This window comes from Nonomuraea sp. JJY05 (assembly GCF_043496855.1).
Classification (GTDB): Bacteria; Actinomycetota; Actinomycetes; order Streptosporangiales; family Streptosporangiaceae; genus Nonomuraea.
Genome location: NZ_JBIEIS010000001.1, coordinates 322946 through 377594 on the forward strand (window position 1 = coordinate 322946; position 54649 = coordinate 377594).

Genomic DNA, 54649 nt, shown 5'->3' on the forward strand with positions numbered 1-54649 from the left:
AGCCGATCGAGGACCTGCGCATCGACTTCGAGGACGGGTACGGCGTACGTCCCGACCTGGTGGAGGACGACCACGTGGCGCAGGCCGTCGAGGCGGTGGCCACGATGCACGCGGCGGGCACGCTGCCGCGGCGGTGGGGGCCCCGGGTGAAGTCGTTCGCCGACGGCGATCCCGCACGGTCGGTGCGCACGCTCGACCTGTTCCTCTCGGGGCTGATGGAGCGGGCCGGCGAGCTGCCGCCGGGCTTCACGGTGACCTTCCCCAAGATCCTCATGGAGGCCTACCTCGGCCAGTTCACGGAGGTGCTGGGCCGGCTGGAGGAGAAGCTGGAGGTGCGGCTGCGGTTCGAGATGCAGGTCGAGGCGCCGCAGACGCTGCCCTTCCTGCGCGGGGACCTAGCGGAGTCGCTGGGCGGGCGGCTCGCGGCGGCGCATTTCGGGGTCTTCGACTACACGGCCGCGATCGGGCTGCCGCCGCACGAGCAGCGGCTGGACCACCCGGCGTGCGATCATGCCCGGCACGTGATGCAGACGGCGTTCGCGGGCACGGGGGTGGAGCTGTCGGACGGGTCCCTGGCCGCCGCGCCCGCCTCCGGGCTCACCGGTGACGTGCACGCGCTGTGGCGGCGGCACGCCGAGCTGGTCAGGCATTCGCTACGGCACGGCTTCTACCAGGGGTGGGACATGCACCCTTCCCATCTGGTGAGCCGCTTCGCCACCGTTTACGCCTTCCACCTCGAGCGCTATGACGCCTACCGGGAGCGGGTCAGCGCGTGGGAGGAGCAGCGGGAGGCCGGGGGCGGCGTGATGGACGAGCCCGCCACGATCCGCACGCTGGCGGCCGCCCTCAGGCGCGCGGACGCGGCCCTGCCCTGACGGTCTCAGTCGCGTTCGACCAGGGACCGCCACTGGCGTACCAGCCGCCACTCCACCGGGTCGGACCAGCTCGCCCGCACGGCTGAGCCCACGTGGAAGGCGCGGACGCCGTAGTCGAGCAGCGCCGGCACGTGCGCCGGCTTCAGCCCGCCCCCGGCCAGGATGATCGAGCCGTCACCGGCGTCGGCGCGCGCCCTCAGCACCGGCAGCCCCTCCCCCACCCCGTTGGGCGAGCCCGAGGTGAGCACGGTGGCCAGGTTGGGCAGCAGCCGCACGGCCCGCCAGGACGCCTGGACGTCGGCGGCATGATCGACCGCCCGGTGGAACGTCCACGGCAGCGGCGAGACGGCGTGGATGAGCGCCTCGGTCGCCGGGAGATCGACCTTCCCCGAGCCGTCGAGGAACCCGAACACGAACCCCGCCGCCCCGGCCTGCGCCAACGCCTTGGCGTCCCGGCTCAGGCGGTCGAGCACGTCGGGGTCGGCGATGAAGTTGGCGTCACAGCGGAGCATCACCATCTGGGGGAGAGGGCACTCCGCGGCGATCGCGGCAACCGTCTCCGGGGAGGGGGTCAGCCCGTCGGCCGCCATGTCGGCGACGACCTCCAGCCGGTCGGCTCCACCCTGTTCGGCGGCCACTGCGTCACGCACGTTGAGGGCGATCACCTCGAGCAGGGATCCGGTCATGGAGGAGAGGTTATATGGTGCTCTGCACCGTTCCGCCGCCGATCACACCAAAAAGTCCCCCCATGGACCTGCCTCCTCGCCCAGAGGCCCGCTCCAGGCGCCCAAACGCTCCCACAGCGCCGCACAACCAGAGCCCGCCGCTGGACCACGCCACCCGCCCCAGCCCCCGCCACACAAGCCCACAGCCCACCGCGCCCGCCGCTGCACGTGCGCCTGTGGACGCCACCGCCATCGCTCGACGGTGCCTGCGCCTTGGTATGCGAGGCACGGCGTCACCCCCGCCGGGGCGGAGGAGGCGGGAGGCGCGCTTGGCCCCGATCCCCATGGGACCGGGGCCGAGAGTGCGGAGTGTCAGGCGGAAATGAGTTCGGCCATGGTCAGGTCACGGAAGGCCGTGGTGGCCAGGTCCCCTGACGGGCGTTCGAACAAGGCGCCGGACGCGCGGTGGGGAAGGTCCACCGTGCGGACGTGGCGGAACCCGCGCCTGCGGTAGTAATCCTGCAGCCGCCGGTTCCCCTTGGCGCAGTCCAGCCGCAGCCACGGCAGCCCGGCCGCGTGGGCGGAGGTGCAGGCCCAGTCGAGGAGGGCGTCCCCGAGGCCGCTGCCGGACCAGGGACGGGCCACGGCGAGCTTGTGGACATAAAGGGCAGCCCCGGGGTCGTCGTCGAGTGTCCAGAACTCGGGGTCCGCGTGGTCGTCGAGGGCTATGGTGGCTACCGGCGGGGCCGATTCGTCGGGGTCGAGATATCTGAGCTCGTCGTCGAGCACGAACAGCACCCGCTCCTCGATGAGCGGCACGATGCGCTCGGGGCCGAACCCCCCGCGCGGCCACTGCCGCACTCCTTGCGAGTAGAGCCACTCGGCGGCGTCCGCGAGCAGCGTGAGTACGCCGGGAAGGTCCTCGGGCTCCGCTCTGCGAAGCGCGAGCGGGTGAAGCAGCGTGTTCGTGTGCATAATTACTCCCGTTGCGTAGGGTTTACGCGCATACACAAAGCGTGATGAAGCAATGGTGCGCGTAGCCGAAAATGGGGCCTCAACCCGATATATATGGATAAATGGCGATTTAGGGGAGTATGCACGACTCCCCTAGGCCAGCGAGGCGGCTAATTTCTCGCTGCGCCCGGCCCCAGCCGGCGGGATCACCCCTTCAACCGAGCTCGTTAGCGGCCATCGAGCTCGTATCTGATCAAATGTTTGTCGGCGGGCAGCACCGACACCGCGACACGCACTGGCATGTCGGCCCCGTCGTACCCAACTCGGACATACACCATGACTGGCGTACCGAGCTCGAGCTGGAGGCGCTCGGCCTCCTCCTGGTTGGGCATGCGGGCCCAGATGTCGTCGCTGACGCGCACCTGCGCATGCCCCAGCTCCTCCAGCACCCGGTTCGCCCCTCGCGCGATGTCTCCGGGCCTGGCGATCTCAGAGTCGGCAACCAGATCACGGGGGAAGTAGGAATCGTTGGTGTTGTACGGCTGGCCGTCCACGAAACGCAGACGACGCCTCACCACCGCCAATTCCCCGTCAGCCAACTCCAGTCTGCTGGCGATCTCCTCGACGGGAGAAACCGTCAGCACCTCGATGTACTGGCTTGGCTCGCGGCCTTCCTGCGCCACGGCATAGGCGAAGGCTTCCCGCAGTTCCCCAGAAGGTTGTGGCTCCAGCTCCCGCTGCGGATAGATCAGCAGCGGCCGGCGGTCTCTGACCACGGTTCCGCGCCGCGGCGTGCGCGTGACAAGCCCCTCATTGACGAGCTCGCCCAGGGCCAGCCTTACGGTGTTCCTGCTCACCCCATGGTCTTCCATGAGCTGCGCCTCGGTCGGCAGCTGTGATCCCGGGCCGAGGACACCCGAGTAGATGGCTCGACGCAACTCCGCAGCCACCTGCTGATACAGCACCGACCTTGCCACTTTCACCCCTTTTGTTCCAACAATTTAGACGATCTGGTTCTAGCAGGCCACAACCCCTTGACCGAACCGCCTCCACCGGCCCATCATCCATTCGTTGGTACAAATCCATCTAAAGGCCGGTGAGGGGGTGAAGGCCAGTGTTGCCGGTCCGCACGGGTACGCCATACCTGCCCTGGCATGCCCCTTACGAAGCAACACGTTTACTGCGTTACGAGTTGCGTCGCCAGGGGTTCACCCACACCTACCAGAGCATGGGCATCGGTGTGCACGAGCTATCGGTGTTGACTGAGCTGACCGTGTGGTGCAATGACGGATCCTTTGTCTGGAATGAGGAGGGTGGCGCCCCCGTCACGCACCCCATTGATGACCCGGTTGGTGCAGCTCAACGCATCGCCGCACGTTACCGGCAGCGGGAGCTTTCACACTCCCCCATCGACTCCGTGCGCGAACCAACGGTCTAGGACTCCATCCCTCGCCGGAGTCCTGGCGCCGTCGCGCACGGGACAGGAAGCGCGTCCTGGCGGGTCCCCCACGCCCGCCAGGGCGCGTTTTCCTCCAAGGGACCAACGCCGCGCATCGCGCCTTCCCGCCACGGGCGGGGGCCGCGCCCTTCCAGGCGGATCCCGCGCCCCAGACACGCGAGCGACCGCCGACCGCATGGATCCCCAGGCGCCCGCCGGCCTCCAGGCCCGCACCGATCCCCAGGCGCCCGCCCGCCTCCGAGTCCGCGCCGATCCCCAGGTGCCCGCCGCCCTCCGGATGCGCACGTCACCAAAGGTCCTCGCCGACCCCGAAGCACTCGCCGTCGCCCAGAACGGCCACCCACCCCATGAGGCCCTGACCGACCCCGAAGCGTTCACCGTCGCCCAGAACGGCCACCAACCCCATCCTGTACGGTCACCACGGGCGACCCCACCCGCCGACCATGGCCGGGCCCCGTCCAGGGAGACGCTTCTCCGGTGTGCGGGGCCGGGCGCCGTCACGGCACGGCACGACCGGCTCGGTGGTTTCGTCGGGGACCGGCGGGCAGCAAGGATCGCGACCCGTGACCCGCAGGTCACACCCGCCACCGAGATCCCATCAGTCATGGTCTGCCGCCAGTCCGAGCCGTCCGCGCCGACGCCTACTGCCATCATCATCAACCCTCGGAGCCGAACCTGGGGGCTGCTTCGTGATGGTGGGACTGGTGGGATTTTCCGGTACCAATCCAATTTCCGGAGCAAGGTCAACTAGCGGGAGGATTTGCGCTGGACCGGATGAGCATCCAGATTCCCGTCATCGTCCACCGGCGCCCAGTCGACCAGGGTCAACCGCTCGTCGACCCGGCGGTAGGCGGCCCGGACCCGCCGGCCGCGCTCCGGAGAGCCGTCGCCGCGCCAGTTCCCGTACACGAAGCACCCCGGCACCGCCGCCAGCCGGACCATCACCACCACGTACGGCACCCCGAACCCCGGCATGAACGGCTGATGGTTGACGATCCAGCTCTCGACCACCCCCTCGGGCTCCACCTCCCGCCAGTGCCACGCCTCCGTGCGGCACTCGGGACAGAACGCCCGCGCCGGGAAGCGCACCGCCCCGCACCCATCACACTCCTGAACGGCGAACTCCTGCCCGGCGACCCGCTCCCACCACTGCCTGGAGTCCCGGTCGGGTTCGGGCCGGTAGGCCGTCATCATGATCTCCTCAGGATCAGGGCGGAGGTGGCCGGAAGGATGTAGCCGGGCTGCGCAGTGGACAGCGCGACCTCGGCCCCCGGCACCTGACGGTCCCCCGCGTCGCCTCTGAGCTGGGAGACCGCCTCGGCGATGTGGTTGATGCCGTGGACGTAGCCCTCGGACAGGAAGCCGCCGTGGGTGTTGACCGGGAGGGGGCCGTCCGGCGCCGTCGCGCCCGACGCCACGTACGGGCCGCCCTCGCCCTTCTCGCAGAACCCGTAGTCCTCGAGCTGGACGATCACCGAGTACGTGAAGCAGTCGTACAACTCGGCCACGTCGACGTCCTCCGGCCCCAGCCCGGCCTGCGCATAGAGGCGCGGGGCCAGGGCGGCGGCCGCGGTCACCGTGGGGTCGGCGGACGGGCCCGAGAGGTGGGAAGTGCCACCGCCCCCGGCCGCGGCCGAGATCAGCACCGGGGGGCGGCGGAGGGAGCGGGCGCGTTCGGCCGTGGTGACGACCACGGCGCAGGCCCCGTCCGTCTCCAGGCAGCAGTCCAGCAGCCGGAACGGCTCCGCGATCCACCGGCTCGCCAGGTAGTCGTCCAGGGTGATGGGGGTGCGCATCAGGGCGCGCGGGTTCTTGGCCGCGTTGGCGCGCTGGGTGACGGCCAGTTGTCCGAAGTGCTCGGCTTGAGTGCCATATTTCAGCATGTGCGCTCGGGCGTACATGGCGTACTGCTGCGGCGGCGCCACATACCCGTACGGCGCTTGATACTGCACCTCCGGGCTCACCGGCACGCCCCGGCCGGTACCGCCCATGCGGAACTCGGAACGGGCGTTGATGGCCCGGTAGCAGACGACCGTCTCGGCCACCCCGGCCGCCACCGCCAGCGCCGCCTGTCCGACGACCGCGTGCGAGACGCTGCCGCCGCCGAACTGGTCGAGGTGCCAGGCGAGGTCGGTCAGGCCCAGCGCGGGGGCCACCAGCGTGGGAGCGGCGGAGTCGCCGACGCGGTGCGTGGCCAGCCCGTCCACCTCGCCCACCGCCAGCCCCGCGTCCTCCAGCGCGGCCAGCACGGCACGGCAGGCCAGCGTGAGGGTGCTGACGCCCGAGTCCTTCGTGAAGGGGGTGTAGCCGACCCCGGCTATCGCGGTGCGGTCTCGGACGTCAAGCAAGCGCTTGGGCACAAACGTCACGTTAGGCCGGAAATTTCCCCCATGTCAACGCACCCCCACCCACCCGCCTCCCCCGGAGGGCCCCGCATCGGACGGAACGCATCGCACCTGAGATGGCTGGCCGCACGATGGCTGAACGCCGCACGGTGAGTGCCCCACGGTGAACGCCGCACGGTGCGCCGCCCGCGACCGTGGGTGGTGCCGTGGGCGGTGTGGGTGGTGGCGTGGCGAGGGGGCGTGGCGAGGGGGCGTGGCGACGTGGCGTGGCGACGTGGCGTGGCGACGTGGCGTGGCGACGTGGCGTGGCGACGTGGCGTGGCGACGTGGCGTGGCGAGGGGGGTGTTATCCCCGTAGGGCGCCTGCGTGGACGGGGCGGGAGGGCGCAACCCGGTGCCGGCGGCCCGTTGCGCGCGGAGGGCACGCGAACTTGACATGGTTTCCTCGTTCGACCTACCGTCCAAGCAAGCGCTTGGTATAGTGGGCGCAGACGGTGGACTAGGAGGCGGACCATGAGCACACACGCTGCCCGGCTCGTCGCGCCGGACGGCTGTCGCGGCCTTCCGACGCCCCCTCAGCGCAGGATTCGCAACGGAGCCGCCATGCAAACCGGCCCTTCACCCCACAGCGCGAACGGTCACCTCGACAGCCGCCGCTTCCGGCAGGTGCTCGGGAGGTTCGCGACCGGTGTGGTGGCGATCACGGCGGTCGATCCCACGAACAGCCTGCCGTGCGGCCTGGCGGCCAACTCCTTCACCTCGGTCTCGCTCGACCCGCCCCTGGTGGCGTTCTGCGTGGCTTACACCAGCAGCAGCTGGCCCAAGGTGCGCGGCGCCAAGGTCATCACCGTCAACGTGCTGGCCGAGCACCAGCAGGCGGTGTGCGCCCAGATGGCGACCAAGGGCGGCGACAAGTTCGCGGGCCTGGAGTGGACCGGCTCCCCCGGCGGCAACCCGGTGCTCGAAGGCGCGCTGGCCTGGATCGACTGCGCGATCGAGGCCGAGCACCCGGCGGGTGACCACATGATCGTGGTGGCCCGGGTGCTCCAGCTCGACACGCACTCCGAAGGCGGCCCGCTGCTGTTCTTCCGCGGGGGCTACGGAGGCTTCGTTGAGCGTCTCTGATGGGCGCGCAGGATCAGAACGGAAGACTCCGAGCGTGCCGGGGCTGCGGGAAGAGGCGCGGGCCTGGCTGGAGGAGGCGCTGAGCGGTGAGTTCGCGCACGTCAGAGGGCTCGGCGGGCCCGGGCGCGAGCACGAGGGGCACGAGCTGCGGCAGGCGTGGGAGCGCCATCTCGGCAAGGCCGGGTGGACCTGCCTGGGCTGGCCCGAGCGGTACGGCGGCCGTGCCGCGTCTTTGGAGGACCAGGTCGCGTTCTACGAGGAGTACGCCAGGGCCGACGCCCCCGCCAGGGTGGGCCACATCGGCGAGGGGCTGATCGGCCCGACCATCCTCGAGTTCGGCACCGACGAGCAGAAGGACCGCTTCCTGCCGCCGATCCAGCGCGGCGACGAGCTCTGGTGCCAGGGCTACTCCGAGCCTGAGGCGGGCTCCGACCTGGCCAACGTGCAGACGAAGGCACACCTGGAAGGCGGCGAGTGGGTCGTCACCGGGCAGAAGGTGTGGACGTCGCTGGCGCACGTGGCCGACTGGTGCTTCGTGCTGTGCCGTACCGAGCCCGGCTCGCAACGGCACAAGGGGCTGTCGTACCTGCTCGTCCCCATGGACGGGCCGGGCGTGGACGTGCGGCCGATCGTGCAGCTCACCGGTACGTCGGAGTTCAACGAGGTGTTCTTCGACGGCGCGCGCACGGCGGCGGGGAACATCCTCGGAGCCCCGGGCGACGGCTGGCGGGTCGCGATGGCCACGCTCGGTTACGAGCGCGGCGCCTCCACGCTCGGGCAGCAGATCGGGTTCAGGCGGGAGCTGGCCAAGGTCATCGAGACGGCCGGCCGGACGGGCGCGATCGACGACCCGGTGCTGCGCGACAGGCTCGTCCAGTCGTGGCTGGAGCTGGAGATCATGCGGCTGAACGCGCTCCGGATGCTGCGCCCGGACCCGGGGCCCGAGGTGTCGATCGCCAAGCTCTACTGGTCGGAGTGGCACAGGAGGCTGGGGGAGCTGGCACAGGCCGTGCAGGGCAAGGCCGGGCTGGTGGCCGAGCCGGCCGAGCCCACCCACCCCGGCCGACCCGGCGATCCCGCCGACCCCTCCCACCCCGACGGGCTCGAAGAGCCCGGCCACCCCGCCGACCACGGCCGGCCCGCTGACCCCGGGCAGGGCGAGTTGAACGAGTTGCAGCGGCTCTTCCTGTTCAGCCGCGCCGACACGATCTATGCCGGATCCAGCGAGATCCAGCGGAACATCATCGCCGAGCGCACCCTGGGACTCCCCCGCTGATTGGAGCACGGATGCCCCCGTACCCGAAGGCGCACGGACTGCTCGACGGCAAGGTGACGCTCGTGACGGCCGCCGCAGGGGCGGGCATCGGCTACGCGACCGCGAGGCGCTGCGCCGAGGAGGGCGCCACGATCGTCGTCTCGGACCGGCACGAGCGCCGCCTGGCCGCCGCCGCCGACGCGCTGACCGAGCTCACCGGCGTCAAACCGCTGGCCGTGCCGTGCGACGTGACGTCCGAGGCTCAGGTGCTGGCGCTGTTCGACGCGGTGGTGGAGGCGCACGGCAGGCTGGACGTAGTGGTCAACAACGCCGGCCTCGGCGGTACGGCGCCGCTGGCCGAGATGACCGACGAGCAGTGGCACGCGGTCATCGACGTCACCCTCAACGGCACCATGCGCTGCACCAGGGCGGCGCTCAGGCAGATGATCGCCCAGGGCTCCGGCGTGATCGTGAACAACGCCTCGGTCATCGGCTGGCGGGCCCAGCACGGGCAGTCGCACTACGCGGCCGCCAAGGCCGGGGTGATGGCGCTGACCAGGTGCGTCGCGCTGGAGGCCGCCGAGCACGGCGTGCGGGTGAACGCGGTGGCGCCCTCGCTGGCGGTGCACCCGTTCCTGGCGAAGGTGACCAGCGAGGAGCTGCTGGCGGAGCTGGCGGCCAAGGAGGCGTTCGGGCGGTCGGCGGAGCCGTGGGAGGTGGCGAACGTGATCGTCTTCCTGGCCAGCGACTACTCCTCGTACATGACGGGTGAGGTGGTCTCGGTCTCCTCGCAGCATCCGTGACGATATCCTGAAGGACAGGATATCGTGGCACCGTGCATATAACGGAGCCCATGTTCCTGGCGCTGATCGCGCTGGTGGACGAGCCGCGCCATGGCTACGGGATCGTCCAGGAAGTCGATCGCCTGTCCGAGGGGCGCGTGCAACTCAAGATCGGGACGCTTTACGGCGTGCTCGACCGCCTCTCGACCGAGGGCCTGGTCGCGCCCGACCGCGAGGAAGTGCAGCAGGGTCGGCTGCGGCGGTACTACCGGCTGACCGACGAGGGCGCCGGCGTGCTCGAGCAGGAGGCGGCCAGGCTGGCCGCCAACGCCGAGGCCGCCAACGCCCGCCTGCGGGCAAGGCGCTCCCAGGAGCGGCCGCTGCCTGCCGGAGGCGCCGCATGAGCCTGCTCGAACAGCGTTACCGCAGCGTCCTGCGTCTGCTGCCCGCCTTCTACCGCGCCGAGCGGGAGGAGGAGATGGTGGCCGCGTTCATGGAGATGGCCGGCGACGTGCCCGACGACGTGAACGCGCGTCCTGGCTGGGGCGAGATCGCCAGCGTCGTGGCGCTTTCCGTCCGGCTGCGGCTCGGTGCCGCACGCGACCGTCCGCGACCCTTCGCCTGGGGCGAGGCCGTCCGGCTCGCCGCGCTGCTGGGACTGGCCTACCAGGCGGTGTACGGCGTCCTCGTCGCTGCCGACGTGCTGGCTGCGCTCAGCATCGGGGCCACCCCGCTCGTGGGCGCGCCCGAATCCGTCGAGCGACTGATGGCGCTCCGGGATCTGGGGTCCGCCCTCTGCGCCGTGGTGGCCTTCACGGCGATCATGCGGGCCCGGCCGCGCCTGGCCAAGGCCGTGGCGCTGCTCGGCACGGCCCCTCTCCTCGCCTCTCAGGCGATCGCACTGGTCCTGCCCAGACCCGAAGGCGACGGGCTGTGGATGGAGGCGGGCCGCATGGTGATCACGGCGGCACCGGTGGTCGCGCTCCTGCTGGGCTTCCATCGCGACGTCACCCCGCCGCGCCGGTCGTGGTGGCTGACCCTGGCTCCGCCGGCCACCGGCCTGATGATGCTGGCCTGGGCCGAGGTGTGGCTGGCCCTGCGGCTCTACGAGTCGGAATGGCTGGCCCTGTGGCTGGACCTCGACGGGACGGCGATCGCCGCGCTGGTCGTGGGCTCGGCGTTCGCGATGGCCCGCGGGCCCGTGCCGTCCCGGGCGCTCGGGCTGTCGATCGCCGGCCTGCTCCTGCTGCTGAGCCGGCTGAGCCTGCTGATCGACCTCTACGGGTCGTCGACCGGCGAGATCGCGACGGTGGTCGCCACGCAATGCGTCCTGCTCACCGTCCTGGCCGGCGCGCTGGCCGCGGTGGGGCTGCGGTCGCTGCGATCGCTGCCGGGCGCGGGCGCCGCCACCCTGACCTGAGCCTGTCAGGGAAAGACCAGGGTGGTCGGCGAGGTCGCGGAGATCTAGTGTCCGAGACATGGGCGCACGCTCCTCCTTCCTGCTCGATGTCCTCATGGCAGAGTTCGGCGAGTCGATCAAGCGAGACCCCGCGGCTTTTAGGCGGAAATTTCGGAAAATGGCGGCTTCCCCGTTCGCGTTCTACCGGGGCAGTGCCTGCCTGTTCTACGCGGACATGGCCGAGTCCTACGCCGACCATTCCTACCTGGACGAACCGACCAGCCGGGTGTGGATCCACGGCGACCTGCACGCGGAGAACTTCGGCACGTACATGAACGCCTCCGGCGTCCTCGTCTTCAACGTCAACGACTTCGACGAGGCCTACGTGGGCCCGTACGTCTGGGACCTCAAGCGCTTCGCCGCCAGCGTGGCGCTCATCGGCTACGCCAAGGCGCTGTCCGACGACTCGATCAGCGTGCTCGTCACCGACTTCGCCGCCGCGTACCTGGTCGAGCTCGGCGCCCTGGCCGCGGGCGGGGACGACGCGATCGGCTCGCTCACCCTGGACACCACCACCGGCGTGCTGCACCGGGTGCTGCAGACGGCGCGGCTCAGCACGCGGGTGGCGCTGCTGGACGTCGAGACCGTGATCGACGACTACGACCGGCGGTTCGCGCTCATGGAGGGGCGGGAGCCGGTGGACGCGGCGACCAGGCAGGCGGTGCTGGCCGCGTTCGAGGAGTACCTGACCACGCTGCCGGTGCAGGCCAACCCGGTCGAGCACGTGATCAAGGACGTGGCGCTGCGCAAGGGCGTGGGCATCGGGTCCGCGGGGCTGCCCTCGTACAACCTGCTGCTCGAAGGGCGCTCGCAGGCGCTGGAGAACGACGTCATCCTCTACATGAAGCAGGCGGCCGTGCCCGCGGTGGCCCGGCACGTCACCGACGAGAAGGTGGCCTCGTACTTCCTGCACCAGGGGCACCGCACGGCGGAGTCGCAGCGGGCGCTGCAGGCCTACGCCGACCCCTGGCTGGGGTACACGACGCTCGACGGGGTGGGGCAGCTCGTGGCCGAGGTGTCGCCGTACTCGGCGGACCTGGACTGGGACGACGTCAACGAGCCGGCCGAGCTGCGCTCGATCGTGCAGGACCTGGGGCGGGCGGTGGCGCGCATGCACTCGGTGGCCGACGACGAGTCCAGCCACGACCTGGTCGACTTCTCGACGGAGGAGGCGATCGTGGGGGTCATCGGCAACGACAAACCCGGATTTATCGGGATGCTGGTGGATTTCGCCCACCAGTACGGGGCACAGGCCCGGGAAGACCATCAACGGTTCGTCGACCTGTTCCGCAACGGCCGGCTCCCTGGCGTCTGACTCCGGCCGCCGCGCGGGCGGTCAGGCAGGAGGAACGTCGTGCGACATCTGATCGGGCTGCTGCTGGGGACCGAGGAGGACTGGCCGTCGGCGTTCGAGACCGTGCTGCGGCGGCTCGGGCCCATCAAGGGGGTGGGCGAGTTCGACGTGGAGCGTCTCACGATCGAGCCGTTCGACCTGCGCGCGAAGCCGCGGCACGAGCTGGTGATCGACCGGCTGGCGTACTGGTACTACCACCCGCGCGAGTGGCTCAAGAAGGTCGCCATGATGGACGACGTCTACCTCCTGAACAGCCCGTTCACGTTCCAGTCGATGGAGAAGCACACGGCGTACTGCGCGATGATGCGGCTCGGGCTCAAGGTTCCGGAGACGGTGCTGGTGCCGTTCAAGAACCCGGTCGACAACGCGCGGTACGCCTACACGGCGGCCCGCTACAACCAGTCCTTCGACCTGGACGAGGTCGCGGAGCGGATCGGCTACCCGCTGATCATGAAGCCCTACGACGGCGGGGCCTGGCGCGGCGTGTCCCTCGTACGCGACCGGGACGAGCTGCACCGGGCCTACGACCAGAGCGGGGAGATGCTCATGCACCTCCAGCAGGCCATCGACGGCTACGACGCGTTCGCCAGGTCCCTGTCGATCGGCGCGGAGACCATGGTCATGCGCTTCAGGCCCGAGGAGCCGATGCACGACCGCTACGTCGTCGACCACGAGTTCCTGTCGCCATCGGTGGGCGAGGAGGTCGTGACGATCGGGAAGCTGGTGAACGCGTTCTTCCGGTGGGAGTTCAACTCCTGCGAGACCCTGGTCAAGGGCTCGGACGTGCACCCGATCGACTACGCCAACGCCTGCCCCGACGTGGCGCTGACCAGCCTGCACTACTACTTCCCCTGGGCGATCAAGACGCTGGTGAAGTGGAGCGTGTTCTGCGTGGCCACCCGGCGCAGGCCCCGCATCGACCTGGAGACGCACGACTACTTCTCCGTGACGGGGACGTACGAGGAGCGCCTGGCCGAATACCGCCGGCTGGCCGACGCGTACTTCGAGACCGAGCGCTACCACGAGTTCTGCCAGGACCGCCTGGCGCACATCGACGAGGTGGTGCTGGAGTGGGTGGCCGGGGCCGAGTTCGACCGGCTGCTGGTGGACACCGTGACCGCCACGTACCCGGCCCACGAGCGCGACCGCTTCGTCGAGCACTTCAGGGGGCTGCTGCGCCTGTGGGTGAAGGACTCAGAGCAGCTCGCGTAGCGCCCTGGCGAAGCTCGCCGGCGCGTCGGGCTCCCACCGCAGGTAGAGGTACGGCTCCGTCAGCTCCACCTCGATGACCACCGGCTCGCCCCCGGGTAGCCGGACCAGGTCGATCCTGGCGTAGAGAAGGGGCTGAGGTACGGCGGCGAGCACCTTCTCCGCGAGATCGACCTGGTCCAGGGCTGGTGTGCGCAACCTGGCCCGAACGTCGTCCGGCTCGCTCGCCCCCTGGGCGAGCATGGGGACGCGGCGGACGGCGTGGCTGAGGCGGCCGTTGAAGTACAGCAGCGAGGTCTCCCCCTCCGCCTCGACCATGTCGAGGTACGGCTGCACCATCGGCGTTCGCCCGCCGGCCTCGATCGCGGCGGCCAGTTCCCGGGCCCTGTCGCGATCGGCGGTCCTGGTGGTGTCACGGGCGCCGGCGGAGATCGCCGGCTTGACGACGTATTCGGGCCAGTGCGGCAGGTCCTGCGACGACCAGTGCGTCGGCACGATCGGCACGCCCAGGTCCCGCAGGTAGGTCTTGTCGGTGTTGAACTCCAGCACGGAGCGCGGGTTGAGCAGCCTGGTGACGGACTCCACGCCGCGCGCCCACTCCAGGAACTCCTCCCGCCGCAGGACGTAGTCCCAGACCGAGCGGACGACCACGGCGTCGTACGCGCTCCAGTCGGCGGCGGGATCGTCCCAGCGCTCGACCCGCCCCTCGATGCCCGCCTCGCGCCAGGCGGCAAGGACCGGGTCGCGCTCGTCGTCGCCACCGCGGGGATCTTCAAACGTTACATAGGCACAAAGAGTCACCCACGGATGCTAGTACGGCGCGAGCCAGTCCATTTCGGACCTGGCCCGCGTCCGCGTCCCGTCCGGCTAGTCGATCTCGACCACGTCCTCGATGCCCACGGCGCCGCGGTTGGTGGCGGTCACGGCGTTGCCGTTGACGTTGTTGACGCTGGTCGCGGCGCGGCCGCTCACATTGCTGTTGACGACGTTGCCGAAGTTGTTGCCCGACTGCGAGGAGCCGCGGTTGGAGCTGGAATTACCCGCGTTGACGTCCGCGTACGCGGGCGCCGACAGCAGGGTCACCCCGGCGGCGGCAGCAGCGACGAGACCGGTCACGCAGAGCTTCTTCACCATGGTCGTGGTCCTTTCAGATCGTGTTGGCTTTGGACGTCAGCCGGTCAGTAGAAGATGTAGGTCACCGTGATGCCACCGTTGGTTGCGGTGGGCGCGATGCCGTTGACGTTGTTGACGTTGGTCGAGGAGTCTCTGCCGCGGTTGACGGAGGTGACGTCCCCGAAGTTGTTTCCGGACTGGGACGAGTCGCTGTTGCTGCTCCAGTTGCCGGCGCGGGTGTCGCCGCTCAGCGGCCCCAACCAGTCGTCGTCAGCGTGAGCCGGGGCAGCCAGGAGTGCGCCGCCGACGGCCGCTGCCAGCACGGCCGCGGCGGCGCACGCTCTTTTGATCAACTTCCGCTCCTTCGCCGGTAGGGTTCAGGGCCGGCGAGCACGGGCGCGCCGCCCCTTTGACCTTCCTTGACCGCAGGAGATCAAGGTCACAGCGAGCATATAACCGTGAGTTGTCGATCGGTAGCTCTGTGTTACCAGAATATTATTCGCCGAATACCCTGACAGAAGGTGTCAGTGACCTGGCTCTAACGTCCGCCGCATGATCTACGAACTGCGCCAGTACACCCTGCTGCCCGGGCGGCGGGACACGTTGATCGAGCTGTTCGAGCGCGAATTCGTGGAGACCCAGGAGGCGACGGGCATGAGGGTCACCGGCACCTTCCGCGTCCAGGACGCGCCCGACCGGTTCGCCTGGCTACGCGCGTATCCGTCGATGGTGGCCCGCAAGGACGCGCTGGAGGCCTTCTACGACGGGCCCGTGTGGCGGGCCCACCGGGACGCCGCCAACGCCACCATGGTCGACAGCGACGACGTGCTCCTCCTGCACTCCGTGGGGGCCGAGCCGCCCGTCTGGGAGCGGCCGCCCGCGGGCGCGACCGAGCTGCCGGAGTCCCTGTACGCCGCCACGATCTACCACGTCGAGGACGGCTTCTCCGCCTTCTTCGCCCGGGAGGTCGCACCCGTGCTGGCCGAGGCCGGGGTGCCGCCCGTCGCGTGCCTGGAGACGGAGCACTCGGAGAACAACTTCCCCCGGCTTCCGATCCGGACCGGGGAGAACGTGTTCGTGTGGTTCGCCCGCTTCGACCCGGCCGAGGAGGAGCGAGAGGTGGATCTGCCGATGCTGAAGTCCCGCCTGGCGGCCGCCCCCGAGCGGCTCCTGCTCCGGCCGACTGCCCGCTCGGCCATGCGCTGACCGGCCGACCGCCCGCTCGGCCATGCTGACCCGCCGGGCTCACGTCCCGTACACGGGCTCCGGGGACGGGGCCGAGGCCAGGAGCCCGGCGACCGCGTCGCCCACGGCCGCGGGGTCCCAGCGGGCGCCGCGCTCGGCCCGCTCTCCGTGGCGCCAGCCCGTGGCCAGGGCGATCGAGCCGCCCTCCACCTCGAACACCCGCCCCGTCACGTGGCCGGAGCCCTCGGAGCCGAGCCAGACGACGAGCGGGGCGATGTTGGCCGGGTCCATGGGGTCGAAGCCGGACTCCGGCCTGGCCATGGTCGCGGCGAACACCTCCTCGGTCATGCGGGTGCGGGCGGCGGGGGCGATGGCGTTCACCGTCACGCCGTACCTGCCCAGCTCGGCCGCGGCCACCTGGGTCAGCGCGACGATGCCCGCCTTGGCGGCCGAGTAGTTGGCCTGGCCGACGCTGCCCAGCAGGCCCGCGCCGGACGAGGTGTTGATCACCCGGCCCGTGACGCGCTCGCCCGCCTTGGCGCTCTCCCGCCAGTACGCCGCCGCGTGGCGCAGCGGCAGGAAATGGCCCTTGAGATGGACCCGGACGACGTCGTCCCACTCCTGCTCGGTCATGGAGACGAGCATCCGGTCCCTGAGGAAGCCCGCGTTGTTCACCAGGACGTCGAGGCGACCGTACGCGCTGACGGCGGTCTTGACCAGCCGGGCCGCGCCGCCCCAGTCGGACACGTCGTCGCAGTTGGCCACCGCCCGGCCGCCGAGCGCCTCGATCTCCGCGACCACCTCCAGCGCGGGGGTTCCCGAACCGCCCTCGCCGCCGGGGCCCGTGCCGAGGTCGTTCACCACGACGCGGGCGCCCTGCCGGGCGAACTCCAGCGCGTGCTCCCTCCCGATCCCCCGTCCGGCGCCCGTCACGATCACCACGCGGTCAGCACAGATTCCCACACAGACCTCCCAGAAGGATCATGCAGAGATATCAGGAAATGTCGCTGCTGGCCAGGTGTCGCCAGGCGGGGATCTCGCCGCCGCCGTCCACCCGCACCTCCGCGCCCGTGACGTAGCCGGGCGCGGCCAGCCACAGGCAGGCCGCGGCCACGTCGGCGGGCGTCGCCATCCGGCCCGCCGGGATGGCCGCCCCCATCCCGTCCTCCTGCCCGCCGTAGTGGGAGGCGGCGTTCCCTGTGGCGTTCCCGGAGGCGGCGAGGCCGACGACGACCGTGTTGACGCGCACCTCGGGGGCCCACTCGGCGGCCAGGCAGCGGGCCAGGTGGTGCAGCCCGGCCTTGGCGGCGCCGTACGCGGCGGTGCCGGGCGAGGGGCGGGCGCCGCTGGCGCTGCCGATCATCACGATCGCCCCGCCGGCCGCGGCGAGCAGCGGGTACGCGGACTGCGAAACAAGCAGCGGGGCCGTCAGGTTGAGCTCGACGACCCGGGCGTGCAGGCGCGGCGAGGTGCCGTCGAGCGGCGCGTACGGCGAGCCGCCGGCGTTGTTGACCACCACGTCCAGCCGCTCGAACCCGGACATCAGCCGCTCGACGTCCTCGGCCACCCGCACGTCGGCCCGCGAGAACCGGATCCCCGGCGCGGGGACGGCCGACTCGCGCCGGGCGCAGACCGTCACGTCGGCGCCCGCCTCCCGGAAGGCGCGGGCGATCCCCGCGCCGATGCCCTGCGTGCCGCCGGTCACCAGGACGGCCTTGCCCGTGTAGTCGTAAGTCACGGTCACGGGTGCTACCGTACCAAGCAAGCGTTAGGTGCAACCAGGGAGTCTCATGGGGATCACTCTGCGGGCCGGGCCGATCGCCGAGGTGGTCATGGACGTGCCACCGGTGAACGCGTTGACCGTGCGGGGCTGGGAGGAGCTGGCCTGGACCCTCCGGCGGGCCGGGGACGATCCGGAGACCAGGGTGGTGGTGCTGCGGGCCGAGGGACGCGGCTTCAACGCCGGGGTCGACATCAAGGAGCTGCGGGACGCCGAGGGGTACGAGGCGCTGGTCGGGGTCAACCGGGCCTGTTACGCGGCGTTCGCGGCGGTCTACGAGTGCGCGGTGCCGGTGATCGCGGCGGTGCACGGCCACTGCCTCGGCGGCGGCGTCGGCCTGGCGGGGAACGCCGACATCGTGGTGGCCGGCGACGACGCCTACTTCGGGCTGCCCGAGGTGGACAGGGGCGCGCTGGGCGCGGCCACGCACCTGGCCAGGCTGGTGCCGCAGCACCTGATGCGGGCCATGGTCTACACGTGCAGGAACGTGACGGCGGCCGAGCTGCACGCGTTCGGGTCGGTGCTGGAGGTGGTGCCGCGCGACAAGCTGCGTGACGCGGCCCTGGAGGTGGCGGGGCAGATCGCCGCGAAGGACCCGTACGTGATCCGCCGCGCCAAGGAGTCCCTCAACGGCATCGATCCCGTGGACGTCAAGCGCAGCTACCGCTTCGAGCAGGGCTTCACCTTCGAGCTGAACCTGATGGGCGCCGGCGACCGGCACAGGGAGCGATTCACGTGACCAAGCTGATGTCGGCCGAGGAGGTCGCGGGCACGGTCGAGAGCGGGATGACGATCGGGATCGGCGGCTGGGGCTCGCGGCGCAAGCCGATGGCCCTCGTCCGCGCCCTCCTGCGCTCCCCCGCCACCGACCTCACGATCGTCTCGTACGGCGGCCCGGACGTGGGCATGCTGTGCGCGGCGAAGAAGGTGCGCAAGGTCGTGGCCCCGTTCGTCACGCTCGACTCCATTCCCCTGGAGCCCCATTTCCGGCGGGCCAGGCAGGCCGGGGAGATCGAGTTCGCGGAGTACGACGAGGGGATGTTCATGTTCGGGCTGCTGGCGGGGGCGCACCGGCTGCCGTTCCTGCCGACGCGGGCGGGGCTGGGGTCGGACGTGCTGCGCGTCAACCCGGAGCTGCGGACGGTGCGGTCGCCGTACGCGGACGGGGAGGAGCTGGTCGCGGTGCCCGCGCTGACCATGGACGTGGCCCTGGTCCACCTGAACCGGGCCGACGCCCGGGGCAACGCCCAGTACCTGGGGTCCGACCCGTACTTCGACGACCTCTACGCCAAGGCGGCGCGGCGCTGCTACGTCTCGTGCGAGCGGGTCGTGGAGAACCTGCTGAAGGAAGGGCCCGTGCAGTCGCTGCTGATCAGCCGGTCGATGGTGGCGGGGGTGGTGGAGGCGCCGGGCGGGGCGGGGTTCACCGCGTGCGAGCCCGACTACGGGCGCGACGAGGCGACGCAGCGGCGCTACGTGGAGACGCCTTGGGAGGAGTTCGATGAGCAGCAGGGCTGACGTGTGCGTGGTGGCGTGCGCGGAGGCGTTCCGGGGAGACGGCGAGATCCTGGCGGCGGGCATCGGCGGGCCGGTCACGGTGCTGGCGGCGCGGCTGGCGCGGCTGACGTTCGAGCCGGAGCTGCTCACGCACGACGGCACCTGCCTGCTCACCGGCGACGTGCCCGCGCTGGGCGAGGCACCCGGGGTGGTGGAGGGATGGCTGCCGTTCCGCGAGCACCTGTGGCTGGTGCTGAACGGGCGCCGGCACGTCATGCTCGGGGCCAGCCAGATCGACCGGTACGGCAACACGAACATCTCCTGCATCGGCGACTGGGCCCGCCCCAAGGCGCAGCTGCTGGGCGTGCGGGGCGCGCCGGGGAACACCCGCTGCGACCCGACCAGCTACTGGATCCCCCGCCATTCCCCTCGGGTGTTCGTGCCCTCGGTGGACGTGGTCAGCGGGGTCGGGACCGACAGGGGCGCCTTCGACCTGCGCCGCGTGGTGACGAACCTGGCCGTGCTGGACTTCCGCACCCCCGGCGGGACCATGCGCCTGGTGTCGGTGCACCCCGGCGTCGAGGTGGACGAGGTGGTGGCGGCGACCGGCTTCGAGCTGGACATCCCCGACAACGTGCCCCGGACGCGCGGGCCGACCGTCGAGGAGCTGGAGGTCCTGGACCGGCTCGACCCCGGACGCCTGCGGGACCGGGAGCCGGCGTGAGGACCGCGCTGACCTCCCTGGTCGGGTGCCGCCACCCGATCGTGCAGACCGGCATGGGGTACGTCGCGGGCGCCCGGCTGGCGGCGGCCACCTCCCAGGCCGGCGGGCTCGGCGTGATCGGCGCCGCGACGATGTCCGTGGCCGAGATGACCGCCGCGATCAGGCGGGTGAAGGAGCGCACGGACGCGCCGTTCGGCGTGAACCTGCGATCCGACGCCGACGACGCCGCCGAGCGGATCGAGGTGCTGATCAGGGAGGGCGTGCGCGTGGCGTCGTTCGCGATGGCGCCCAAGCGGGACCTGATCGCCCGGCTCAAGGACGCGGGCGTGGTCACGATCCCGTCGGTCGGTGCGCGCCGGCACGCGGAGAAGGTGGCGGGCTGGGGCGTGGACGCGGTGATCGTCCAGGGCGGGGAGGGCGGCGGCCACACCGGCTCCGTCGCCACGACGCTGCTGCTGCCCCAGGTCGTGGACGCGGTGGACATCCCGGTGATCGCGGCCGGCGGCTTCTTCGACGGGCGAGGGCTGGTGGCGGCGCTGGCGTATGGGGCCTGCGGCATCGCCATGGGGACCAGGTTCCTGCTGACCAGCGACTCCCCCGTGCCCGACGAGGTGAAGAAGCTCTATCTGGCGACGCGGGACACGGTCGTCACGACCAAGGTGGACGGGGTGCCCCACCGGGTCCTGCTGACCCCGTTCGTGGCGTCGCTGGAGCGCTCGCGCCTGGTCAGGGCGGTGGTGAACGGGGCCAGGTTCAAGCGGCTGTCGGGGCTGTCGTGGGGCGCGATGCTGCGCGAGGGCCGCCGGATGAGGCAGGCGCGCGACCTGACCTGGGCCCAGGTCCTGCAGGCGGCCAACACGCCGGTGCTGCTGCGGGCCGCGATGGTGGAGGGCCGGGCGGACCTCGGCGTGATGGCGTCGGGCCAGGTGGTGGGCGTGATCGACGACCTGCCGTCCTGCCGCGAGCTGATCGAGCGCATCATGACCGAGGCCGGCACCGCCCTGACCCACCTGGGCCGCACAATGGAGGCGTCCTGACCGTGGTGAGCGCCGTGGGCCGGCGCGAGGAGCGTTGACGCGTCCGGGCTCAGAGCACGGTGATGCCGCGGGCGGCCAGGATGGCGTTGGCCTGGGTCTGGTTGATGATCGCGCCCGCGAACGCCCGCAGCTTCGCGTCGTCCGGCTCGCCCAGGTCCGCCCCGCGCAGGTCGGCCTTGTTGAACTTGGTCTGCAGCAGGCGCGTCCCGATCAGCCGGCAGTCGCTGAACGTGGCCTCCGTGAAGTCGCACCCCGACAGGTCGGCGTCGTCGAAGCGGACCCCCTCGATGACCTCCTTGCGCAGGGAGCACCCGCCGAGGTTGGCCAGGGTCAGGTTGGAGCGGGCGATCGTGAAGCCGGTGCCGCGCGAGCCCGTCAGCGCGGCACCGATCATGCGGCACCCCGTGAACGAGACGTCCGTGAGGAGCGCGCCGCCGAACTGGGCCGAGGACAGGTCCACGTCGGTGAACGTCACGTCGATGAGGTCGGCGTCGTTGAAGCGGGTCCGCATCCCGCCCCCACCCGTGAACGAGGCCCCGTCGAGGTCGGCCTTGCGGAAGTCGGTCTGGTCCAGCACGCACGACTCGAACCTGGCCCCCGCCAGCGGGGCGCCCCACAGGTCGGCCTCCGTCAGGTCGCACTCGCGGAAGACGTGCGTCTCGTCCGCCGGGAGCCGGTCGCCCAGTGCCTTGCGGGAAAGATCCTCGCCGTCGAAGTTCACGGGATCAGAGCCTACCGGTGAGCACCTCGGCCGCTGCCTGCCCGCAGACCCGGGCGGAGCCGTACGTGGCGATGTGCACGGCGCCCAGGTCGGACCGCTCGGGCAGCCCCATCTCCACCACCACGGCGTCGGGCCGGGCGCTGAGCAGGTGCCGCAGCGCCTGCTCCTGCCAGGCATGGCGGTGCACGTCCCGGACCACGATCACCAGTGGCCGTCCGGCGGCCTCCCCGAGCTGGTGCTCCAGCGCCGAACCCGTCGAGTCCCCCACCGCCAGCCGGGTCACCACGGTTCCCGGCAGCAGGCGGGCGAGCGGCTCTCCGACGCCCCACGGCGTGTTCCTGTCGATGGCCAGGTTCATCTGCGGGGCCAGCTCCACCACGGACGCGGCCGAGGTCAGCGGCAGCACGGGGGCGGTGGACCGGCGGGTGATCCGGATCGCCCGGCGCGCGGCGGCCAGGCCGACGGAGCCGTCGCGGGAGGCCTGGCTGCCCGAGGAGGCGGCCCATGAGGCCAGCTCGCGGACCCTTCGAGCGGCGTCGGCCAGCCGTTCCTCGGGCAGCAGTCCCTGGGTCACCGCCGTGGCGATCGCGTCGCGGATGCCGGCGGCGGTGGCCTCGTCGGCCCGTTCGCCGCCGACGCAGATCGCGTCGGCCCCGGCGGCGATGGCACGGGCGGAGGCGCCCCCGATCCCGTACGCCCCCGACACCGCGGCCATCTCGATGCCGTCAGTGATGATCATTCCTTCGAACCCGAGCTCCTCCCGCAGCAGCCCGGTGAGCACCTTGGGGCTGAGCGTGGCGGGCAGCTCGGCGTCGTACGAGGGCACGAGGAGGTGGCCGGTCATGACGGCCTTGACGCCCTCCTTGATCGCCTCCCGGAAAGGGAGCAGCGCGTCCTCGATCCCGCCGTCGGCCACCACGGGGACGCCGTGATGCGAGTCGACCGAGGTGTCCCCGTGCCCGGGGAAGTGCTTGGCGCACGCGGCCACGCCCGCCGACTGCAGGCCGCGGACGAACGCCCTGGTGTGGCGGGAGACCAGGGCCGGGTCCGCGCCGAAGGCCCGCAGGCCGATGACCGGGTTGTCCGGGTTGGAGTTGACGTCCGCCGAGGGGGCGAAGTCGAGCGTGATGCCCGCCGCCGCCAGGTCGCCGCCGAGGTCCCTGGCCAGGGCCTCGGTCAGGGCAACGTCGTCCACGACGCCCAGCGCGTACCCTCCGGGGCGGCTGCTTCCCGTGGCCACCTCCAGCCGCGTGACCTCCCCCGACTCCTCGTCGGTGCCGATGAGCACCGAGGGGTTCTCCGCGCGCAGCGCGGCGGTCAGCCGGGCCACCTGAGCCGGGTCGGCGATGTTGCGCGAGAACAGCGCCACGCCGGCCAGCCCCTCGCCGAGCCGGCGGCGGAGCCAGTCGGGAGGCGTGTGCCCGGCGAAACCGGGAAAGAGGACGGCGTCGGCAAGGCGAAGCAGGTCACCGCTCAAGGGCATGACCCGAAATCTAATAGGAAAGTTTCCTATTTGCTAGAGCTATTTTCTGACGTCAACTCCTTCCCTTCAGAAGGTCAGCCGCTCGATGACGGTGACGTTGGCCTGCCCCCCTCCTTCGCACATGGTCTGCAGGCCGTACCGTCCGCCCGTGCGCTCCAGCTCGTGCAGCAGCTTCACCGCCAGCACGGCGCCGGTCGCGCCGAGCGGGTGGCCGAGCGCGATGGCGCCGCCGTTCGGGTTCACCTTGGCGGGATCCGCGCCGGTCTCCTTGATCCAGGCCAGTACGACCGGCGCGAACGCCTCGTTGATCTCGATCGCGTCGAAGTCGTCGATGGACAGTCCCGTCATGCCGAGGGCGTGGGCGGTGGCCGGGATGGGGGCGGAGAGCATCACGATCGGGTCGGCACCCCGGGCCGACAGGTGGTGCACGCGGGCGCGCGGGGTCAGGCCGTGCTCCCGCACGGCCCTGGGCGAGGCGACGAGCAGGGCCGCCGCGCCGTCGGAGATCTGGGACGCCAGGGCCGCGGTGAGCCGGCCGCCCTCGACCAGGGGTTTGAGCCCGGCCATCCGCTCGATCGTGGTGTCCCGGCGCGGGCACTCGTCCGTGGTCACGCCCTCATAGGGGGCGATCTCGCGCACGAAGTGGCCGGCGTCGATGGCGTGGAGGGCCCGCCGGTGCGACTCGTACGCGTACCGCTCCATCTCCTCGCGCGACAGGTCCCAGGTGGCGGCCATCTGCTCGGCGCCCGTGAACTGGGAGACCTCCTGCGTGCCGTACCGCTCGACCCAGCCCTTGGAACCGGCGAACGGCGTCTCGTGGCCGAAGGCGCGGCCCGCGAGCATCGCGGCCGAGATGGGGATCATGCTCATGTTCTGCACGCCGCCGGCCACCACCAGGTCGCTCGTGCCGGACAGCACGGCCTGGGCGGCGAAGTGGAGCGCCTGCTGGGACGAGCCGCACTGGCGGTCCACCGTGACGCCGGGCACCTCCTCGGGGAGCCCGGCCGCGAGCCAGCAGGTGCGGGCGACGTCCCCCGCCTGCGGGCCGATCGTGTCCACGCAGCCGAAGATCACGTCGTCGACGGCCGCCGGGTCGGCGTCCGTCCGGTACATCAGTTCCCTGAGCACGTGCGCGCCGAGATCGGCGGGGTGGGCCGCGGCCAGGCCGCCGTTCCTGCGCGCGACGGGGGTGCGGACGGCTCCGACGATGTACGCCTCGTTCACCATCATCGCATCGTAGCAAGCGCTTGGTATGGCATGGAATGCCGCATGAGCTGGGCCGGTTAGGTGAACAAGCGATTGTGCGAGGGCTCATAATGGTGACGTGACCACGCGTAAGAACTCCGGCACCGCGACCACCCCGGCCAAGCGCCAGCGCGCGAGCTCATCGGGGGCTGCCTCCGAGCGCCGCGACCACCTCGTCAAGCTCGCCGCGGAGCTCTTCGCGCGCAAGGGCTTCCAGGCCACGACAGTACGCGAGATCGCCGACGAGGCAGGCATCCTCTCCGGAAGTCTCTACCACCACTTCGACTCCAAGGAGACGATCGTCGACGAGGTGCTGTCCACCTTCCTCGACGACCTCATCGCCCGCTACCGCGCGGCGGTCGACACGAGCGCCGACGCCCGCACGGTGCTGTCGGAGATGGTCCGCATCGGGTTCGGCACGCTGGAGCCGCACCGCGCCGCGATCACCGTCATGCAGAACGACTGGAACTACCTGCGGCAGTTCGAGCGGTTCAACTACCTGGTCAAGGCCGAGGACGAGGTCGAGCAGATCTGGGTGACGCAGATCAAGGCGGGCCAGGCGGCCGGGCTGTTCAGGTCCGACGTCGATCCGAAGCTGACGTACCGCATGATCCGCGACACGATCTGGGTCGCGGTGCGCTGGTTCCGGCCCGGCGGCCGGCTCAACACGGCCGGGCTGGCCGAGCACTACATCACCGTGCTGTTCGACGGCCTCGCCACCGGCGAGCGCACCACGCAAAAGGGATGAGCATCGGCAAGGCAGTGCGGCTGGCACTGCAGGGGGCGGCGGAGCCCGGCAAGGCCGAGGCCATGCGCGCGTACATGAAGTCGACGATGCCGTTCCTGGGCGTGCAGGCGGTGCGCAGGCGGGCGGCGCTGCGGCGGGTGTTCGCCGAGCACCGGCTGGAGAGCGCGCCGGAGTGGCGCCGGGCCGTGCTCGCGCTGTGGCGGGAGGCCGAATACCGCGAGGAGCGCTACGCCGCCGTCGAGCTGTCCGGCTATCACCTCTATCGCGACTACCAGACCCTCTACACGGTGCCGATGTACGAGGAGATGATCGTCACCGGGGCCTGGTGGGACCTCGTCGACGAGCTGGCCACCCACCGCGTCGGCGGGCTGCTGACCACCTACCCCGACTCGATGCGGCCGCTCATGCTGGAGTGGGCGCACGACCGCGACCTGTGGAAGCGGCGCACCGCGATCCTCAGCCAGAACCGGTTCAAGGAGCGCACCGACACGGCCCTGCTGTACGCGTGCATCGAGCCGAGCCTGTCGGACAACGACTTCTTCGCGCGCAAGGCGATCGGCTGGGCGTTACGCGAATACTCCAAGATCAGTCCCGACGAAGTGCTCCGCTACGTCAACGCCAAGGGCCTCACGGGCCTGAGCCGCCGCGAGGCGCTGAAGAACATCCCCCTCACCTAGTCCACAGGGCGTCCTGGACGGCCTGCACCAGGGCCATCAGCTCCGGTGTGACCCGCTCCTTCGACCACGCCAGCGCGTACGTGATGCGCAGGTCGCCGGCGTCGAGCGGCACGAAGCGCACGTCGTCCCTCCTGATGGTCCTGACCAGGAGCTGCGGGATCGGCAACAGCCCGGCGCCCGCGGCCACCAGGTCGAGCGCGGCCGCGAAGTCGTCGTCGGCCGCCATGCGCGAGCGCCCCGGCAGCCCGGGCCACGGGCGGCTGCCCGGCGTCAGCAGCACCTGCCCGCCCAGATCGCCGGGGGTGACCTTGGGCCGGGAGGCCAGCCGGTGACCCGCGGGCACGGCCAGGTGGTCGACCGTGACGTGAAACCTGGCCGCCGTCACGAACTGCGCCGGCGCCGGAGTGGCCAGGATCGCGGCCGACACCTCGCCGCCCGCCAGCGCCCGCACCGCCGCGCCCCGGCCCGCCGCCCGCAACTCCACGCCGATCGCCGGAGTGCGGCCAGCCAGCCGCCTGACGATCCGCGCCGCCAGTGTCCCGACGAGCGGTGGATAAGCGAGATGAATGGTCGGCCTGGCCAGCCGGGCCGATTCGGCCTCGAAGGCGCCGATCGACTCGATCACCTGCTCCGCGTACGGCAGCAGCGCCTTGCCCTCCGCCGTGAGCCGCACGTCGCGGGCCGTCCGCTCGAAGAGCCTGACCCCGGCGGCGCGCTCGAGCCGGGTGATGGCCTGGCTCATGGCGGGCTGGGACATCCCCAGGTCGGCGGCGGCCTTGGAGAAGCTCAGCCGCTCCGCGACCCTGGCGAAGCAGTGCATCTCTTTGAGCATAAGCAGCACCAATCCATGATGCATGAGCTCCCGAGTGCTCGGCAGGATGCCTGCGATCAGCCGAACGAGATCAAAGGAGCCAGAGACATGTCCCCATTCCCCAAGTCCACCGTCCTCGGATATCCGAGGATCGGGCCGCGACGGGAGCTGAAGCGGGCGTTGGAGTCGTACTGGGACGGGCGGTCGAGCCGGGCGGAGCTCGAGCGGGTGGGGGCCGAGATCAGGGAGCGGACCTGGCGCAGGCTGGCCGAGCTGGGGCTGGAGGGGCTGCCGTCCAACACGTTCTCGCTGTACGACCAGGTGCTGGACACGGCGGTGCTGCTGGGCGCGGTGCCCGCGCGCTACCGCGAGGCCGGCGACCCCTACTTCGCGATGGCCAGGGGCACCGAGGGGCTGGCGCCGCTGCGGATGACGAAGTGGTTCGACACGAACTACCACTACATCGTGCCGGAGATCGGCCCCGACACCGTGTTCAAGCTGGACGCGGCCAAGCCGCTCTCCGAGGTGCGCGAGGCGCGGGCGCTGGGGTACGGGACGCGGCCCGTGGTGGTGGGGCCGGTGACCTTCCTGCTGCTGGGGTCGGCGCTGGACCGGCTGGACGACGTGCTGGCCTGCTACGAGGAGCTGCTGTCCGCGCTGGCCGCCGAGGGGGTCTCGTGGGTGCAGCTCGACGAGCCCGCGCTGGTCGGCGACCGTACCGCCGAAGAGCTGGCCGCCGTGCGCGCCGCCTACTCCCGGCTCGGCTCCCTCACCACCCGGCCCGGGCTCTTCGTGGCCTCCTACTTCGGGGATCTCGGAGAGGCTCTCCCGGTCCTGGCCGAGACCCCGGTGGAGGCCATCGGGATCGACCTCGTCCGCGGCGCCGTCCCCGCGCTCGACCTGACCGGCAAGACCGTGGTGGCGGGCGTGGTGTCCGGGCGCGACGTGTGGCGCACCTCGCCCGATCGCGCCCTGGCCGCTCTGGGTGCCGTACGCGCCTCGGAGGTGGTGGTCAGCACGTCGTGCTCGCTGCTGCACGTGCCCTACGACGTTGAGGCCGAGCACGATCTGGACCCCGCGCTGAAGGGGCGGCTGGCGTTCGCCGAGCAGAAGGTGGCGGAGGTGGTGGCGCTGGCGCGTTCGCCGCTGCGGGACGCTCCGCACGCCGCGCCCTCCGTGGCGCTGCCCGCGCCCGTCGTGCCGGAGGAGCGCAGCCCGTACGCGGTGCGGGCGGCGGCGCAGGCCGAGCACCTGCGGCTGCCCGCGCTGCCGATCACCACGATCGGCTCGTTCCCGCAGACCGGCTCGCTGCGCGCGGCGCGGGCCGCGGTCGCCTCGGGCTCGCTCTCGCAGGCCGACTACGAGCGGCAGGTGGAGGCCGAGATCGAGCGGGTCATCCGGCTCCAGGAGAGCCTCGGGCTCGACGTCCTCGTGCACGGGGAGCCCGAGCGCAACGACATGGTGCAGTACTTCGCCGAGCACCTCGACGGGTTCGCCGTCACCAGGAACGGCTGGGTCCAGTCGTACGGCTCCCGCTGCACCCGGCCGCCGATCCTGCACGGGGACGTCGGCCGCCCGTCGCCGATCACGGTGCGGTGGGCCACGTACGCGCAGTCGCTCACCGACAAGCCGGTCAAGGGCATGCTCACCGGCCCCGTCACCATCGTGGCCTGGTCCTTCGTCCGCGACGACCTGCCGCTGCGCGACGTCGTGTTCCAGGTGGCGGACGCCGTCCGGGAGGAGGTCCGCGATCTGGAGGCGGCCGGGGTGTCGGTCATCCAGGTGGACGAGCCGGCCCTTCGTGAGCTGCTCCCGCTCCGGCGGGCCGCGCAGGCCGACTACCTGGAGTGGGCGGTGGCCGCGTACCGCCGGGCCACGTCGGGGGCCGGCGACCGCACGCAGATCCACACCCACCTGTGCTACTCGGACGCCGACCAGATCCTGGCCGCCATCGACGGCCTGGACGCCGACGTGACCACCATCGAGTCGGCCCGCTCCGGCGCGCGCATCCTCGCCACCGTCGGGACCTTCGGGCGGGGGCTCGGGCCCGGCGTCTACGACATCCACTCGCCGCGGGTGCCCGCGGCCGCCGAGGTCGAGGACCTGCTGCGCCGGACGCTGTCGGTGCTGCCGGTGGAGCGGGTCTGGGTCAACCCGGACTGCGGGCTGAAGACCCGGACGTACGAGGAGGCCGAGGCGTCACTGGCGAACGTGGTCACGGCCACCCGCCGGGTCCGTGCGGACCTTCAGGCGTAGCGTTCGGTGAACTCCTCGATCGTCATGCCGAACAGGACCTCGTCGTCGTAACGGCCGTTGGCGTAGTGACTCCTGCGCCGGCGGCCCTCCTCGACGAACCCCAGTCGCCGGTGCAGCGCCAGCGACGCCTCGTTGGAGCCGTAGACCCACGCCTCGGCCTTCTGGAAGCGGCGCTCGAAGAACATGTATCGCAGGATCAGGACGACGGCGTCACTGGCGTACCCCTTGCGGTGGTGGGGCGTCCCGATGCCGATCCCGTACGCGAAGGTGCCGTGCACCCGGTCGACGCTGTGCGTGTTCATCATGCCGACCGGGACGTTCCCTTCCCTGGTGGCGATCACCAGGCGCACGTTGTCCAGGTCCTCGGCCCGCTCGGCCAGCTCGGCGGCCCACTTCCTGGCCAGCGCCGCCGACCGCGGCGGGTGGAGCTGGTGGCCGTTCCTGACCGCGTCGGAGTATTCGTCGAAGGAGAGCAACGCCTCCCAGTCCTCGGGCTCGATGGCGCGCAACCGGACATGCTGACCGACCCATACCGACGTCATGCCCGGCAGCAAACCACGCCCCCGCACACCGCCGCGAACGGTTTTCCCGCCCGGCGCCTCGACCGGCGTGACTCCGGCGGCCCCTCGCACCGGAGGCGGGCGCGAGGGTGTATTCGCCTGCCACCCGGGCAGTGGAAAAAGGCATTACCGGACAGCGGAAACCCATGTGCCCGCGTCCGCGGCACCCGGCGTGAACGCGGGCCCGCATGTGCACAGGAGGAGATGGATATGGCCCGGAAGGAAAAGGCCAAGGGCAAGGTCGAGGAGGCCAAAGGCATGGCCAAGGAGCGTGTCGGCGACCTCACCGACAACGAGTCTCTGCAGGCCAAGGGAAAGGTGCAGAAGGCCAAGGCCAATCTGCGGCAGGCAAAGGAGAAGGCGAAGGACGCCTTCAAGAAATAGCGGTTCAGCAACCCCGACGACGGCGGCGGAAGCCCTTCAGCAATGGGCTTCCGCCGTTTTGGCTGACGGTCATCGAGTCGCCTATGCCCTACACCGAGCCGCCCGCCCAGAAAACAAAGTCGAAGCTCCTCGCCCCGCGTGAACCATCGCGATGTGCGCGCCACATCACTCGGCTCCGGGCTTCTTGCCGCGCTGCTCTTCGACCAGTTGGGCGAATTCCGTTTCGGATGAGGCGAACTTCGTGACGCCCGTCTTCGGGTCGATGGTCACGTAGTGGAGCCAGGAACCGGAGGCCGGCTTCAGCGCGGCCCTGATGGCCTCGCCTCCGGGGTTGCCGATGGGGCCGGGCGGAAGGCCGAAGCGCCTGTAGGTGTTGTACGGCGACCGGTTCTTGAGGTCCTCGACCCGTACTGTGCCGGCCCCGTACTTGCCCAGGCCGTACAAGACCGTGCTGTCCAGTCGCAGCAGCATCTTCCTTTTCAGCCGGTTGTAGATGACCCGGGCGATCTTGGGCATGTCCTCGTCCCTGCCCGCGTCGGCCTGGACGATGCTGGCGATGGTCAGGATCTCCAGCGGCGTTCTGCCGGCCCGCCTGGCGCCGTCGACCAGGTCGGTGTCCTCGGCGGCCTGCACGAACCTGGCCACCATCGCCCTGAGGATCTCGCCAGGGCTCACGGTGGGCGCGAACGTGTAGGTACCGGGGAAGGCGAACCCCTCGAGCGCCCCCCGGGCATAGGCCGGCAGGCCGAGCGCGGCGCTGTCCTTGGCGGCCTTCTCGAACTCCGCCACCGGCCGGCCTGTGAGCGACGACAGCTTCTCGAAGAGTCGCGAGAGCCGCGTCCCTTCCTCCACGGTCACGGTGACGGCCGACTGCGGGACGGCGTTCTGTTGCCCGGCGACATCACCGGAGGGGGCCCGCGACGACATCCCCTGCACCACGACTGTTGATCCGACCGCCAGGGCGGCGACGATCGACGCCGCCGCCAGGGCGAGGCCGCGGCCACGGGCCCGGCGCTCGCGGACCTGGAGGAACCGGCCGGGCGCGGGTGGCCGCTCTTCGTCGGCCATGTCGGCGAGCGTCTCACGCAGCAGGTTCTCGATGTTCATCGGAGCTCCCTCACGGTGGTCAGTTCAGGTGCCGTCTTCTTCAGGCGTTCCAGCGAGCGGTAGATCTGGCTGCGTACCGAGCCCACCCTGACGCCGAGCACCCGCGCGATCTCGGTCTCGGAGAGATCCTCGAAGTAGCGCAGCACGAGCATGGTCCGTTGCCGGGGTGTGAGCCGGGAGAGGGCCGCGCGCATCACCATGCGAAGGTCCACGACGTCGGCGTGCCCGTCGTCGGTCTGGTCGGGCAGCCAACCGGTTGACACCTCCGCGACGCGCGAGCGCCGCCGCCACCAGCTCACCTGCTCGTGGTACATGACCCGGCGAACGTATCCCTCGATGGCGGCCGGATCGCGCAGACTGCGCCACTTCGTGGCCGTCTTGACCAGGGCCGACTGCACCAGATCCTCGGCGGCGTGCCGGTCACCGGTCAGCAGATACGCCGTGCGGAACAAGGCCCCTGACCGGTCGACGACGAACTGCCGGAAGTCCGCCTCAAATCCTGGATCCACCCGTCCTCCTCGCGATGTTCACAGGCAAGGACGCGGGCAGCATGTCGATCTATGCCGGCACATCGAGGATTCTCGCGGCAGGAGGGCCTGTGCGGCCGGCGCCTGCACGCCCATCCGCCTGGAGCCGAGGCGGGGCCCGGGCGGGCAGGCCGAGCGGGTGACGGGTGGGTGGTCCTCGCGCGACCTACCCGAACGTCCAGGCCAGGTGGCTCAGGGCGGCCTCGGCGTAGTGGTGGGGGCCTGTGCTCAGGCCGTACGCGAGGTCCTCGATGAGCGCGCACCTCGCGTAGAAGAGCACCCGGGCGCGGTCCGCCTCGTCCAGGTCCGAAGCGTAGTGCGACACCGTCAGCTCGAAGACCTCCGGTCCCAGGTCGCGGTAGATCAGGGCGAAGTCGTGGGCCGGGTCGGTGATGGCGGCGTCGGTCCAGTCGATGACGCCGGTGATCGTGCCGGCGGCCGCGTCCACGAGCAGGTGCTCGGCGCCCAGGTCGTTGTGGCAGAAGCGCAGCTCGCCGGGCTCGTCCGGCGGCGGCTCCCGCAGGAAGCGCTCCACCAGGTGGCGCTGTCCCTCCGGGACGTGGGCCTCGACGTCGCGGTAGTCGAGCTCGGCGTCCTGCAGGAGGGTGAGCGCCGGATAGGCGTCCAGCGGCGCGAGGTCGCGCATCCTGGCGGGCGAGGCGCCGTGCAGGGCGCTGAGGAACTCGCCCAGGGGCTGGGCCAGGAGCCGGGGGTCGGCCACGGGGTGCCGGTTGAGGGGCTCGCCCGGGAGCTTGCTGTACGCGATCACCCCCGACTCGTCGTCGGCGAAGACCACCTCGGGGACCGGCAGGGGGGACAACTCCCTGACCGCCGCTAGGCGGGCGACCTCCTGGCGGTTCTCCTCGGGGGTCGTCGCCTTGTTACGCCGTACCAGTAATTCGTTGTTGACCTCGTACACCGTGTTGTCGAGGCCCTGGCCCAGCCGATCGATGGAGCGCACCCGGTAGTCGGGGAGATGGCGGGCCAGCAGCGCCCGGATTTCGCCAGTCACACCCCGCAGCCTAAGCCCCCGTTACTTGAGGGCTCCAGATGTCAGGCCGCTCTGGATCTGGCGTTGGAAGACCGTGTAGACCACCAGCATCGGCAGGATCGCCAGGGTCAGGGCGGCGAAGAGGGCGGACCAGTCCTGGTCGTATCCGGCGGCGGTGGAGATGTCGGCGATGCCCATGGTGAGGACCCACTTGTCACGCTCCTGCAGCAGCACCAGAGGCAGCTGGTACTGGTTCCACTGGCCCAGGATGTTGAAGATCGTGATGCTGATGATGCCCGGCCGGGCCATCGGCAGCATGATCTGGAAGAAGACGCGGGTGTGCGACGCGCCGTCCACCATCGCGGCCTCCCCCACCGCCGTGGGCAGCGTCCGGAAGAACGCCGAGAGGAAGAAGATGGTGAACGGCATCGAGTACGCGATGTACACCAGCACCAGGCCCGCGTGCGTGTTCAGGCCGATGAAGGGGCCGATCAGCGGCACGTTGCCCATGTTCTGGACGACGAAGAAGAGCGGGGTCAGCGCCAGGTAGACGGGAAAGGCCAGGCCCGAGACGAAGAGCAGGTAGATCGCCCGGTTGCCGCGAAAGGGATAACGCGCCAGCACGTACGCCGCCATCGACCCGATGAGCATCGTCCCGAACGTGCTGAACGACACGACGATGACGCTGTTGAGCATGTACTGCCCGATGTGCGCCTGCTCCCAGGCCCTGGCGAAGTTGTCCCAGTGCAGCGTGGCCGGCAGCGACCACGCGTCACCGAAGATCTCGTCCTCGCTCTTGACCGAGGCCAGGAACGTCCACAGGATCGGCACGATCACCAGCAGCGTCCAGACCAGCAGCGCGACATGCGTCAGCACGCCCATCGGGCCGAGCCGGCGCCTGCGCTCCTGGCGGGCGATCTTCCGCGAGTTCGCCGCCGTCCAGGAGACCATCGTTGTCATCAGTACTCGATTCGTTCGCGCCGCGAGAGGCGCAGCGAGAGGATCGCGAAGCCGACGGTGAACAGGAACATGATCACGCCCAGCGCCGAGGCGTAGCCGAAGCGGAAGTACTGGAACGCGTTGCGGTAGATCTCGGCGGCCATGACCGTGGTCGACCAGTCGGGTCCGCCGTGCTGGTCGGTCATGACCCAGACGATCGCGAACACGTCCAGCGCCAGGATCCCCAGATATACCCAGGCCACCTGCACGGTGTCCCAGAGCAGCGGCAGCGTGATGCGGAAGAACAGGCTCACCCGGCCGGCCCCGTCGATCTGCGCGGCCTCGAACATGTCCCTGGGGATGGAGGCCAGGCCGGCGGAGAAGAGCACCACGTAGAAGCCGACCGCCTGCCAGACCATGACGCCCAGCACCGACCAGAACGCCACGTCGGGGTCGGACAGGAAGCCGATCGGCTTGACCCCGAGCGCCATCAGCGGGCCGTTCAGCATGCCGCTGCCGTCCGGCCGGAACACCTGCTGGAACAGCACCGCCACCACCGCGACGGCCAGGACCTGCGGGAAGAAGAACACCACGCGGTAGAACTTCGACCCGCGGATCCCCGACGTGCCCTGCGCGCCGCCCACGTTGAGCAGGAAGGAGAAGAACAGGGCGATGACGATCGTGATCAGCGGCAGCAGCACGAGCAGCGCGCCGTTGTGCGTGACGGCCTTCCAGAACGTGCCATCGCTGAAGAGCCGCTTGAAGTTGTCCAGGCCGATGAAGGTCGGCGTGGCCGTCACGCCGCGCCAGTCGGTCATCGCGATGTAGAACGCCTGGATGTATGGCGAGATCACATAGACCAGATAGAGGATCACCGGGGCTGCCAGGAACGAGGTGATGAACAGCCCGCGGCGATACCTGTTGAAGATCATCAACGCTTGTACTTCTTGATCGAGGAGTCGTTCTTGATCTCGTCGGCCTTCTTCTGCAGGCGCTCGAGGTAGGCGTCCGGCTTGAGCCCGCCGGTCATCAGCTCGCCGGTGGCGGCGATGGCCTCGTCCTTGAGCTGGGCGTACCAGGTCTGCCAGCGGTAGTAGACGACGTTCGTGCCCGCGGCGGCGAACGCCTTGGTCGCGCTCTCGGCGCCCGGCGACAGCTTCCGCCCCTCGCCCGCACCCTTGACCACGGAGACCGTCTTGACCATCTCGCTGAAGTCGCCCGCCGCCTTCTTCGACAGCATGGCCCGCAGGTACTCCATGCCGCCCTGCGGGTTGGGGGACTTGGAGGGCACGATGAAGTTCTCGCTCGGCTGGCTGTGCAGGGTGCCGTACGGGAGCTTGTCCGAGCCGCCGAAGTCGGGGATCGGGAACATCCCGTACTCGAAGTCGGCCGGGGTGGTCGTCTTCTGCTCGTTCTCCAGCCAGGAGCCGGAGGGCAGCATGGCGACCTTGTACTTGTTCTGGGCCGTCTGGGTCTGCACGTGGTCGAGGCCGGCGGTGCCCTCCATGAGGTACTTGGCACCGATCTCGGCCCAGGCGGCGGCCGAGGTCTTCATGGCGTCGCTCTTCCAGGCGCCGTCCTCGAGGTTGTCGATGTTGACGAGCACCTCGGCGCCGCCGATCTTGGCGGCCATGGTGAGCAGCGGCTCGTACAGGTACTGCGGGAACTTGCCGGCGTAGGTGAAGGGCGCCATCTTGCCGGACTTCTTGATGGTCTCGCAGAGCTTGAGGAACTCGTCCCAGGTCTTCGGCGCCTCCCAGCCGTTCTCGCGGAAGGCCTTCTGCGAGTACCAGATGCCGAAGATGTAGTTCACGTAGCCGAGCACGCTGAAGGTGCCGTCGTACGTGCCGAGGTCGATGACGGCCTGGTCGATGGTGTCGCGGACCTTGGTGTTCGGGTCGTCCCAGCTGGGCGCGTCGAGCAGCGGGGTGAGGTCCTGGAGCTGGCCGTCCTGGGCGAGCGCGCCGAAGTCCATGGCGTTGGCGCCGGAGTTGTCGATCACGTCCGGCGGGTTGCCGCCGGCGAAGCGCGGCTGGAGGACCTTGGTGATCTCCTTGGTCGCGTTGTGCTTGATCTCGACGTTCGGGTGCTTGGTCTTGAAGAGCGGCTGGTGGATGTTCTTGGCGTAGTCCTGGCCGAAGCCGCCGTCGAAGATCCACACCTCCAGCGGCTTGTTGTCCGCCATGCCGAACGGATTGGCCGCGCTGGTCGCGACCGGCGCCGCCGAGGACGACGCGGTGGGCTTGGCGGCGGGCGTGGCGCAGGCGGCCAGCGCCCCCGCCACGGGTACGAGTGCGGCGCCGCGAAGGAGTTCACGCCTGCTGATATGGGGGGTGTTGGGCATATGACTGCTCCTGACTTGTCTATGATCCGCGTCGGATACGGCCTGCGTAGCGGCTCTCCAGGGCCTTGTTGTGCTCGTCGCCGCCGGTCACGTTGACCGACATGTAGATCGGGGGCGTCTCGCCCATGGCCACGAGCTCGTCCACCGCCTGGGTGACCACCATCTGCGCGAGCAGCGCCGAGGTGACCGTGGACACGGCTCCGTACGTGCCGCCGCCGGGCAGCTCGAGGATGGCGTCGCCGTACGGCGCCCCGTTGTCCAGCACGACGTCGGCCAGGTCGAGCAGCTTGCGGCCCGACGGGTGGCGCGAGGCCATCCGGGTGCTGTGCTCGACCGAGGTGAGGGCGATCAGCGGGTGCCCGCGCTCCTTGACGAGCGTGGCCAGCTCGACGACCGTGCCGTTCACGCCGGAGCTGGAGATCAGCACGAACACGTCCTGCGGCGCCACCGGCGCCAGGTCGTAGATCTCGTGCGCGATGGCCGGGTCGCGCTCCAGCTCGGAGGTCAGCACGCCGGGCGGGTGACCTCCGTACAGGACGAGGTCCCTGGGCGAGAGGCGATTGCTGGGGACGAGGCCGCCGGCCCGTCCGGCGATCTCCATGGCGATGGCCTCGGAGTGCCCCGAGCCGAACGCGTTGACCACGCCGCCCGCCCGGATCGAGGCCACGAGCAGCGCGGCCGCCTCCCGCACCGGCTCGGCCTGGCTCTGCGTGACCTGGCGGGCCAGATCGAGGACCTGGGTTGCGTACGTCATTCAGCCTCTCTCCACCCGGTGGCTCTCCACGGCGCTGATCGTGCGCTCGAACGCCTCGTTGGTGCGCTCGTAGGTGCGCTGGGCCACCGCCACGTACACGGCGTCCAGCACGAACAGCTGCGAGTGGACGGCGGCCAGCCCGCCGAGCCTGAACGTGGTCTCCCTGCTGGCCGTGGTCAGCACCAGATCGGCCAGCTCGGCCAGCGGCGAGCGGGCGAAGGAGGTGACCGCGACCGTCAGCGCGCCGTGGCTGCCGGCCTCGGCCAGCGCCTCCATGACCTCGCGGGTGCGGCCCCGGTGGCTGATGCCGATGGCCACGTCACCGCCCTTGAGCAGGGCCGCCTCCGACAGGGCCACGTGCGCGTCACCGGCGCTCCAGCCGGGGACGCCGATGCGGCGCAGCCGGCCCTCGAACATGGCGGCGACGTTGCCGCTGGTGGAGACGCCGACCAGGAGCACGCGCGGCGCGGCCACGATCGCGTCGGCCACCTTGGCGACGACGTCGAGGTCGAGCTGCGCGGCGGTGTCCTGGATGAGCCTGGTGTCGGCGGCGGCCATCACCTCGATAGCCGAGTCGAGCGGGTCGTCGGGGCCGATCTCGTGGCCGACGCCCGCCCCCCAGCCCGCCTGCGCCGCCCGTCCGGTCTCGGTGGCCAGCGCGACGCGCAGCTCGGCGTACCCCGAGAAGCCGAACGCCCGGCAGAATCTCGTCACCGTCGCCGGCGAGCTGCCGGCCCGCTCGGCGAGCGCGATGATGGTCGAGCGCGCGGCCTCGGCAGGATCGCCGAGGATCACCTCGCCGACCCTGCGCAACGCCTCCGGCAAACCGGGTAGTTCTGTTTCGACGCGCCCAAGCGCTCCTGAAGTCACGAATATTCCTTCCGAATACCCGGTCTTCTGGCGAAAATTATTCTTGCTTCCGGTCCGCGTCAACCCCCAGACTCGGACCGTGACTGAATCGCTAGTGGTCGGTGTCGACGCCGGGGCCACGTCCACGCGGGTCGCCGTCCACGCGCTCGACGGCACCAGGGTCGGCTACGCGCGGGCCGGCGCGGGCAATCCCACTGCTCACGGGCTGGGCAAGGCGGTGGCCAACGTGGCCGCCGCGCTCGGTGAGGCGCTGGGGGCGCACGACGGACGGCGGGTCGCCGCCTCGCTGACGGGCGTGGCGGGGCACGTGGCGGAGATGGTGCCCGAGCTGGCGAAGGTCTGGGCCGATCACGGCATCGCGGAGGGGCCGCGCTACATGGGCGACACGCCCATCGCCTACGCCGCGGGCTCGCCGGAGCCCGACGGCTCGCTGCTGCTGTCGGGCACGGGGGCGGTGGCGGCCAGGATCGCGGGCTTCCGGCTCGACGTCATCGCCGACGGGCTGGGCTGGCTGCTGGGTGACGAGGGGTCGGGCTTCTGGATCGGCCGCCAGGCCGTCAAGGCGGTGGTCGGCGCCCTCGACCGCGGCGCGCCGCCGACCGGGGCGCTGGCCGAGCTCGTGGTGGCCGACTTCCTCGGCGACGAGCGGCCCACCGCGCCGCGTGCCGTCGCCGATCGCATCGTACGGCTGGCGCAGGCCGACCACATGCGCCTGGCCGCGCTGTCCTCCCTGGTCAGCCGGGCGGCCGCGGCAGGCGACGAGACAGCGCTGAAGATCGCGCAGGATGCCGCCGACCGGCTGGTCGCCACCCTCGGACGGATACACGTGTCCGGTCCGGTGGTGCTCGCCGGGAGCGTGCTGACCAGCGAGGGTCCGGTACGGCAGGCCGTGGTGGAGCGGCTGGCGGACGAGAGCGTCTCGACGGCGGGTGACGCGGCGGGCGCGGCGGCCTGGCTGGCGGCCCGCGACCTGCTCCCGGAGGCGGACGCCAAGGCCCTGCACGCCGCGTTCACCGCGGTCAGCCCTTGACGGCCCCCGCCGTCATCCCGGTGCCCACCCGGCGCTGCAGGAACAGGAAGAGCAGCAGCGCGGGCAGCGCGAACAGGCTGGCGGCGGCCATCGTGGCGCCCCAGTCCGTGCCGAAGACGTCGCGGAACGACGACAGCCACACCGGCAGCGTGCGCCTGTCCTGATCCTTGATGATCAGCACGTTCACGAAGGCGAACTCGTTCCACGCCGTGATGAACCCGAACAGCGACGTCGCCATCAGCCCCGGCGCCAGCAGCGGGAAGACCACCCGCCGGAAGGCGACCAGCCGGCTGCACCCGTCCACCTGCGCCGCCTCCTCCAGCTCCGGCGGGATCGCGGCCAGGAACCCGCGCAGCGTCACGATCGTGAACGGCAACGTGATCATGAAGTAGACGCCGCTCAGCATGGCCAGCGAGTCCAGCAGCTCGGCGTCCCGGGCGATGATGAACACCGGCACCAGCAGCGCCTCCCACGGCGCCATCTGCGCCGCGAACACCGCGACCACGAACGCCCCTCTCCCCCGCCAGCGCATCCTGGCCACCGCGAACGCCGCCAGCAGCGCCGTCACCAGCGCGACCAGCACCGCGGCCACGGTGACGACGAGGCTGTTGCGCCAGTAGGTCCAGAACCCGGGCGCGTTCACCGCCGTCACGAAGTGCTCCAACGTCGGGTGCGCCGGCCAGAACGTCGGCGTGGCCGCCTGGATCTCCCTGGTCGGCTTGAAGGCGGTCAGGAACATCCAGTAGACCGGGAAGATCGTCATCAGGAGCACGCCGACCGCGGCGGCGTTGAGCGTCAGCCTCTTCACTGGCGGACCATCCTTCGCAGGTTGCTGACCAGGGCGACGGCGAGGATGACGACGGTGAGCATGGCGACCGCCGAACCGAGGTCGTACCGGTGCAGCACCCGGGCGATCTTGAACGCGTACACCGGGAGGGTGGTCGTCGCGCCGTCCGGGCCGCCCTGGCTGAGCACCCAGATCTGGGGGAAGCACTTGGCCACCCAGATCACCTCCAGCGAGGCGACCAGGGCGAACAGCTGCCGCAGCATCGGCAGGGTGACCTTCCAGAAGATCTGCCGGCCTGTGCCGCCGTCGATCCGGGCGGACTCGTACAGCTCCACCGGGATGGTGGTCAGCCCGGCGTAGAGGGTGAGCGCGGCGAACGGCACCGACTGCCACACGACGAGGACCACGAGCACGGCGAACGTGGCCCTGCCGTCGGCGAACCACGTATAGCCCCGGAAGGAGTCGAACCCGAGCCCGGCCAGCAGCCAGTTCACCACGCCGAGCTCCGACTGGAACAGCCACTGGAACACCGTCGTGGCCGCGATGATCGGGGTGGCCCAGGCCAGGGCGAGGGCGCTCATCAGGGCCAGGCGCAGGCCGCGGCGCAGGCGGGCGAGCATCAGCGCCACACCCGTGGACAGGACCACGATCAGCACCACGTTGATCGCGGTCCACTCCAGCGTGCGCCACAGCACCTGCCAGAACTCCGCGCCGGCCAGCAGCTCGGCGTAGTTGTCCAGACCGGCGAAGGCCGCGCCGCCCCTGATCAGCTCCCCCATGCGGAAGTGCTGGAAGGAGATCACCGCGGCCTTGAGCATCGGGTAGAGCAGGAGGAAGGCCCCGCCCGCCACCGTGGGGGCGATGAGCAGGTAGGGCCACAGGCTCCTGGTGCGCATTCAGGACCCGCTGTTCAGGGTCGTGGTGATGGTCTCCGAGACCTTCTTCGCCTCCGTCGCGGGGTCGGCGCCGGTGAGCACGGCGGTCATGTACTGCTTGATCACGGAGGTGGCCTCGACGGCGGCCCAGTTGGGGGTGTTCGGGGTGGCACGGCCGCCCACGGCGCCCTTCGCCATGGCTGCGGTGCCCTCGTCACCGGACAGCACGCCGGCCAGCGAGGTACGGTTCGGCACGAAGCTCATCGCCTTGGCCAGCTCGGTCTGGAACTGCTCCCCGGCCAGGGCCTTGACCAGCTCGTACGCCGCGTCCTGGCGCTTGGAAGCGGCCGGGATGATCAGGTCGGAGCCGCCCGTGAAGACGGCGCCGGGTTTGCCGGCCGTCTTGCCCGGGATGGGGAAGAAGCCCATCTTGCCCTTCAGCTTGTCGTCCACCTCCAGGACGCGGGCGGCGATGCCGGGGACGGCGATGATCTGGGCCACCTTGCCCTGGGCGAACACCTCGTGCTGGGGCGGGTTGGCCTCGTCGGCGTCCTTGGGACCCTTGCCGAGGGCCTGGAGACGCTGGTAGAAGTCCATGCCGGCCAGGGCCTGCGGGGTGTCGAGGGCGCCCTTCCACTTGCCGCCCTCCTGGACGGCCAGGTCGCCGCCCTCGTCCCAGATGAAGCCGGCCAGGGCGTACCAGGTCTGCCCGGTCAGATAGATGCCCTGATTTCCGTTTTTATTCAGCTTTGCGGTTATGTTTAGCCATTCGTCGCGCGTTGTCGGCGGCTCCGTGATGCCGACCTTGGCGAACAGGTCCTTGTTGTAGACGACCACGCGGTTGGCGGCGTACCAGGGGATCCCGTACTGCTTGCCGTCGATGTTGCCCGGCTGGGCCAGGCCCGGCAGCCAGTCCCCGCCCTTGAGCTCGGCGACCTTGGCGGTCAGGTCCGTGACGCCGCCGCTGGCGGAGTACTGGGCGACCTGGGTGTTGCCCACCTCGATCACGTCAGGGGCGTCGGTACTGGCCAGGGCCGCGGTGACGCGCTCGCCGATGCCGTCCCACGCCTGGATCTGGATGTCGAGGTCAACGCCCTTGTGCGCCGCCTCGTACTCGGTCTCGAACTTCTTCAGCAGGTCCTGCGTGACGCTGCCGTCCATGATCCAGACGGTCAGCCTGGCGGGGCCCGCGGACGCCTTGGGCTCCTCGGCGGCGCCGCACGCGGCCACCGCGAACATGGCGGCCAGGGCCAGGATGCGCTTCTTCATGGCGATCCTTGTCACGGGTTGGGGACGGTGTCCGTGAAGGAGGTGCCGGCGGCGCGCAGGGAGGCGACGCGGGCTGTGACGTCGGCGGGCGGGACGACCTCGTTCTTGCTGTAGTAGAGCCAGTCCACCTGCTGCCGGTACGTACGCGTCCCCGTGGCGCCCTGGAGATCGATGAACCACTGGTTGAACATGATCCACATGGGCGTCTCGGGATAGTAGATGTCACCGTGGTCGGCGAACAGGCGCCCGTCCACGTAGTACCTGATCCGCCCGCCGGAGACCTGGATCACGAGGTCATGCCAGCCGGCGAAGCTCGCGCGCTCCTCGGTGTGGGTGTTGACGGCCTGCCAGGGGTCGGCCTGGTAGGTCTCCCAGCTGGTGGTGTAGAGGATGTCGGACGGCTCGCCCCAGCCGCCGTTCGGCAGGTACTCGAAGTCGAGCTCGCCGTAGTCGGGGTCCAGGTTGTAGCGCAGCGGGGTGATGGTGAAGAACGTCTGCACCACGTGCTCGCCGTCGGGGCCGCTGGTGGGGGCGTCGCTGAAGCGGACGCGGGCGGCGTAGGTGCCCTCGAAGAACTTGCGGTTCGCGGTGGACAGCTCGGTCTGCACGGTGCCGGCGGCGGTGCCGTTCGTGGCGGAGTCGAGCGTCAGCAGGCCGCCGGGGAACGAGACCGCCGAGGGCGACCAGGTGGCGCCGGGCACGCCGGGGCCGCCGGAGCTGGCGCGCACCGTCCAGCCGCGCTGGGCGAGGCGCGGATCACTCGACCCCGAGTACGTGAAGTCGTCGAACAGCACGCCCGCCGAGCCCGTCGGAGGGACCGTGGGAGTGGGAGTGGGCTCGGTGCCGTTCGGCCGCCCCCACGCGAGCTGGCCGTTGACGTGGACGGTGACCTTGTCCCAGTTCGTGTAGGCGGTGTTGGAGCCGTAGGAGTAGTCGTCGCTCTGCGTGAACGGCTGCCAGTCCGCGCGGTAGAAGCGCAGCTGCAGGTCGCCGGTGTTCGCGCCGGGGGCCAGGCTGCCGGAGCTGAAGCCGACCTCCAGGTACTGGTCGGCGCCCGACTGGCGGACGAACTGCCCGGTCACCGTCGAGCAGCCCACCACGGCCCAGGAGCAGGCGAAGCGGTAGGTCTCCGCGCCGGTCAGGTAGTAGCGGATCTTGACCTGGTTGAGCGGGATCGTGGTGGTGCCGTCGTTGAAGAGCTGGAACCAGGGCTCGGCCTGGGCGGTGTTCGCGCCGGGAGCGCTGGTGCGGTACTGGAGTCGTACGGACTGCTGGGCGCTGGCCGGGGCGACCAGGGCCACGACGACGAGGACGAGAGGGAGGGCTAAGGAGAGGACAACTTTTCCGATATTTCGGTACATGGGGGGTTCTCCTTGCGGGGTGCGAGCCCGAATTTCGGGCATGCCGAACAGGGCTCGTGGCAGCTTGCGGAGGACTCAGGCGCCGCGCCGGATGCGACCGGCGTACAGCGCCTCCAGCTTGAGGTTGTGGGCGTCGCCCTCGGGGACGTTGGCCGACAGGTAGACCGGCGGCACCTCGCCCGCTTCGAGCAGGTCGCCTACGGTCCGGGCCACGACGAGCTGGGCCAGCAGCGCCGAGGTGATGGTGGAGACGGCTCCGACGGAGGCGCCTCCGTCGGGCAGGGGGAGTACGGCGTCGCCGTAGGGCGCGCGGTTGTCCAGGACGACGTCGGCCAGGTCGAGGAGCTTGCGGCCCGAGGGGTGGCGGGACGCGACGGCTTCGCCGTGAGCGCGCGAGGTGATCGCGACCAGGTCATGACCGCGCTGCTTGACGAGCGTGGCCAGCTCGACGACCACGCCGTTGACGCCCGAGTTGGAGATGATCACGAACAGGTCGCCGGGGCGGACGGGCGCCAGGTCGAGGACGGCGCGGGCGACGGACGGGTCGCGTTCGAGGTCGTAGCGGTCCAGCTCGGAGCGGGGGGCGTCGCCGTACAGGACGATGTCCCTGAGCGCGAGCTTGCTGGTGGGCACGAGGCCGCCCGCGCGGCCGGCGATCTCCATCGCGACGGCCTCCGAGTGGCCGGAGCCGAACGCCTGGATGACGCCGCCCCCCGCCAGCGCCTTGGTGAAGAGGCCGGCGGCTCGGGCGATCTCCGGGTCGTCCGGGATCGTCCGGACGAGGTCGGCGATGTGCTGAGCGAATTTTGCTGGATCTACTGTCATAAATCCCCTTCTGGGAGGCGATGTCCGGCCACCGCGCGGACGGTCACGTCGAATGCCTGCCTGGTGCGCTCGTACGTGCGTTGGGCCACCGACACGTACACGACGTCGAGCACCAGCAGCTGCGAGTGGATCGCGGCGAACCCCTCCGACCTGAAGCTCGTCGCCCGGCTGGCCGTGGTCAGCACCAGCTCGGCCACCTCGGCCAGCGGGGAGCGCGGCTGCGAGGTGACGGCCACGGTGATCGCGCCGTGGCTGCTCGCCTCCGCGAGCACCTCGATGACCTCGCGGGTCCGGCCGCTGTGCGAGATCCCGATCGCCACGTCGCCCTGTCCGAGCAGCGCCGCGTCCGTCAGCGCGCTGTGGGCGTCGGACCTGCTCCAGGTCGGTACGCGCATGCGCTGCAGCCGGTATTCCATCTCGCTGGCCACGGCCGCGCTGCTCGACACCCCGAACAGCAGCACCCGCCCGGCCCTGGCCACCGCCTGGGCGGCCTTGTCCACCACGGCCAGGTCGAGCTGGTCGGCGGTCTCCTGGATCAGGCGGATGTCGTTGCCGGACACGACGCCGAGCACCTTGTCGAGGGTGTCGTCGGGGAGGATCTCCTGGCCGATGTCGGTGTGCCAGGTCTGCTGGGCCTTGCGGCCGGTCTCGGTGGCGACGGCCACGCGCAGCTCGGCGTACCCGGTGAAGCCGAGGGCGCGGCAGAAGCGCGTGATGGTCGCCGTGGACGTCCCGCTCCGCTCGGCCAGGTCGACGATGGTCAGCCGGGCGGCCTCGGCGGGCGCGGCCAGGATGACCTCGGCCACCTTGCGCAGCGCCTCGGGCAGGTCGGGCTGCTCGGCCTGGATGCGGTTGAGTAGTTCCACGCGATGAAAATTATGCCCAGGGCTTGGCGTCGTCAAGGCGTTCGGGCAATAATTTTTGACATGCTGGTACTCGGGGTCGACGCGGGCGGCACCTCGTCGCGGGCCGCGCTGTTCACGGTGGACGGGGCGCCGGTCGGGCGCGGGCACGCGCCCGGCGCCAACCCGGTGACGCTCGGCATGGAGCGGGCCCGCGCGCACCTGACCGCCGCCGTCCAGGAGGCGGCATCGGCTTCGTTACGGCACGTCAGCGCGGTGGTCGTCGGGCTGGCGGGCAATCCCGGGGCGTGCCGGGCGCTGGCCGAGCGCGTCCTTCACCCGCTCCTCCCCCAGGGCCCGCCGGTACGGGTCGTCGGGGACACCGTGACCGCGTTCGCGGCCGGCACCGCCGCACCGTCGGGAACCGTACTGATCTCGGGGACGGGGGCGATCGCGGCAAAAATTACCGGCCACGAGCAGACGGCGACCGCCGACGGGTACGGATGGCTGCTCGGGGACGAGGGGTCGGCCTTCTGGCTCGGCCACGCCGCCGCCCGCGCCGCCATCCGCGCCCTCGCAGAGGGGCACGCCGCGCCGCCCTCCTCCCCGGCTGTCCCGGTCCGGGCCCCCCGCGGGCTGCTGGCGGAGCTCGTCGTCCGGAAGTTGCTGCCCGAAGGGATGGGCGGGGATCCGGTCGCGCGGCTGGCGGCGGCGGTGCACGCCCGGCCGCCGCTGGCGCTCGCCGAGCTGGCGCCCCTCGTCGGCCAGGCCGCCGAGGCGGGCGACCCGGCAGCGCGGGCCCTCGTCGCCGAGGCCGCGGCCCGGCTGGCGAGCACCGCGGCCCAGATGCACGAGCCCGGCCTGCCCATCGTGCTCGCGGGCGGTGTGCTCACGTCGGAGGGCCCCGTCCAGCGAGCGGTCCACGACCTCCTGGCGGACGCCGTCACGGCGGGCGACCCGGCGGGGGCAGCGGCCTGGCTGGCGGCCCGCGACCTGCTCCCGGAGGCCGAGGCGCGAGCCCGGCACGCCGCCTTCACCGGCTGACCCCGGCTACTCGTCCAGGATCTTCGTGTCGCCGTAGACGGGGTTCTTCGGCAGTCGTTCCTTGGTCACCATCAGGCGCACGACGCCGGCCTGCTCCGACTGGACCTCCCAGACCATCCAGTCGTCGCCGACCTTGGCCGACTGCTGCTTCGGGTCCACCGCGTAGCCGTCGTTGTCCGGCGCGGGGACGATGGTCTGGAAGACCGCCTTGAGGCCGCGCCGGCGAACCTCGGCCATGACCTCGCCCACGGTCTTCCCGTCGGCGCGGTAGCCCTCCAGCATCTCGCCCTTCCTCATGGCCGAGCGCCAGTTCTGGTACCTCTCCCCCGGCCGCGCCGCCCGTCCCAGCTGGACCGAGGCCCAGCCGGGCCAGCCACGGGCCACCTCGACGGTCATCGCGCAGCCCGCACTGCCGAACGTGCAGCCCTCGGGCGTCGTGCTGTTGGTGATGGACTCGCCGTTGTCCGCCGGCCGGCCGCTCAGCCGCATGCCCGTGATCTGACCCACCTGGGTGGGAGAGACCGGCACGACCTCCAGGTTCACGTCCAGACCCACGGCCTTGAAGCCCTCGGTGTATTTGGCGTAGTCGGCGAACGGGTCCTTGATGGTGGCCACGTACGTGTCGCCGCGCAGCTCGATGTCGATGGCGGAGTTGGCGTAGGAGGTGGCGGGGCCGCGCGCGCCGAGGACGGCGGGGGCGATCACGGCGGCCGCGGCGAGCCCGGTGACGGCCACGGCGCCCACGGCCAGGCGGGCACGCCACCGAGAGGTCCGGCGGCGGACAGGCTCGGCGGCAGGCTCCTCGGCGGTGATCGAGACGAGGAGCGCCCGCGCCCCCGCGCCGGACGCCTGGCCCGCCAGCTCCTCGTCATGGACCCTGGCGAGATGCTGCAACTCGTTCATGCGGACTCCATGACCAGGTAGTTGACGGTGACGCCGGCGGTGGCCAGCGCTTTGGAGAAGCGCTTGCGGGCCCGGTGGAGGCGGATGCGCACGGCGTTGCGCGAGCAGCCGAGCACGATGGCGATCTGGGCCCGGTCCAGGCCCTCCCAGGCCACCAGCGAGATCAGCTCCCCGGTCGTCCTCGGACAGTTGCTCGAACGCCCGCGCGATCGCGCCCAGCTCGACGCTGGTCTCCTGCGAGTGGGCGTACAGGTCGGCGAGGTCGGTGTCCAGCTCCACGCTGCGGTGCCGGTGCCTGGCCTGGCCGCGGCGGTGGTTGGCCAGCACGTTCCTGGCCACCCCGTACAGCCACAGCCTGGACTCTTCGCCCGGCGGCAGCGCGTCCATGCGGCGCCAGGCGATCGCGAACGTCTCGGCGACCACGTCCGCCGCGTCATCCGGCGAGTCGCAGCGACGCATGGCGTAGCCGAGTATGTGCTCGTACGTCTGCTGGTAAACGGCCTCGAATCGGGTCTTCCGATCGTCATCCACAGGCGGTTCCCATGGTCGGCCTCCTCGGGTCTCGGGGTCGGATCACCCCGTACATGTCGGAGGCGTCATCGGCATTTCAGCCGATTTTTCACCGTACGATCAGGGCGGCGCTCCCGTAGCTGCCCCCGAACCCCGTCACGAGGGCCACCTCACGCCCCTCCCGCAGCTCCCTGACGGCCTGGGCCACGTTGTTCAGGCCGTGCACGTAGCCCTCCGAGAGCAGCCCGCCGTGCGGGTTCACCCAGGCGTGGCGGCGCTCCAGCAGGTACGCCCCCAGGTCCCCGCGCTCGACCAGCCCGAAGTCCTCCAGCTGCCGGGGCACGAGCCACGAGTAGGCGTCGTACGGCAGCGCCACGTCCACGTCCGGCGGCCGCATGCCGGACGCCTCCCAGAGCATGGGCGCCACGTACGCCGAGAAGATCGCGGTGACGTCCGGCGCGCGGTCCATCGACGAGCAGCCGGGGCCTCCCCCGCGCACGACCGCCCGGATACGCGGCCCGTCGAGCACGCCGCTGACCACGAGGGCGCAGGCCCCGTCGGTCTCCTGGCAGCAGTCGACCGTGCGGAGGGGGGTGCTCACGTACGGCCGGGCGAGGTAGTCGGCGAGTTCCAGGGGTTCGCGGCGCAGGGCCCGGGGGTTGGCCTTGGCGTTCTCCCTGGACTGGGCGACGACCGCGTGCAGGTGCTCCTCCGTGAGGCCCGTGTCGTGCAGGTAGCGGGTCGCGGCCAGGGCGAACAGCGGGATCGGGCCCGCCAGCCCGTACGTGAAACGCTCCTGGGGGCCGGTGGAGACGGCGTTCATGCGCTTGCCGGAGCGGCCGTTGAGCGCCCGATACACCACGATATTTCGCGCTAAACCGGCGTGTATGAGCATCGCCGCGTCGCCCAGGATCGACGCCGCCTGCGTGCCTCCCCCGGCGATGTCGTTGTGCCACCCGAGCCGCTCGATCCCCAGGGCCCGCGCGACCTGGACGACGGGTGCGGAGTCGTTCAGATGGTAGCTGAGCACCGCGTCCACGTCACGCGGCCCGATGCCCGCGTCCGCGCACGCCGCCCGGCAGGCCTCGACCGCCAGCTCCAGCTCGCTCCGCCCGGGCTCCCTGGTCAGCGCCGTCATCCCGACCCCGGCCACCGCCGCCAACCCACCGAACGGCTGCATCCGCCGCCTCCCGCGTCCACGACCCGCTCTGTAGAGGCACGCTAGCCCGCGCCAGGAGGTTCAGACAATCGCTTGCTTGGCAACCACATCCAATCCGGAAATGTCGCCACCAGTGACTAACTGAATATCTTCACGGGAGGCAGGTCCTCTTGTAATACGGAGGAGTGATCAACCGATAAGCCCATCATCACGCTGAGGTGAGGGATGGATCTACGCTACGTCCGGTACGCGATGGCGATCGCCCGCGCGGGCAGTCTCCGCCGCGCCGCCGCCGCGCTGCACATCGCACAGCCCACGCTGTCGGAGCAGCTCAGAGCCCTGGAGAAGGAGATCGGCGTCGAGCTGTTCAGCCGTTCGTCCAGCGGCGTGCAGCTGACCGAGGCGGGCGAGGCCTTCCTGGCCCAGGCCACCGTGGCGGTCGACGCCTTCGACCGCGCCGTCGCCGCCGCCAGGAGCAGGGCCACGACCGCGCGCCTGGGCGTGGCCGACGGGCTGGCGGACGTGGTCGCCCGGTTGCTCTCCCAGCTCCAGACCTCCAACCTGCGCGTGGCCCCCATGGGGACGGCCGAGCAGATCGTCTCCATCGCGGACGGCACCCTGCAGGCCGGGCTCGGCTACGCGCCGGGCTCGCTGCCCAGGGGCGTGGCCCGCATGCTGATCCACCGTTTCCCGGTGCGCGCGCTGCTCCACCGCGATCACCCCCTGGCGGCGTACGAGGCGCTGTCGCTGGCGGACCTGGCGGGCGAGCCGCTGGTGATGCCGGAGTCCGACGCGGTGGCCGGGGCCCGCCGCTTCCTGGAGGGCTTCGTACGGCACCGCCTCCACCCCCGCCTCGGCCCGGCCGCCGCCACGCACGATCTGGTCATCAACCTGGTGGAGGAGGGCGCGGGCTACGCGCTGTGCGTCCACGAGGGCACCTCGATCCCCGACACGCTCGCATTCGTCCCCATAAAAGAGGACGTGCCGCCGCTGGAAGTGGTCTTCCTCTGGAACCGCCAGACGGACGTCCACGAGCTCCTCAGCGCGGCCCGGCACCTCGCCCGATCTGGATAGCGCTATTATCTAGCGATGCGCATCTCCGAACTCAGCGCCAAGTCCGGTGTGGCCATCCCGACGATCAAGTACTACCTTCGCGAGAGCCTGCTGCACCAGGGCGAGCAGACAGCCGCGACCAGAGCCGAGTACGACGAGTCCCACCTGCGCAGACTCCGCCTGATCCGAGCCCTGCTCGAAGTGGGCCGGCTCCCCGTCGCCTCGATCAAGAAGATCATCGAGGCCGTCGAGGACGAGTCGCTCCCCATGCACCTGATGCTCGGCACCGCCCACTACGCCCTGAGCGCCGCGGTCGAGCCCGAGCCCGGCGAGGAGTGGCAGCTCGCCCGCGACCAGGTGGACCGCCTCATCGCCGACCGGGGCTGGGACATCTCGCCGACCGCCCCCTCCCGTGACGAGCTGGCCCAGACGATCGTCCGGATGCGTCAGCTCGGCCTGCACGTCGACCTCGAGCCGTACGTCGAGATCGCGCAGAAGCTCGTCTCCGAGGTCGAGATGAACACCATCCCCTTCGACGGCCCGCGCGACGCCGCCGTGGAGGCCCTGGTGCTCGGCACCGTCCTGTACGGCAAGGCGTTCGAGGCGCTGCGCCGCATGGCCCAGGAGTCGGAGTCGGCCCGCCGCCTCTCCCCTTAGACCAGGCCGTTCTCGCGCAGCAGCGCGAGGTTGTTCACGGTGACGGCCCCGCGCCAGTCGAGCGCCCCGGCCGGGGAGATGCGCGCGTAGTCCACGTCCCATCCGCCGTCGTCCTTCTGCTCCCCTGCCAGCCGTACGAGGTCCGCCGCGATCACGTCGGGCTCGAACAGGTCGCGGGCCGGCCGGCCCGGGTGGGGCGCGAAGTCGAGCGGGCGCAGCGCCTCGTTCTCGGTGCCGCCCTCGACCGGCACCCGCCCGTCCGCGGGAATGTGCGCGGCGAGCCGCTTGAGCAGGTCGGCCGCCCTGGGCTGGGTGTCGTACACGGCGTCGAGGAAGCGCACCGCGAACGCCAGCACGTACGCGTGCGGCGCCTGGTCGAGCTCCTGGATCGCGTCGAGGCAGTGACGCGTGGCCCGCTCCAGCCACGGATGCGCGGCCACGGCCGGGTCGTGGGCCGCGACGCGGTGGGCGGCGGCCGCGGAGACCGAGGTGATCTGCAGGGACGAGGTGTCCGGGTCACCACCCGCCCACCAGGGCGCGGTGGCCTCGCCGACGGTGAGCGGCAGCGAGAACGGCAGCCCGCCGTCCGGCAGCGTGACCGAGTCCAGCCAGTCGCACAGCGCCACCGCCCGCGGCGAGGTCGCGGGGGCGACGTTCTCGAACACCTCGAAGGCGTGCAGCGCCGCCCCCGGCTGGCTCTCGGGCGAGCGCAGGTCCGGCTCCAGGCCCCAGCCGTAGCCGCCGTCGGGGTTGCGGTAGGCCTCCAGCGCGCCCAGCGCGGAAGCCGCGTCCCCCTCGCCCATGAGCAGGTCGTAGCGGCGGCGATCCAGAACACGGGCGTGCCCGGCGAGGAAGCCGGCGATCGCGGAAAGGTTCACGTTCATGAGCTCATCGTGCCCACGTTCGCGACATGCGGTCTTGTAGGTTCCGGACCGGTTCGCCGGCGGTGAGAATGGGCGCATGGACGGCGAGCGGGCCCGCGCGAGGTTCCGGGGCGAGCGGGTGGCGCGGCTGGCCACGGCGAGCGCCGACGGGACGCCCCACCTGGTGCCCGTCACCTTCGCCGTCGTCGCGGACCGGGTGGTGACCGCGATCGATGACAAGCCGAAGACCACCACCGACCTGAGACGGCTGCGCAACCTCCGGGAGAACCCGCGGGTCAGCCTGCTGGCCGACCACTACGAGGACGACTGGGCCCGGCTGTGGTGGGCCCGCGCCGACGGCCTGGCCGCGGTCGTGGCGGAGGGGCCGGAGCGCGAGTCGGCGCTCGACGCGCTGGCCGCCAAGTACGGCCAGTATCGCGAGCACCGGCCCGCCGGCCCCGTGATCATCGTGGACGTGACCCGCTGGAGCGGCTGGTCGTTCACTCCGTGACGGTGACGGGCCGCTTCAGCAGCCACAGCGCGGCCCGCTGGAGCATCGTGCGGTGCACCTCGTTGTCGTACGACCTGGTGTCGTGGCCCAGCGCGTCGTAGAACACCCGGCCGCGCCGCACCGGCCGCGCCCAGACCAGCGGCTGGCCGTTCGAGGATGCCAGCGGCTGGACGTCCGGCAGGATGTCGAGGTCGCTGTAGACCTCGTCCACCACGTCGAAGTCCCGCAGGCCCTCGACCACCGGGTGATCGCCGTGCACCCGCACGCCCGTCCACCCCAGCGGCGGGTGGTGGGACTTGGGCCAGGTCCAGCAGCCGCCCAGGACGCGCGGCCAGCCCTGCCAGTCGTCGAAGCAGATCGACGCCGAGTGCATGCACAGCAGCCCGCCGCCCCGGTCGAGGTGGTCGAGGAGCGTGGTGCGGGCCTGCGCCGGTAAGGCGAAGCGCCACTCGTCACGCAGGTCGGCGAAGCGGTCCTGGCCCATCTGCCAGCGCAGCGCGTTGACGGTGATGAGCTGGACCTCCGACGGCTCGCTCAGCGCGCCCGCGATGTCCTCGGTGATCTCCGACTCGACGCCCACCTCGGCTAGCACTCCCGCGAGCGCGGCCGACGTGGCGGCGAAGTCGTGGAACAGGCCTCCTGACAGGATCAGATTTCTCGCCACCCGCCAAGCTCATCATGCTTACCGCGCCTTTTCCACCCATGGACCGTCAGTCGCCCCCGCTTCGGCCCCCTCCTCGGTGACCGGGCATGATGCCAACCGTGGACTTCGAGGAGCACCGCCCCGTGCTGCTCGGGCTGGCCTACCGCCTGCTCGGCAGCATGTGGGACGCCGAGGACGTCGTGCAGGAGGCCTGGCTGCGCTGGCAGGGCACCGACCGGAGCGAGATCAATGAGCCGCGCGCCTTCCTGGTGACCGTGGTCTCGCGGCTGGCGCTCGACCAGCTGCGCTCGGCGCGGGTCAAGCGCGAGGCGTACACGGGGCCGTGGCTGCCCGAGCCGGTGATGACGTCGGAGGCGGGGCCGCTGGACACGGCCGAGCTGCGGGACACCGTCTCGTACGCGACCCTGCACCTGATGGAGCGGCTGTCGCCGCCGGAGCGGGCGGTGTTCGTGCTGCGGGAGGCGTTCGAGCTCCCGTACGACGGGATCGCGGAGATCGTCGGCACCTCCGTGGCCAACGCCAGGCAACTGCACCGCCGGGCCTCCGTCCGGCTCGCCGAGGGGCGCGACCGGTTCCGCCCGTCGGCCGAGGACCACACCAAGCTGCTGACGACGTTCATGGACGCGGCGGCGGGCGGCGACCTCGCGGCGCTCACCGAGCTGCTGCACGAGGACGTCGTGTCCTACAACGACGGCGGCGGCAAGGTCAGGGCGGCGCTGCGGCCGATCCTCGGGCGCCACAAGGTGGTGGCCTTCCTCAACGGCCTGCTCAGCCGGTACGACTTCACCGACACCCGGCTGATCGAGCTCAACGGCCAGCCCGCCCTCTGGACGAGGGTCGCGGGCAACCGCCAGGCCGTGCTGATCGACGTCCACGACGGCCTCATCACCAGCATCTACGGCGTGCTCAACCCCGACAAGCTCACCCGGGTCACCCCCGGCTGAGCGCGGCGCCGCCACTCGTGCCGTGGCCCGCACGATCTATAGTCGCCCCTATGGATCTCGGCATCTCGGGCAAGGTCGCCCTCGTCACCGGAGGCAGCGCGGGCATCGGGCTCGCCGCCGCCAAGAGCCTCGCGCGGGAGGGCTGCGACGTCTGCGTCGCCGCCCGCAACCCGGAGCGGCTCGCGGAGGCGGTCGTACAGCTGCAGGAGTACGGCAAGGTCGTGCACGCCGTGCTGGCCGACGTGGAGGACCCGGCCGCGGCCCGGCGGGTGGTCGAGGAGACGCGTGACGTGCTCGGCCCGATCGACATCCTGGTGGCCAGCTCCGGCGGGCCGCCGTCCGGCCGCTTCGACGAGACGAGCCTGGCCGACTGGGACGTCGCCGTCCAGCGCAACCTGCTCGGCACCGTACGCCTGATGTACGCGGTCCTGCCCGAGATGCGCTCGCGCGGCTGGGGCCGCATCGTCACGATCACCAGCAGGTCGGCCCGCGAGGCGCTGGACGGCCTGGCGCTGTCCAACGCCACCCGCTCGGCCGTGGCCGGCGTCGTGCGCACGCTGGCCCGCGAGGTCGCCCGCGACGGCGTGCTGGTCAACAACGTGATGCCGGGCCCCATCGACACCGACCGGCTGCGGTCGCTGGCGGGCGACGAGGAGGGGCTGGCCCGGCGGGGCGAGGCGGTGCCGATCGGGCGCGTCGGCAGCCCGGAGGAGGTCGGTGACGTGGTGGCGTTCCTGGCCAGCGAGCGGGCCTCGTTCGTGAACGGGATCTCGATGCTGGTGGACGGCGGCGAGAGCCGCGTCATCGCGTAACGGGCGTCACTTGCGCACCAGCGTGCGCGCGATCGCGGCGGCCCAGGTCTCGTCCGCCTCCGGGAGCTCGACGTAGTACGACAGGTTCGCCCGGTGGAAGCAGGCGCCCATCAGCATCGACGCGGCGGCGTCGGCGTCGATCCCCTCGTCGAGCCGGCCGCCGCGCTGCTCGGCCCGCAGGATCTCGGCCAGCGCCCGGATCGGCAGGTGCGGGCCCATGTCGTTCGCGGCCAGCATGCCCCTGAAGCCCGCCATGAGCGACGGGTCGGCCAGCAGGCCGGAGGCGATGGCCGACGCCCTGGTGTAGAACTCCAGCGCCTTCAGCGCGAACTCGGCGAGATTGCCGGCCAGGTCGCCCTGCCCGGTGCTCTCCCGCAGCCGCTCCAGCGCGGGGCCGAGCGCGGGCAGCCGCTCCAGCAGGACGGCGAGGAACAGCGCCTCTTTGCCGGCGAAGTGCTTGTAGAGCAGCGCCTCGGAGCAGCCGGCCTGCTGGGCGATACGCTTGGTGGTGGCACCCGCGATGCCGAACTCCCGAATCGCCTGCTCGGCGGCGTCGATGATGCGGTCGCGTGTACGCATCCGACCATGATATGAGCGAGTGCTCACTGACTCCCCCGCACATGACATGCTTCCTGTAGGGACGAGTGGGGAGAAGACATGGACAAGCCGGTCATCGTTACTGTCGATGACGATCCGGGCGTCTCGCGGGCGGTGGCCCGGGACTTGAGACGCCGCTACGGTCAGGAATACCGGATTGTCCGCGCCGAGGCGGCCCGGGACGGCATCGAGGCCGTCCGGGAGATGCGGCTGCGGGGCGACGAGGTGGCGGCGATCCTGGCCGACTATCGCATGCCGCAGATGAACGGTGTGGAGTTCCTCGAAGCCGCCATGGACTTGTATCCGTACGCGCGCAGGGTGTTGCTGACCGCCTACGCCGACACCGACGCCGCGATCCAGGCGATCAACGTGGTGGACCTGGACCATTACCTGCTCAAGCCGTGGGACCCGCCGGAGGAGAAGTTCTACCCGGTGATCGACGGCCAGCTCGACGCCTGGATGCGCACGGACCGGATCGAGCGGTCCGAGCTGCGCGTGGTGGGCGACCGGTGGTCGGCGCAGTCGTACAAGGTGCGTGACTTCCTGGCCCGCAACCACGTGCCGTACCGGTGGATGCTGTCGGAGGACCCCGAGGGCGCGCAGCTGGTGAAGGCGGCCGGCGAGGGCTGCCACCTGCCGCTCGTGGTGACCGCCGAGGGCACCACCCTGGAGTCGCCCGACCAGGCCACGCTGGCGGCGGCGGTGGGC

Annotated in this window: 59 protein-coding genes and 1 pseudogene (2 of these 60 cut by a window edge); 25 read left to right on the forward strand and 35 right to left on the reverse strand. The window is 71.0% G+C overall.

The window, feature by feature from the left end; genetic code table 11:
- Positions 1-875: the 3' portion of a DUF6986 family protein gene (locus ACFKCF_RS01470; RefSeq protein ID WP_394489755.1), read on the forward strand. The gene continues 268 nt to the left of window position 1, outside the view; only the last 875 of its 1143 coding nucleotides appear in the window; the start codon falls outside the window, past its left edge; it ends in the stop codon at positions 873-875.
- 5 nt (positions 876-880) lie between these two features.
- Here the strand turns inward: ACFKCF_RS01470 and ACFKCF_RS01475 are convergent, their stop codons facing one another.
- The 5 genes from ACFKCF_RS01475 to ACFKCF_RS01495 all read right to left on the reverse strand — a co-directional run bounded on the left by ACFKCF_RS01475 (position 881) and on the right by ACFKCF_RS01495 (position 6313).
- Entirely contained in the window at positions 881-1561 is a 681-nt protein-coding gene (locus ACFKCF_RS01475; protein ID WP_394489757.1) for a copper homeostasis protein CutC, read from the reverse strand.
- Between the two features lie 351 nt (positions 1562-1912).
- Positions 1913-2515, reverse strand: coding sequence for a GNAT family N-acetyltransferase (locus ACFKCF_RS01480; RefSeq protein WP_394489759.1), 603 nt, complete (start codon positions 2513-2515; stop codon positions 1913-1915).
- Positions 2516-2721: 206 nt separating this feature from the next.
- On the reverse strand, positions 2722-3459 hold the full coding sequence (locus ACFKCF_RS01485; protein ID WP_394489761.1) for a GntR family transcriptional regulator: 738 nt from the start codon (positions 3457-3459) through the stop codon (positions 2722-2724).
- 1241 nt (positions 3460-4700) lie between these two features.
- Entirely contained in the window at positions 4701-5147 is a 447-nt protein-coding gene (locus ACFKCF_RS01490) for a Zn-ribbon domain-containing OB-fold protein (RefSeq protein ID WP_394489763.1), read from the reverse strand.
- Positions 5144-6313, reverse strand: a complete 1170-nt coding sequence (locus ACFKCF_RS01495; protein ID WP_394489765.1) for a thiolase C-terminal domain-containing protein — start codon at positions 6311-6313, stop codon at positions 5144-5146. The genes ACFKCF_RS01490 and ACFKCF_RS01495 overlap by 4 nt, the downstream gene beginning before the upstream one ends.
- A 498-nt stretch (positions 6314-6811) precedes the next feature.
- Between ACFKCF_RS01495 and ACFKCF_RS01500 the strand changes: the two genes are divergently transcribed.
- Genes ACFKCF_RS01500 through ACFKCF_RS01530 form a run of 7 tightly spaced genes read left to right on the forward strand, consistent with a single transcriptional unit; the run spans position 6812 to position 13485 of the window.
- Positions 6812-7423 carry a flavin reductase family protein gene (locus tag ACFKCF_RS01500; protein ID WP_394489767.1) on the forward strand — a complete coding sequence of 204 codons (612 nt, stop codon included), beginning with the start codon at positions 6812-6814 and terminating at the stop codon, positions 7421-7423.
- A gap of 34 nt (positions 7424-7457) precedes the next feature.
- Positions 7458-8699, forward strand: a complete 1242-nt coding sequence (locus ACFKCF_RS01505) for an acyl-CoA dehydrogenase family protein (RefSeq protein WP_394489769.1) — start codon at positions 7458-7460, stop codon at positions 8697-8699.
- Between the two features lie 11 nt (positions 8700-8710).
- Entirely contained in the window at positions 8711-9481 is a 771-nt protein-coding gene (locus ACFKCF_RS01510) for an SDR family oxidoreductase (RefSeq protein ID WP_394489771.1), read from the forward strand.
- Between the two features lie 32 nt (positions 9482-9513).
- On the forward strand, positions 9514-9864 hold the full coding sequence (locus ACFKCF_RS01515) for a PadR family transcriptional regulator (protein ID WP_394489773.1): 351 nt from the start codon (positions 9514-9516) through the stop codon (positions 9862-9864).
- A complete protein-coding gene (locus ACFKCF_RS01520) occupies positions 9861-10880 on the forward strand; it encodes a hypothetical protein (RefSeq protein WP_394489775.1) in 1020 nt (339 codons plus the stop codon). The genes ACFKCF_RS01515 and ACFKCF_RS01520 overlap by 4 nt, the downstream gene beginning before the upstream one ends.
- 58 nt (positions 10881-10938) lie before the next feature.
- Positions 10939-12234 carry a DUF2252 domain-containing protein gene (locus ACFKCF_RS01525; protein ID WP_394489777.1) on the forward strand — a complete coding sequence of 432 codons (1296 nt, stop codon included), beginning with the start codon at positions 10939-10941 and terminating at the stop codon, positions 12232-12234.
- A gap of 39 nt (positions 12235-12273) precedes the next feature.
- Positions 12274-13485 carry a RimK family alpha-L-glutamate ligase gene (locus ACFKCF_RS01530; RefSeq protein WP_394489779.1) on the forward strand — a complete coding sequence of 404 codons (1212 nt, stop codon included), beginning with the start codon at positions 12274-12276 and terminating at the stop codon, positions 13483-13485.
- Here ACFKCF_RS01530 and ACFKCF_RS01535 read toward each other — a convergent pair.
- The 3 genes from ACFKCF_RS01535 to ACFKCF_RS01545 all read right to left on the reverse strand — a co-directional run bounded on the left by ACFKCF_RS01535 (position 13468) and on the right by ACFKCF_RS01545 (position 14948).
- Positions 13468-14283 carry a RimK family alpha-L-glutamate ligase gene (locus tag ACFKCF_RS01535; protein WP_394489781.1) on the reverse strand — a complete coding sequence of 272 codons (816 nt, stop codon included), beginning with the start codon at positions 14281-14283 and terminating at the stop codon, positions 13468-13470. The genes ACFKCF_RS01530 and ACFKCF_RS01535 overlap by 18 nt on opposite strands.
- 66 nt (positions 14284-14349) lie before the next feature.
- Complete coding sequence (locus ACFKCF_RS01540) at positions 14350-14616, reverse strand: hypothetical protein (RefSeq protein WP_394489783.1); 267 nt, start codon at positions 14614-14616, stop codon at positions 14350-14352.
- Positions 14617-14660: 44 nt separating this feature from the next.
- Positions 14661-14948: a hypothetical protein gene (locus tag ACFKCF_RS01545; RefSeq protein WP_394489784.1), complete on the reverse strand. Its 288-nt coding sequence runs from the start codon at positions 14946-14948 to the stop codon at positions 14661-14663.
- 199 nt (positions 14949-15147) lie between these two features.
- On the opposite strand from ACFKCF_RS01545, the gene ACFKCF_RS01550 reads away from it, so the two are divergent.
- Positions 15148-15801 (forward strand): NIPSNAP family protein, encoded by a 654-nt coding sequence (locus ACFKCF_RS01550; protein WP_394489786.1) that lies wholly within the window; start codon positions 15148-15150, stop codon positions 15799-15801.
- 39 nt (positions 15802-15840) lie between these two features.
- Here the strand turns inward: ACFKCF_RS01550 and ACFKCF_RS01555 are convergent, their stop codons facing one another.
- Positions 15841-16743: an SDR family oxidoreductase gene (locus tag ACFKCF_RS01555; protein ID WP_394489788.1), complete on the reverse strand. Its 903-nt coding sequence runs from the start codon at positions 16741-16743 to the stop codon at positions 15841-15843.
- Positions 16744-16774: 31 nt separating this feature from the next.
- Entirely contained in the window at positions 16775-17524 is a 750-nt protein-coding gene (locus ACFKCF_RS01560) for an SDR family oxidoreductase (protein ID WP_394489790.1), read from the reverse strand.
- Positions 17525-17570: 46 nt separating this feature from the next.
- Here ACFKCF_RS01560 and ACFKCF_RS01565 point away from each other — a divergent pair, with 46 nt between their 5' ends.
- From ACFKCF_RS01565 to ACFKCF_RS01580, 4 genes are read left to right on the forward strand one after another with little or no spacing between them, the layout of a single operon-like run.
- Positions 17571-18299 (forward strand): enoyl-CoA hydratase family protein, encoded by a 729-nt coding sequence (locus tag ACFKCF_RS01565; protein WP_394489792.1) that lies wholly within the window; start codon positions 17571-17573, stop codon positions 18297-18299.
- 8 nt (positions 18300-18307) lie between these two features.
- Positions 18308-19078: a CoA transferase subunit A gene (locus ACFKCF_RS01570; RefSeq protein WP_394490023.1), complete on the forward strand. Its 771-nt coding sequence runs from the start codon at positions 18308-18310 to the stop codon at positions 19076-19078.
- Complete coding sequence (locus ACFKCF_RS01575; protein ID WP_394489794.1) at positions 19062-19781, forward strand: CoA-transferase subunit beta; 720 nt, start codon at positions 19062-19064, stop codon at positions 19779-19781. Before ACFKCF_RS01570 ends, ACFKCF_RS01575 begins: the two co-directional genes overlap by 17 nt.
- Positions 19778-20818: an NAD(P)H-dependent flavin oxidoreductase gene (locus ACFKCF_RS01580; protein WP_394489796.1), complete on the forward strand. Its 1041-nt coding sequence runs from the start codon at positions 19778-19780 to the stop codon at positions 20816-20818. Before ACFKCF_RS01575 ends, ACFKCF_RS01580 begins: the two co-directional genes overlap by 4 nt.
- A 49-nt stretch (positions 20819-20867) precedes the next feature.
- Here ACFKCF_RS01580 and ACFKCF_RS01585 read toward each other — a convergent pair whose 3' ends face one another.
- The 3 genes from ACFKCF_RS01585 to ACFKCF_RS01595 all read right to left on the reverse strand — a co-directional run bounded on the left by ACFKCF_RS01585 (position 20868) and on the right by ACFKCF_RS01595 (position 24246).
- A complete protein-coding gene (locus ACFKCF_RS01585; RefSeq protein WP_394489798.1) occupies positions 20868-21539 on the reverse strand; it encodes a pentapeptide repeat-containing protein in 672 nt (223 codons plus the stop codon).
- Between the two features lie 4 nt (positions 21540-21543).
- Positions 21544-23022, reverse strand: a complete 1479-nt coding sequence (locus ACFKCF_RS01590; RefSeq protein ID WP_394489800.1) for a glycoside hydrolase family 3 protein — start codon at positions 23020-23022, stop codon at positions 21544-21546.
- A 66-nt stretch (positions 23023-23088) separates the two neighbouring features.
- Positions 23089-24246: an acetyl-CoA C-acetyltransferase gene (locus ACFKCF_RS01595; RefSeq protein WP_394490025.1), complete on the reverse strand. Its 1158-nt coding sequence runs from the start codon at positions 24244-24246 to the stop codon at positions 23089-23091.
- A gap of 100 nt (positions 24247-24346) precedes the next feature.
- On the opposite strand from ACFKCF_RS01595, the gene ACFKCF_RS01600 reads away from it, so the two are divergent.
- Positions 24347-25015 (forward strand): TetR/AcrR family transcriptional regulator, encoded by a 669-nt coding sequence (locus tag ACFKCF_RS01600; RefSeq protein WP_394489802.1) that lies wholly within the window; start codon positions 24347-24349, stop codon positions 25013-25015.
- The gene (locus tag ACFKCF_RS01605; protein ID WP_394489804.1) at positions 25012-25692 is read left to right on the forward strand and encodes a DNA alkylation repair protein; all 681 of its coding nucleotides are present in this window, start codon (positions 25012-25014) and stop codon (positions 25690-25692) included. Before ACFKCF_RS01600 ends, ACFKCF_RS01605 begins: the two co-directional genes overlap by 4 nt.
- Here the strand turns inward: ACFKCF_RS01605 and ACFKCF_RS01610 are convergent.
- Positions 25685-26524, reverse strand: a complete 840-nt coding sequence (locus tag ACFKCF_RS01610) for a LysR family transcriptional regulator (protein WP_394490027.1) — start codon at positions 26522-26524, stop codon at positions 25685-25687. The two genes, ACFKCF_RS01605 and ACFKCF_RS01610, sit on opposite strands and share 8 nt — an antisense overlap.
- An 87-nt stretch (positions 26525-26611) precedes the next feature.
- Here ACFKCF_RS01610 and metE point away from each other — a divergent pair, with 87 nt between their 5' ends.
- Entirely contained in the window at positions 26612-28759 is a 2148-nt protein-coding gene (gene metE, locus ACFKCF_RS01615; protein ID WP_394489806.1) for a 5-methyltetrahydropteroyltriglutamate--homocysteine S-methyltransferase, read from the forward strand.
- Here the strand turns inward: metE and ACFKCF_RS01620 are convergent.
- Positions 28750-29301: a GNAT family N-acetyltransferase gene (locus ACFKCF_RS01620; RefSeq protein ID WP_394489808.1), complete on the reverse strand. Its 552-nt coding sequence runs from the start codon at positions 29299-29301 to the stop codon at positions 28750-28752. The two genes, metE and ACFKCF_RS01620, sit on opposite strands and share 10 nt — an antisense overlap.
- Positions 29302-29529: 228 nt before the next feature.
- Here ACFKCF_RS01620 and ACFKCF_RS01625 point away from each other — a divergent pair, with 228 nt between their 5' ends.
- The gene (locus tag ACFKCF_RS01625) at positions 29530-29703 is read left to right on the forward strand and encodes a CsbD family protein (protein ID WP_394489810.1); all 174 of its coding nucleotides are present in this window, start codon (positions 29530-29532) and stop codon (positions 29701-29703) included.
- Between the two features lie 165 nt (positions 29704-29868).
- Here ACFKCF_RS01625 and mltG read toward each other — a convergent pair whose 3' ends face one another.
- From mltG to ACFKCF_RS01665, 8 genes are all read right to left on the reverse strand, one after another.
- Entirely contained in the window at positions 29869-30810 is a 942-nt protein-coding gene (gene mltG, locus ACFKCF_RS01630) for an endolytic transglycosylase MltG (protein ID WP_394489812.1), read from the reverse strand.
- Positions 30807-31319 (reverse strand): SigE family RNA polymerase sigma factor, encoded by a 513-nt coding sequence (locus tag ACFKCF_RS01635; protein WP_394489814.1) that lies wholly within the window; start codon positions 31317-31319, stop codon positions 30807-30809. Before ACFKCF_RS01635 ends, mltG begins: the two co-directional genes overlap by 4 nt.
- Positions 31320-31503: 184 nt before the next feature.
- Complete coding sequence (locus ACFKCF_RS01640) at positions 31504-32349, reverse strand: phosphotransferase family protein (RefSeq protein WP_394489816.1); 846 nt, start codon at positions 32347-32349, stop codon at positions 31504-31506.
- Between the two features lie 21 nt (positions 32350-32370).
- The gene (locus ACFKCF_RS01645) at positions 32371-33288 is read right to left on the reverse strand and encodes a carbohydrate ABC transporter permease (protein ID WP_394489818.1); all 918 of its coding nucleotides are present in this window, start codon (positions 33286-33288) and stop codon (positions 32371-32373) included.
- The gene (locus ACFKCF_RS01650) at positions 33288-34199 is read right to left on the reverse strand and encodes a carbohydrate ABC transporter permease (RefSeq protein ID WP_394489820.1); all 912 of its coding nucleotides are present in this window, start codon (positions 34197-34199) and stop codon (positions 33288-33290) included. The genes ACFKCF_RS01645 and ACFKCF_RS01650 overlap by 1 nt, the downstream gene beginning before the upstream one ends.
- Complete coding sequence (ngcE, locus tag ACFKCF_RS01655) at positions 34199-35611, reverse strand: N-acetylglucosamine/diacetylchitobiose ABC transporter substrate-binding protein (RefSeq protein WP_394489822.1); 1413 nt, start codon at positions 35609-35611, stop codon at positions 34199-34201. Before ngcE ends, ACFKCF_RS01650 begins: the two co-directional genes overlap by 1 nt.
- A 19-nt stretch (positions 35612-35630) precedes the next feature.
- Positions 35631-36365 carry a sugar isomerase domain-containing protein gene (locus ACFKCF_RS01660; protein WP_394489824.1) on the reverse strand — a complete coding sequence of 245 codons (735 nt, stop codon included), beginning with the start codon at positions 36363-36365 and terminating at the stop codon, positions 35631-35633.
- Complete coding sequence (locus ACFKCF_RS01665) at positions 36366-37235, reverse strand: MurR/RpiR family transcriptional regulator (protein WP_394489826.1); 870 nt, start codon at positions 37233-37235, stop codon at positions 36366-36368.
- Positions 37236-37314: 79 nt separating this feature from the next.
- Here ACFKCF_RS01665 and ACFKCF_RS01670 point away from each other — a divergent pair, with 79 nt between their 5' ends.
- A complete protein-coding gene (locus ACFKCF_RS01670) occupies positions 37315-38265 on the forward strand; it encodes an N-acetylglucosamine kinase (RefSeq protein WP_394489828.1) in 951 nt (316 codons plus the stop codon).
- Here ACFKCF_RS01670 and ACFKCF_RS01675 read toward each other — a convergent pair.
- The 6 genes from ACFKCF_RS01675 to ACFKCF_RS01700 all read right to left on the reverse strand — a co-directional run bounded on the left by ACFKCF_RS01675 (position 38255) and on the right by ACFKCF_RS01700 (position 44248).
- Complete coding sequence (locus ACFKCF_RS01675) at positions 38255-39073, reverse strand: carbohydrate ABC transporter permease (protein ID WP_394489830.1); 819 nt, start codon at positions 39071-39073, stop codon at positions 38255-38257. The genes ACFKCF_RS01670 and ACFKCF_RS01675 overlap by 11 nt on opposite strands.
- Positions 39070-39948 carry a carbohydrate ABC transporter permease gene (locus tag ACFKCF_RS01680; RefSeq protein ID WP_394489832.1) on the reverse strand — a complete coding sequence of 293 codons (879 nt, stop codon included), beginning with the start codon at positions 39946-39948 and terminating at the stop codon, positions 39070-39072. Before ACFKCF_RS01680 ends, ACFKCF_RS01675 begins: the two co-directional genes overlap by 4 nt.
- Positions 39949-41196, reverse strand: a complete 1248-nt coding sequence (locus tag ACFKCF_RS01685; protein ID WP_394489834.1) for an extracellular solute-binding protein — start codon at positions 41194-41196, stop codon at positions 39949-39951.
- A gap of 11 nt (positions 41197-41207) precedes the next feature.
- Positions 41208-42557: a cellulose binding domain-containing protein gene (locus ACFKCF_RS01690; protein ID WP_394489836.1), complete on the reverse strand. Its 1350-nt coding sequence runs from the start codon at positions 42555-42557 to the stop codon at positions 41208-41210.
- A gap of 75 nt (positions 42558-42632) precedes the next feature.
- Entirely contained in the window at positions 42633-43382 is a 750-nt protein-coding gene (locus ACFKCF_RS01695; protein ID WP_394489838.1) for a sugar isomerase domain-containing protein, read from the reverse strand.
- Positions 43379-44248, reverse strand: coding sequence for a MurR/RpiR family transcriptional regulator (locus ACFKCF_RS01700; RefSeq protein ID WP_394489840.1), 870 nt, complete (start codon positions 44246-44248; stop codon positions 43379-43381). Before ACFKCF_RS01700 ends, ACFKCF_RS01695 begins: the two co-directional genes overlap by 4 nt.
- Positions 44249-44308: 60 nt before the next feature.
- On the opposite strand from ACFKCF_RS01700, the gene ACFKCF_RS01705 reads away from it, so the two are divergent.
- Positions 44309-45268 carry an N-acetylglucosamine kinase gene (locus tag ACFKCF_RS01705; protein ID WP_394489842.1) on the forward strand — a complete coding sequence of 320 codons (960 nt, stop codon included), beginning with the start codon at positions 44309-44311 and terminating at the stop codon, positions 45266-45268.
- A gap of 6 nt (positions 45269-45274) precedes the next feature.
- Here ACFKCF_RS01705 and ACFKCF_RS01710 read toward each other — a convergent pair whose 3' ends face one another.
- The 3 genes and pseudogenes from ACFKCF_RS01710 to ACFKCF_RS01720 form a co-directional block, all read right to left on the reverse strand.
- Positions 45275-46171: a hypothetical protein gene (locus tag ACFKCF_RS01710; RefSeq protein WP_394489844.1), complete on the reverse strand. Its 897-nt coding sequence runs from the start codon at positions 46169-46171 to the stop codon at positions 45275-45277.
- Positions 46168-46702 (reverse strand): annotated as a pseudogene (locus tag ACFKCF_RS01715) (RNA polymerase sigma factor). Before ACFKCF_RS01715 ends, ACFKCF_RS01710 begins: the two are co-directional and overlap by 4 nt.
- An 88-nt stretch (positions 46703-46790) precedes the next feature.
- Positions 46791-47861, reverse strand: a complete 1071-nt coding sequence (locus ACFKCF_RS01720) for a thiolase C-terminal domain-containing protein (protein ID WP_394489846.1) — start codon at positions 47859-47861, stop codon at positions 46791-46793.
- Between the two features lie 204 nt (positions 47862-48065).
- On the opposite strand from ACFKCF_RS01720, the gene ACFKCF_RS01725 reads away from it, so the two are divergent.
- Both ACFKCF_RS01725 and ACFKCF_RS01730 read left to right on the forward strand, forming a co-directional pair.
- Positions 48066-48914, forward strand: a complete 849-nt coding sequence (locus tag ACFKCF_RS01725) for a LysR family transcriptional regulator (protein WP_394489848.1) — start codon at positions 48066-48068, stop codon at positions 48912-48914.
- Between the two features lie 15 nt (positions 48915-48929).
- Complete coding sequence (locus ACFKCF_RS01730) at positions 48930-49550, forward strand: MerR family transcriptional regulator (RefSeq protein WP_394489850.1); 621 nt, start codon at positions 48930-48932, stop codon at positions 49548-49550.
- Here ACFKCF_RS01730 and ACFKCF_RS01735 read toward each other — a convergent pair.
- A complete protein-coding gene (locus tag ACFKCF_RS01735; protein WP_394489852.1) occupies positions 49547-50434 on the reverse strand; it encodes a hypothetical protein in 888 nt (295 codons plus the stop codon). The two genes, ACFKCF_RS01730 and ACFKCF_RS01735, sit on opposite strands and share 4 nt — an antisense overlap.
- Positions 50435-50510: 76 nt before the next feature.
- On the opposite strand from ACFKCF_RS01735, the gene ACFKCF_RS01740 reads away from it, so the two are divergent.
- Positions 50511-50924: a TIGR03668 family PPOX class F420-dependent oxidoreductase gene (locus ACFKCF_RS01740; RefSeq protein WP_394489853.1), complete on the forward strand. Its 414-nt coding sequence runs from the start codon at positions 50511-50513 to the stop codon at positions 50922-50924.
- On the opposite strand, the gene ACFKCF_RS01745 is transcribed toward ACFKCF_RS01740, so the two are convergent.
- Positions 50914-51588 (reverse strand): ThuA domain-containing protein, encoded by a 675-nt coding sequence (locus ACFKCF_RS01745; RefSeq protein WP_394489855.1) that lies wholly within the window; start codon positions 51586-51588, stop codon positions 50914-50916. The genes ACFKCF_RS01740 and ACFKCF_RS01745 overlap by 11 nt on opposite strands.
- Before the next feature lie 89 nt (positions 51589-51677).
- Here ACFKCF_RS01745 and ACFKCF_RS01750 point away from each other — a divergent pair, with 89 nt between their 5' ends.
- Together ACFKCF_RS01750 and ACFKCF_RS01755 are read left to right on the forward strand one after the other, a co-directional pair.
- The gene (locus ACFKCF_RS01750) at positions 51678-52532 is read left to right on the forward strand and encodes an RNA polymerase sigma-70 factor (protein WP_394490029.1); all 855 of its coding nucleotides are present in this window, start codon (positions 51678-51680) and stop codon (positions 52530-52532) included.
- A gap of 50 nt (positions 52533-52582) precedes the next feature.
- On the forward strand, positions 52583-53344 hold the full coding sequence (locus ACFKCF_RS01755; protein WP_394489857.1) for an SDR family oxidoreductase: 762 nt from the start codon (positions 52583-52585) through the stop codon (positions 53342-53344).
- 6 nt (positions 53345-53350) lie between these two features.
- Here ACFKCF_RS01755 and ACFKCF_RS01760 read toward each other — a convergent pair whose 3' ends face one another.
- Positions 53351-53923: a TetR/AcrR family transcriptional regulator gene (locus tag ACFKCF_RS01760; protein ID WP_394489859.1), complete on the reverse strand. Its 573-nt coding sequence runs from the start codon at positions 53921-53923 to the stop codon at positions 53351-53353.
- Between the two features lie 78 nt (positions 53924-54001).
- On the opposite strand from ACFKCF_RS01760, the gene ACFKCF_RS01765 reads away from it, so the two are divergent.
- Positions 54002-54649 carry the start of an FAD-dependent oxidoreductase gene (locus ACFKCF_RS01765; RefSeq protein WP_394489861.1) on the forward strand. Its footprint extends 1002 nt past the window's final position, so the window shows 648 of its 1650 coding nt (coding positions 1-648); its start codon is at positions 54002-54004; its stop codon lies off the right edge, out of view.

Bases quoted from the DNA above. Each gene is read 5' to 3' on its own strand.
- ACFKCF_RS01475 (WP_394489757.1), bottom strand. From the start codon at position 1,561: ATGACCGGATCCCTGCTCGAGGTGATCGCCCTCAACGTGCGTGACGCA.
- ACFKCF_RS01480 (WP_394489759.1), bottom strand. From the start codon at position 2,515: ATGCACACGAACACGCTGCTTCACCCGCTCGCGCTTCGCAGAGCGGAG.
- ACFKCF_RS01490 (WP_394489763.1), bottom strand. From the start codon at position 5,147: ATGATGACGGCCTACCGGCCCGAACCCGACCGGGACTCCAGGCAGTGG.
- ACFKCF_RS01500 (WP_394489767.1), top strand. From the start codon at position 6,812: ATGAGCACACACGCTGCCCGGCTCGTCGCGCCGGACGGCTGTCGCGGC.
- ACFKCF_RS01510 (WP_394489771.1), top strand. From the start codon at position 8,711: ATGCCCCCGTACCCGAAGGCGCACGGACTGCTCGACGGCAAGGTGACG.
- ACFKCF_RS01520 (WP_394489775.1), top strand. From the start codon at position 9,861: ATGAGCCTGCTCGAACAGCGTTACCGCAGCGTCCTGCGTCTGCTGCCC.
- ACFKCF_RS01525 (WP_394489777.1), top strand. From the start codon at position 10,939: ATGGGCGCACGCTCCTCCTTCCTGCTCGATGTCCTCATGGCAGAGTTC.
- ACFKCF_RS01540 (WP_394489783.1), bottom strand. From the start codon at position 14,616: ATGGTGAAGAAGCTCTGCGTGACCGGTCTCGTCGCTGCTGCCGCCGCC.
- ACFKCF_RS01550 (WP_394489786.1), top strand. From the start codon at position 15,148: ATGATCTACGAACTGCGCCAGTACACCCTGCTGCCCGGGCGGCGGGAC.
- ACFKCF_RS01565 (WP_394489792.1), top strand. From the start codon at position 17,571: ATGGGGATCACTCTGCGGGCCGGGCCGATCGCCGAGGTGGTCATGGAC.
- ACFKCF_RS01570 (WP_394490023.1), top strand. From the start codon at position 18,308: ATGTCGGCCGAGGAGGTCGCGGGCACGGTCGAGAGCGGGATGACGATC.
- ACFKCF_RS01575 (WP_394489794.1), top strand. From the start codon at position 19,062: ATGAGCAGCAGGGCTGACGTGTGCGTGGTGGCGTGCGCGGAGGCGTTC.
- ACFKCF_RS01590 (WP_394489800.1), bottom strand. From the start codon at position 23,022: ATGCCCTTGAGCGGTGACCTGCTTCGCCTTGCCGACGCCGTCCTCTTT.
- ACFKCF_RS01605 (WP_394489804.1), top strand. From the start codon at position 25,012: ATGAGCATCGGCAAGGCAGTGCGGCTGGCACTGCAGGGGGCGGCGGAG.
- ACFKCF_RS01610 (WP_394490027.1), bottom strand. From the start codon at position 26,524: ATGCTCAAAGAGATGCACTGCTTCGCCAGGGTCGCGGAGCGGCTGAGC.
- metE (WP_394489806.1), top strand. From the start codon at position 26,612: ATGTCCCCATTCCCCAAGTCCACCGTCCTCGGATATCCGAGGATCGGG.
- ACFKCF_RS01620 (WP_394489808.1), bottom strand. From the start codon at position 29,301: ATGACGTCGGTATGGGTCGGTCAGCATGTCCGGTTGCGCGCCATCGAG.
- ACFKCF_RS01625 (WP_394489810.1), top strand. From the start codon at position 29,530: ATGGCCCGGAAGGAAAAGGCCAAGGGCAAGGTCGAGGAGGCCAAAGGC.
- mltG (WP_394489812.1), bottom strand. From the start codon at position 30,810: ATGAACATCGAGAACCTGCTGCGTGAGACGCTCGCCGACATGGCCGAC.
- ACFKCF_RS01645 (WP_394489818.1), bottom strand. From the start codon at position 33,288: ATGACAACGATGGTCTCCTGGACGGCGGCGAACTCGCGGAAGATCGCC.
- ACFKCF_RS01650 (WP_394489820.1), bottom strand. From the start codon at position 34,199: ATGATCTTCAACAGGTATCGCCGCGGGCTGTTCATCACCTCGTTCCTG.
- ngcE (WP_394489822.1), bottom strand. From the start codon at position 35,611: ATGCCCAACACCCCCCATATCAGCAGGCGTGAACTCCTTCGCGGCGCC.
- ACFKCF_RS01660 (WP_394489824.1), bottom strand. From the start codon at position 36,365: ATGACGTACGCAACCCAGGTCCTCGATCTGGCCCGCCAGGTCACGCAG.
- ACFKCF_RS01680 (WP_394489832.1), bottom strand. From the start codon at position 39,948: ATGCGCACCAGGAGCCTGTGGCCCTACCTGCTCATCGCCCCCACGGTG.
- ACFKCF_RS01685 (WP_394489834.1), bottom strand. From the start codon at position 41,196: ATGAAGAAGCGCATCCTGGCCCTGGCCGCCATGTTCGCGGTGGCCGCG.
- ACFKCF_RS01690 (WP_394489836.1), bottom strand. From the start codon at position 42,557: ATGTACCGAAATATCGGAAAAGTTGTCCTCTCCTTAGCCCTCCCTCTC.
- ACFKCF_RS01695 (WP_394489838.1), bottom strand. From the start codon at position 43,382: ATGACAGTAGATCCAGCAAAATTCGCTCAGCACATCGCCGACCTCGTC.
- ACFKCF_RS01705 (WP_394489842.1), top strand. From the start codon at position 44,309: ATGCTGGTACTCGGGGTCGACGCGGGCGGCACCTCGTCGCGGGCCGCG.
- ACFKCF_RS01710 (WP_394489844.1), bottom strand. From the start codon at position 46,171: ATGAACGAGTTGCAGCATCTCGCCAGGGTCCATGACGAGGAGCTGGCG.
- ACFKCF_RS01720 (WP_394489846.1), bottom strand. From the start codon at position 47,861: ATGCAGCCGTTCGGTGGGTTGGCGGCGGTGGCCGGGGTCGGGATGACG.
- ACFKCF_RS01725 (WP_394489848.1), top strand. From the start codon at position 48,066: ATGGATCTACGCTACGTCCGGTACGCGATGGCGATCGCCCGCGCGGGC.
- ACFKCF_RS01730 (WP_394489850.1), top strand. From the start codon at position 48,930: ATGCGCATCTCCGAACTCAGCGCCAAGTCCGGTGTGGCCATCCCGACG.
- ACFKCF_RS01735 (WP_394489852.1), bottom strand. From the start codon at position 50,434: ATGAACGTGAACCTTTCCGCGATCGCCGGCTTCCTCGCCGGGCACGCC.
- ACFKCF_RS01740 (WP_394489853.1), top strand. From the start codon at position 50,511: ATGGACGGCGAGCGGGCCCGCGCGAGGTTCCGGGGCGAGCGGGTGGCG.
- ACFKCF_RS01750 (WP_394490029.1), top strand. From the start codon at position 51,678: ATGCCAACCGTGGACTTCGAGGAGCACCGCCCCGTGCTGCTCGGGCTG.
- ACFKCF_RS01755 (WP_394489857.1), top strand. From the start codon at position 52,583: ATGGATCTCGGCATCTCGGGCAAGGTCGCCCTCGTCACCGGAGGCAGC.
- ACFKCF_RS01760 (WP_394489859.1), bottom strand. From the start codon at position 53,923: ATGCGTACACGCGACCGCATCATCGACGCCGCCGAGCAGGCGATTCGG.